The 57,671-nt window shown below is 70.9% G+C and carries 45 protein-coding genes and 1 pseudogene (2 of these 46 cut by a window edge); 23 read left to right on the forward strand and 23 right to left on the reverse strand.

Going from position 1 to position 57,671, the window contains the following annotated elements; translation table 11 throughout:
- Nucleotides 1–623 carry the 3' portion of a GntR family transcriptional regulator gene (locus ABZS61_RS16735; protein WP_356420740.1) on the forward strand. It extends 127 nt beyond the left edge of the window, so the window shows 623 of its 750 coding nt (coding positions 128–750); the start codon falls outside the window, past its left edge; its stop codon occupies nucleotides 621–623.
- 42 nt (nucleotides 624–665) lie between these two features.
- Here ABZS61_RS16735 and ABZS61_RS16740 read toward each other — a convergent pair whose 3' ends face one another.
- Together ABZS61_RS16740 and ABZS61_RS16745 are read right to left on the reverse strand one after the other, a co-directional pair.
- Nucleotides 666–1,448: a hypothetical protein gene (locus ABZS61_RS16740; RefSeq protein WP_356421131.1), complete on the reverse strand. Its 783-nt coding sequence runs from the start codon at nucleotides 1,446–1,448 to the stop codon at nucleotides 666–668.
- Nucleotides 1,449–1,611: 163 nt separating this feature from the next.
- Nucleotides 1,612–3,336, reverse strand: coding sequence for a PucR family transcriptional regulator ligand-binding domain-containing protein (locus ABZS61_RS16745; protein WP_356421133.1), 1,725 nt, complete (start codon nucleotides 3,334–3,336; stop codon nucleotides 1,612–1,614).
- A 271-nt stretch (nucleotides 3,337–3,607) separates the two neighbouring features.
- On the opposite strand from ABZS61_RS16745, the gene ABZS61_RS16750 reads away from it, so the two are divergent.
- The 6 genes from ABZS61_RS16750 to ABZS61_RS16775 all read left to right on the forward strand — a co-directional run bounded on the left by ABZS61_RS16750 (nucleotide 3,608) and on the right by ABZS61_RS16775 (nucleotide 14,233).
- Nucleotides 3,608–4,498 (forward strand): xanthine dehydrogenase family protein subunit M, encoded by an 891-nt coding sequence (locus ABZS61_RS16750; protein WP_356420743.1) that lies wholly within the window; start codon nucleotides 3,608–3,610, stop codon nucleotides 4,496–4,498.
- Nucleotides 4,499–4,500: 2 nt separating this feature from the next.
- Nucleotides 4,501–5,097: a (2Fe-2S)-binding protein gene (locus tag ABZS61_RS16755; RefSeq protein WP_356420746.1), complete on the forward strand. Its 597-nt coding sequence runs from the start codon at nucleotides 4,501–4,503 to the stop codon at nucleotides 5,095–5,097.
- A gap of 2 nt (nucleotides 5,098–5,099) precedes the next feature.
- Nucleotides 5,100–7,517, forward strand: a complete 2,418-nt coding sequence (locus ABZS61_RS16760) for a molybdopterin cofactor-binding domain-containing protein (protein ID WP_356420750.1) — start codon at nucleotides 5,100–5,102, stop codon at nucleotides 7,515–7,517.
- Between the two features lie 213 nt (nucleotides 7,518–7,730).
- On the forward strand, nucleotides 7,731–9,188 hold the full coding sequence (locus ABZS61_RS16765) for an NCS2 family permease (RefSeq protein WP_356420753.1): 1,458 nt from the start codon (nucleotides 7,731–7,733) through the stop codon (nucleotides 9,186–9,188).
- 38 nt (nucleotides 9,189–9,226) lie between these two features.
- Nucleotides 9,227–10,366 carry an XdhC/CoxI family protein gene (locus ABZS61_RS16770; RefSeq protein ID WP_356420756.1) on the forward strand — a complete coding sequence of 380 codons (1,140 nt, stop codon included), beginning with the start codon at nucleotides 9,227–9,229 and terminating at the stop codon, nucleotides 10,364–10,366.
- 207 nt (nucleotides 10,367–10,573) lie between these two features.
- Complete coding sequence (locus tag ABZS61_RS16775; RefSeq protein WP_356421136.1) at nucleotides 10,574–14,233, forward strand: S8 family serine peptidase; 3,660 nt, start codon at nucleotides 10,574–10,576, stop codon at nucleotides 14,231–14,233.
- 64 nt (nucleotides 14,234–14,297) lie between these two features.
- Here ABZS61_RS16775 and ABZS61_RS16780 read toward each other — a convergent pair whose 3' ends face one another.
- The 5 genes from ABZS61_RS16780 to ABZS61_RS16800 form a co-directional block, all read right to left on the reverse strand.
- Nucleotides 14,298–15,152, reverse strand: coding sequence for a DUF3626 domain-containing protein (locus tag ABZS61_RS16780; protein WP_356420759.1), 855 nt, complete (start codon nucleotides 15,150–15,152; stop codon nucleotides 14,298–14,300).
- Nucleotides 15,153–15,232: 80 nt separating this feature from the next.
- Nucleotides 15,233–16,000 (reverse strand): hypothetical protein, encoded by a 768-nt coding sequence (locus tag ABZS61_RS16785; protein WP_356420762.1) that lies wholly within the window; start codon nucleotides 15,998–16,000, stop codon nucleotides 15,233–15,235.
- 155 nt (nucleotides 16,001–16,155) lie between these two features.
- Nucleotides 16,156–17,703 carry an N-acetylmuramoyl-L-alanine amidase gene (locus ABZS61_RS16790; protein WP_356420765.1) on the reverse strand — a complete coding sequence of 516 codons (1,548 nt, stop codon included), beginning with the start codon at nucleotides 17,701–17,703 and terminating at the stop codon, nucleotides 16,156–16,158.
- Nucleotides 17,704–17,895: 192 nt separating this feature from the next.
- A complete protein-coding gene (locus ABZS61_RS16795) occupies nucleotides 17,896–18,627 on the reverse strand; it encodes a nitroreductase family protein (RefSeq protein WP_356420768.1) in 732 nt (243 codons plus the stop codon).
- Nucleotides 18,628–18,717: 90 nt separating this feature from the next.
- Complete coding sequence (locus ABZS61_RS16800) at nucleotides 18,718–19,161, reverse strand: nitroreductase family deazaflavin-dependent oxidoreductase (RefSeq protein WP_356420771.1); 444 nt, start codon at nucleotides 19,159–19,161, stop codon at nucleotides 18,718–18,720.
- A gap of 229 nt (nucleotides 19,162–19,390) precedes the next feature.
- Here ABZS61_RS16800 and ABZS61_RS16805 point away from each other — a divergent pair, with 229 nt between their 5' ends.
- From ABZS61_RS16805 to ABZS61_RS16815, 3 genes are read left to right on the forward strand one after another with little or no spacing between them, the layout of a single operon-like run.
- A complete protein-coding gene (locus tag ABZS61_RS16805) occupies nucleotides 19,391–19,624 on the forward strand; it encodes an acyl carrier protein (protein ID WP_356420774.1) in 234 nt (77 codons plus the stop codon).
- Nucleotides 19,621–20,895 carry a beta-ketoacyl-[acyl-carrier-protein] synthase family protein gene (locus ABZS61_RS16810; RefSeq protein WP_356420777.1) on the forward strand — a complete coding sequence of 425 codons (1,275 nt, stop codon included), beginning with the start codon at nucleotides 19,621–19,623 and terminating at the stop codon, nucleotides 20,893–20,895. Before ABZS61_RS16805 ends, ABZS61_RS16810 begins: the two co-directional genes overlap by 4 nt.
- A 14-nt stretch (nucleotides 20,896–20,909) precedes the next feature.
- Entirely contained in the window at nucleotides 20,910–21,845 is a 936-nt protein-coding gene (locus ABZS61_RS16815; RefSeq protein ID WP_356420780.1) for an alpha/beta fold hydrolase, read from the forward strand.
- A 57-nt stretch (nucleotides 21,846–21,902) separates the two neighbouring features.
- Here ABZS61_RS16815 and ABZS61_RS16820 read toward each other — a convergent pair whose 3' ends face one another.
- Nucleotides 21,903–24,320 carry an endonuclease/exonuclease/phosphatase family protein gene (locus ABZS61_RS16820; protein ID WP_356420783.1) on the reverse strand — a complete coding sequence of 806 codons (2,418 nt, stop codon included), beginning with the start codon at nucleotides 24,318–24,320 and terminating at the stop codon, nucleotides 21,903–21,905.
- 544 nt (nucleotides 24,321–24,864) lie between these two features.
- Between ABZS61_RS16820 and ABZS61_RS16825 the strand changes: the two genes are divergently transcribed.
- From ABZS61_RS16825 to ABZS61_RS16860, 8 genes are all read left to right on the forward strand, one after another.
- A complete protein-coding gene (locus ABZS61_RS16825) occupies nucleotides 24,865–26,118 on the forward strand; it encodes an ROK family transcriptional regulator (protein ID WP_356420785.1) in 1,254 nt (417 codons plus the stop codon).
- Nucleotides 26,119–26,495: 377 nt separating this feature from the next.
- Nucleotides 26,496–26,981: a flavin reductase family protein gene (locus ABZS61_RS16830; protein ID WP_356421138.1), complete on the forward strand. Its 486-nt coding sequence runs from the start codon at nucleotides 26,496–26,498 to the stop codon at nucleotides 26,979–26,981.
- A gap of 13 nt (nucleotides 26,982–26,994) precedes the next feature.
- Nucleotides 26,995–28,059: an ABC transporter substrate-binding protein gene (locus ABZS61_RS16835; protein ID WP_356420787.1), complete on the forward strand. Its 1,065-nt coding sequence runs from the start codon at nucleotides 26,995–26,997 to the stop codon at nucleotides 28,057–28,059.
- A complete protein-coding gene (locus ABZS61_RS16840) occupies nucleotides 28,056–28,928 on the forward strand; it encodes an ABC transporter permease (protein ID WP_356420790.1) in 873 nt (290 codons plus the stop codon). Before ABZS61_RS16835 ends, ABZS61_RS16840 begins: the two co-directional genes overlap by 4 nt.
- Nucleotides 28,904–29,671 (forward strand): ABC transporter ATP-binding protein, encoded by a 768-nt coding sequence (locus ABZS61_RS16845; RefSeq protein WP_356420793.1) that lies wholly within the window; start codon nucleotides 28,904–28,906, stop codon nucleotides 29,669–29,671. The genes ABZS61_RS16840 and ABZS61_RS16845 overlap by 25 nt, the downstream gene beginning before the upstream one ends.
- A gap of 19 nt (nucleotides 29,672–29,690) precedes the next feature.
- On the forward strand, nucleotides 29,691–31,067 hold the full coding sequence (locus ABZS61_RS16850) for an LLM class flavin-dependent oxidoreductase (protein WP_356420795.1): 1,377 nt from the start codon (nucleotides 29,691–29,693) through the stop codon (nucleotides 31,065–31,067).
- A 98-nt stretch (nucleotides 31,068–31,165) separates the two neighbouring features.
- On the forward strand, nucleotides 31,166–34,936 hold the full coding sequence (locus tag ABZS61_RS16855) for an ABC transporter ATP-binding protein (protein WP_356421141.1): 3,771 nt from the start codon (nucleotides 31,166–31,168) through the stop codon (nucleotides 34,934–34,936).
- Complete coding sequence (locus ABZS61_RS16860; RefSeq protein WP_356420798.1) at nucleotides 34,933–35,979, forward strand: aldo/keto reductase; 1,047 nt, start codon at nucleotides 34,933–34,935, stop codon at nucleotides 35,977–35,979. Before ABZS61_RS16855 ends, ABZS61_RS16860 begins: the two co-directional genes overlap by 4 nt.
- Here the strand turns inward: ABZS61_RS16860 and ABZS61_RS16865 are convergent.
- Entirely contained in the window at nucleotides 35,916–36,353 is a 438-nt protein-coding gene (locus ABZS61_RS16865; protein WP_356420801.1) for a VOC family protein, read from the reverse strand. The two genes, ABZS61_RS16860 and ABZS61_RS16865, sit on opposite strands and share 64 nt — an antisense overlap.
- 89 nt (nucleotides 36,354–36,442) lie before the next feature.
- Here ABZS61_RS16865 and ABZS61_RS16870 point away from each other — a divergent pair, with 89 nt between their 5' ends.
- Nucleotides 36,443–37,936, forward strand: a complete 1,494-nt coding sequence (locus tag ABZS61_RS16870; protein WP_356420804.1) for an MFS transporter — start codon at nucleotides 36,443–36,445, stop codon at nucleotides 37,934–37,936.
- Nucleotides 37,933–38,961 carry a glutathione S-transferase C-terminal domain-containing protein gene (locus ABZS61_RS16875; RefSeq protein WP_356420807.1) on the forward strand — a complete coding sequence of 343 codons (1,029 nt, stop codon included), beginning with the start codon at nucleotides 37,933–37,935 and terminating at the stop codon, nucleotides 38,959–38,961. The genes ABZS61_RS16870 and ABZS61_RS16875 overlap by 4 nt, the downstream gene beginning before the upstream one ends.
- A 7-nt stretch (nucleotides 38,962–38,968) precedes the next feature.
- Here ABZS61_RS16875 and ABZS61_RS16880 read toward each other — a convergent pair whose 3' ends face one another.
- The 3 genes and pseudogenes from ABZS61_RS16880 to ABZS61_RS16890 all read right to left on the reverse strand — a co-directional run bounded on the left by ABZS61_RS16880 (nucleotide 38,969) and on the right by ABZS61_RS16890 (nucleotide 41,110).
- The gene (locus ABZS61_RS16880; RefSeq protein ID WP_356421143.1) at nucleotides 38,969–39,847 is read right to left on the reverse strand and encodes a DMT family transporter; all 879 of its coding nucleotides are present in this window, start codon (nucleotides 39,845–39,847) and stop codon (nucleotides 38,969–38,971) included.
- A gap of 189 nt (nucleotides 39,848–40,036) precedes the next feature.
- A pseudogene (locus ABZS61_RS16885) lies at nucleotides 40,037–40,242 on the reverse strand (ArsR family transcriptional regulator); the annotation flags it as partial.
- Nucleotides 40,243–40,264: 22 nt separating this feature from the next.
- Complete coding sequence (locus tag ABZS61_RS16890; RefSeq protein ID WP_356420810.1) at nucleotides 40,265–41,110, reverse strand: helix-turn-helix transcriptional regulator; 846 nt, start codon at nucleotides 41,108–41,110, stop codon at nucleotides 40,265–40,267.
- Between the two features lie 115 nt (nucleotides 41,111–41,225).
- On the opposite strand from ABZS61_RS16890, the gene ABZS61_RS16895 reads away from it, so the two are divergent.
- Nucleotides 41,226–42,902 carry an AMP-binding protein gene (locus tag ABZS61_RS16895; RefSeq protein WP_356420813.1) on the forward strand — a complete coding sequence of 559 codons (1,677 nt, stop codon included), beginning with the start codon at nucleotides 41,226–41,228 and terminating at the stop codon, nucleotides 42,900–42,902.
- The gene (locus tag ABZS61_RS16900) at nucleotides 42,899–44,506 is read left to right on the forward strand and encodes an AMP-binding protein (RefSeq protein ID WP_356420816.1); all 1,608 of its coding nucleotides are present in this window, start codon (nucleotides 42,899–42,901) and stop codon (nucleotides 44,504–44,506) included. Before ABZS61_RS16895 ends, ABZS61_RS16900 begins: the two co-directional genes overlap by 4 nt.
- Nucleotides 44,507–44,600: 94 nt before the next feature.
- Here ABZS61_RS16900 and ABZS61_RS16905 read toward each other — a convergent pair whose 3' ends face one another.
- The 3 genes from ABZS61_RS16905 to ABZS61_RS16915 all read right to left on the reverse strand — a co-directional run bounded on the left by ABZS61_RS16905 (nucleotide 44,601) and on the right by ABZS61_RS16915 (nucleotide 46,164).
- Nucleotides 44,601–44,822, reverse strand: a complete 222-nt coding sequence (locus ABZS61_RS16905) for a hypothetical protein (RefSeq protein WP_351174271.1) — start codon at nucleotides 44,820–44,822, stop codon at nucleotides 44,601–44,603.
- 71 nt (nucleotides 44,823–44,893) lie between these two features.
- A complete protein-coding gene (locus ABZS61_RS16910) occupies nucleotides 44,894–45,421 on the reverse strand; it encodes a GNAT family N-acetyltransferase (protein WP_356420820.1) in 528 nt (175 codons plus the stop codon).
- A gap of 20 nt (nucleotides 45,422–45,441) precedes the next feature.
- A complete protein-coding gene (locus ABZS61_RS16915; protein ID WP_356420823.1) occupies nucleotides 45,442–46,164 on the reverse strand; it encodes a hypothetical protein in 723 nt (240 codons plus the stop codon).
- Between the two features lie 240 nt (nucleotides 46,165–46,404).
- Here ABZS61_RS16915 and gcl point away from each other — a divergent pair, with 240 nt between their 5' ends.
- Entirely contained in the window at nucleotides 46,405–48,189 is a 1,785-nt protein-coding gene (gene gcl / locus ABZS61_RS16920; protein ID WP_356420826.1) for a glyoxylate carboligase, read from the forward strand.
- Between the two features lie 78 nt (nucleotides 48,190–48,267).
- Here gcl and ABZS61_RS16925 read toward each other — a convergent pair whose 3' ends face one another.
- The 8 genes from ABZS61_RS16925 to ABZS61_RS16960 form a co-directional block, all read right to left on the reverse strand.
- On the reverse strand, nucleotides 48,268–49,017 hold the full coding sequence (locus tag ABZS61_RS16925) for a hypothetical protein (RefSeq protein WP_356420829.1): 750 nt from the start codon (nucleotides 49,015–49,017) through the stop codon (nucleotides 48,268–48,270).
- Between the two features lie 304 nt (nucleotides 49,018–49,321).
- Nucleotides 49,322–50,779, reverse strand: a complete 1,458-nt coding sequence (locus ABZS61_RS16930) for a catalase (protein ID WP_356420832.1) — start codon at nucleotides 50,777–50,779, stop codon at nucleotides 49,322–49,324.
- A gap of 186 nt (nucleotides 50,780–50,965) precedes the next feature.
- Nucleotides 50,966–51,859, reverse strand: coding sequence for a 2-hydroxy-3-oxopropionate reductase (locus ABZS61_RS16935; RefSeq protein WP_356420835.1), 894 nt, complete (start codon nucleotides 51,857–51,859; stop codon nucleotides 50,966–50,968).
- Nucleotides 51,860–51,902: 43 nt separating this feature from the next.
- Nucleotides 51,903–52,742 carry a TIM barrel protein gene (locus ABZS61_RS16940; RefSeq protein WP_356420837.1) on the reverse strand — a complete coding sequence of 280 codons (840 nt, stop codon included), beginning with the start codon at nucleotides 52,740–52,742 and terminating at the stop codon, nucleotides 51,903–51,905.
- 156 nt (nucleotides 52,743–52,898) lie between these two features.
- Complete coding sequence (locus ABZS61_RS16945) at nucleotides 52,899–54,341, reverse strand: cellulose binding domain-containing protein (protein WP_356420840.1); 1,443 nt, start codon at nucleotides 54,339–54,341, stop codon at nucleotides 52,899–52,901.
- Between the two features lie 37 nt (nucleotides 54,342–54,378).
- The gene (locus ABZS61_RS16950) at nucleotides 54,379–55,941 is read right to left on the reverse strand and encodes a beta-N-acetylhexosaminidase (protein WP_356420843.1); all 1,563 of its coding nucleotides are present in this window, start codon (nucleotides 55,939–55,941) and stop codon (nucleotides 54,379–54,381) included.
- Between the two features lie 51 nt (nucleotides 55,942–55,992).
- Complete coding sequence (locus tag ABZS61_RS16955; RefSeq protein ID WP_329206068.1) at nucleotides 55,993–56,832, reverse strand: carbohydrate ABC transporter permease; 840 nt, start codon at nucleotides 56,830–56,832, stop codon at nucleotides 55,993–55,995.
- On the reverse strand, nucleotides 56,829–57,671 hold the 3' portion of the coding sequence (locus ABZS61_RS16960) for a sugar ABC transporter permease (RefSeq protein WP_356420848.1). The gene runs 123 nt beyond the window's last position; 843 of the gene's 966 nt are visible here — the last part of the coding sequence; its start codon lies beyond the right edge, outside the window; the stop codon is at nucleotides 56,829–56,831. The genes ABZS61_RS16955 and ABZS61_RS16960 overlap by 4 nt, the downstream gene beginning before the upstream one ends.

The following is a 57,671-nucleotide window of genomic DNA, read 5'->3' on the forward strand; positions in this document are numbered from 1 at the left end:
TGGTGCAGCGCCACTCCGTACGCGGCCAGATCCTGGACGCCCTGCGCGCCGCCCTCGTCGACGGCGAGCTGGTGCCGGGGCAGGTCTACTCCGCTCCGGCGCTCGGCGCACGGTTCGGCGTCTCCGCGACGCCGGTGCGCGAGGCGATGCAGCAGCTGGCCATCGAGGGCGCCGTCGAGGTCGTACCCAACCGGGGCTTCCGGGTCAGCGAGCGGGGCCCGCGCGAGCTGGCCGAGCTCGCCGAGGTGCGCTCCCTGATCGAGGTCCCCGTGATGCTGCGGCTGGCCCGTACCGTGCCGGCGGCCAACTGGTGCGTGCTGCGCCCGCTGGCCGACGCCACGGTCGCGGCGGCGGCGGTCGGCGACCGGGCGAGCTACGCGGAGAGCGACCGTGCCTTCCACCGTGCCGTTCTCGCACTCTCGGGGAACCAGCAGCTCGTGGCGGTCGCCGACGAGCTCCACCGCCGCTCCCAGTGGCCCCTGGTCAGCAACCCCGCCACCCGGCGGGCCGACCTCCTCGCCGACGCCTCCGAGCACACCGCGCTGCTCGACGCACTCATCGCGAGAGATCTCACGGTCGTGCAGTCGCTCGTGCGCGAACACTTCACGGGCGCCGAGGGCTGACCGCGCCGTCCCCGGCCGGGGACGGCGCACCGGCCGCGAGCGTCAGTTGGCCTCCACGGTCTCCGGGGCCGGTGGCTCGAGCCGGGGGGCCAGCCACGTCGGTACGCCACCGAGCAGCCTGAACAGCCGGCCGGCCTCGGCGCGCAACCGCCCCGCCTCGGGTTCCGTCTCGGCGTCCGCGAGCGAGAGGAGGGCCGGGGCGGTACCGACGAGATAGCCCAGCTCCTCCCTTATCCGCAGCGATTCCGCGAAGCCGTGCCGCGCCTCGGCGAGCTCGCCCTCGCGCAGGGCGAGTGAGGCCAGGTGCCGCCAGGTGAACGAGAGCAGCAGTTCGTCACCCTGGGCCGTCGCCCCGGCGTGGGCCCTGCGGTACGCGGCACGGGCGGACTGGGGCGCATCGGAGATGTTCTGGGCGATCAGGCCCCGGCGGAAGTCCAGCAGGGGGCGTCCGGCGGCCCCCGGAGCGAGCAGGGCCGCGGCCCTGCTCAGCGCCACGCTGGCCTCGTCGGCCCGGTCCCGTACCCCGAGCAGCGTCGAGGCGTACGCGAGGTAGCCGCGCTCGCAGGCGGCCGCCCCGCGCTCGGTGTCGTCGTGGGCGAGTGCCTCGGCCGTGCGCAGGGCGTCCTCGGCCTCGGTCCAGCCCGTGCTGGTGTAGAGGCACTGCTCGGTCAGCAGAGAGGTCCGCTGGAGAGCGGCCGCGGCATCCGTGGCCGCGTGGTGTTCCAGCAGTGCGGCCGCGTCCGTCCAGCAGGCGCGTGACCGCAACCGCCATACCGCTGTCTGGAGCGGCGGATCGTCATCTGCTGTCGTTCCGGAACCAGACATGGCGGTATACGCCACGTTGCCCTCCCCGAGCGCGCCCTTGAGCTGTTGAGTGTGGCCGCATCTCAGCACGGAATGGCACGCCGGGCCAAGGGGTGGGATCAATGTCAGGTGAAAGATTTCACAATCGACCGGACGGTGGCGGTGCTGCGACGGCGCCCGGAAGTCAGCTCATACGCAGGGCGAGGAAGAAGTCGAGCTTGTCCTCGAGGCGCGAAAGGTCACGCCCCGTCAACTGCTCGATGCGCCCGACGCGGTAGCGCAGCGTGTTGACGTGCAGGTGCAGCCGGGCGGCACAGCGGGTCCAGGAACCGTCGCAGTCCAGGAAGGCTTCGAGCGTCTCGATGAGCTCCGCGCGGTGCCGCCGGTCGTAGTCCCGCAGCGGGTCCAGCAGACGGGCGGTGAAGGCCCGGCGAACGTCGTCGGGGACGAAGGGCAGCAGCAGGACGTGCGAGGCGAGCTCGTGGTGGCCGGCCGCGCAGACCCGGCCCGGGCGTGCCGCTGCGACGCGGCGGGCGTGCCGGGCCTCCTCCAGTGCGCCGCGCAGCCCTTCGGCCGAATGCACGGCGGCGCTGACACCCAGTGTCAGACGGCCGTCGTCCGCGAGCCCCGCCGAGAGCGGTTCGCGGACCGTGGCGAGGAGGGCATCGGCGTGCAGCGCGTTGTCCCGCCGCTCCGGGGTCTCCTCGGGCGCGTCCGGACCGGAGCCGGAAGCGGGCGCGGTCACGGCGGGCAGCGGAACTAGGGCGATGGCCTCGTCGCCCGTGTGGGCCACGGCGATCCGGTCCGCGGAGTCGGGTCCCGCCACGGCGGGGTCGACCAAGATCTCCTCCAGCAGCGCCTGGGCGACCTGGCCGCCCGGAATCTCCGGGCCGGAGTCCGGGCCCTCGCCCGCCCACTCGACCCGGGCCACCACGACCTGCCAGTGCGGTGCCGTCCCGAGGCCGGGCAGCAGGACCGGGGCGGCGACCCGCAGCCTGGCCGCGATCTCGGCCGGCGGCGCGCCCGTCTGGACCAGCTCCAGAACCTCCTGGGCGAGCCTGCGGCGTACCGCACGGGCCGCGTCGCGGCGGTCCCGTTCGACCGCGATCAGCTGCGTGACGCCCTGGAGCAGGTCGAGCCGCGCCGCCGGCCAGTCGCTCGCGTCAGCCTCCACGGCCAGCAGCCAGTCCGAGAGCACCGACTCCCGTGCGTCGCGGGACGGGGCCGGGACGGTACCCCGGCCGTTGTTCCGGATCGGGAACAGCGAATACGTCGTACCGCCCACCTCGGCGCGGTGCGGGCCCCGGCGGCCGGTGCGGGTCGCCGCGAGGTGCTGCGCGGCCAGTGCGGCGCACACGGGGCCGGTCGGGGGTTCTCCGGCTCCGGCGATCCGACGGCCCGTGGGGGAGAGGACCCAGGCGTGCAGGTCCAGGTCGGAGGTCAGCAGGTCGAGGACCACCTCGGGGCCGCCGCCGGCCGGGCCCGAGGTCATCAGCCGCCGGTGCCGGTCCACGACTGCGGCGAGATCACCGGCACGCTCGCCCGAGACCTGGCGCACCACATGTTCGGTGATCGTTGCAAATGCGACAATTTCATTGACCGCGAAGAGCGGAAGCCGGTGGTGCAGACAGGCTTCGACCAGATCGTCGGGAATGGCCCCGAGCTCCGCCTCGCCCGCCGCGAGACCGGCGACGCCGGCGCCCGCCAGGATGCGGACGAACGGCTCGGAGTCCGCCGCGTGCCGGCGCCAGGCCAGGCCCGTGAGGACGAGCTCCCCGCCGGAGAGATAACGGCTCGGGTCGCGCAGATCGGTCGTCATCACGCCCCGGACCGAACGGTCCAGCTCGTCCTCGCCGCCGAGCAGCCGCAGGCCCAGCGCGTCGGTGTCCAGCAGTGCGCGCAGCCGCATCTCGATTGCCGCCGATCTTCTTCGTTGGTCCGGGGACAGCTGGGGATACCTGTGAGTTGCGGTGAGGTTCATGTTTCCCACCATTCGTTCGAATCTACAAGACTGGGATGAGGGCCAGCCAATTCCTTCATGGTTTCGGTGACTGCACCGAGTGGAGCAAGGCTTGTGTACTGGGTCACACACCGCGTCAACAACTCAGGAACGACCAGTCGAGGGCCGGCCGTCCCCAGCCCCCAGCCGAACGACCCGATTGAGAAGAAGAGAGCCACTCATGGACTTCCTTCGCCCCGCCAGCTGGGAGGAGGCGCTCGCCGCCAAGGCCGAGCACCCGACGGCTGTACCCATCGCGGGTGGAACCGATGTGATGGTCGAGATCAACTTCGACCACCGGCGGCCCGAGTACCTCCTGGACCTGAACCGCATCGGTGAGCTGTCCGAGTGGCAGGTGGGCCAGGACGACGTCCGGCTCGGCGCCTCCGTGCCGTACAGCGCCATCATGGAGCACCTCAGGACCGAACTGCCCGGCCTCGCCCTCGCCTCGCACACCGTCGCCTCGCCGCAGATCCGCAACCGCGGCGGCGTCGGCGGCAACCTCGGCACCGCGTCACCCGCCGGTGACGCCCACCCGGCCCTGCTCGCCGCGGGCGCCGAGGTCGAGGCCGAGTCCGTACGAGGCACCCGGATGATCCCCATCGACGCCTTCTACACCGGCGTCAAGCGCAACGCCCTCGACCCGGACGAGCTGATCCGGGCCGTGCACATCAAGAAGGCCGACGGCCCTCAGCAGTACTCCAAGGTCGGCACCCGCAACGCGATGGTCATCGCGGTCTGCGCCTTCGGCATCGCCCTCCACCCGGAGACCCGCACCGTCCGGACCGGCATCGGCTCCGCCGCCCCCACGCCCGTAAGGGCCAGGGAGGCCGAGGAGTTCCTGAACGCCGCGCTGGAAGAAGGCGGGTTCTGGGAGAACGGCAAGATCATCACCCCGTCCGTCGCCAAGCAGTTCGCGCAGCTGGCCTCCGGTGCCTGCAACCCCATCGACGACGTACGGGGCACCGCGGCCTACCGCAGGCACGCCGTCGGCATCATGGCCCGCCGCACGCTGGGCTGGACCTGGGAGCAGTACCGCGGCACGGGCCGCACCCTCGAAGGAGCTGCTTAACCATGCGAGTGAATTTCACGGTCAACGGCCGCAAGCAGGAAGCCGACGACGTCTGGGAAGGCGAGTCCCTCCTGTACGTCCTGCGTGAGCGCATGGGCCTTCCGGGTTCGAAGAACGCCTGTGAACAGGGCGAATGCGGGTCCTGTACGGTCCGCCTGGACGGTGTGCCCGTCTGTTCCTGTCTGGTCGCGGCCGGACAGGCAGAGGGCCGCGAGGTCGTCACCGTCGAGGGCCTCGCGGACTACGCGAAGCACCGCGAGGACGCCCACCCGGGCGACGGCTGCGCGTCCGGCGCCTGCGGCACGACGCTCGACGCCGCCCAGCGCTGGCAGGCCAGGCCCGCCGACGGACAGAGCGGCGAGGCCACCGAACTGTCGCCGATCCAGCAGGCGTTCATCGACGCCGGTGCCGTGCAGTGCGGTTTCTGCACCCCCGGCCTCCTGGTCGCCGCCGACGAACTCCTGGAGACCCACCCCTCGCCGTCCGACCAGGACATCCGCGAGGCGCTCTCCGGAAACCTCTGCCGCTGCACGGGTTACGAGAAGATCCTCGACGCGGTCCGCCTCGCGGCCGCCCGTCAGGAAGAGACGGTGCGATAGCCATGGCTCTGCATCCACGGGCCGCCTCCGTGCCGGCCGGTACCCCCACCAAGATCACCCAGGGCTCGAAGACCAGGGGCGGCATCGGCGAGTCCACGCTGCGCCCCGACGGCACCCTGAAGGTCACGGGCGAATTCGCCTACTCCTCGGACATGTGGCACGAGGACATGCTGTGGGGCCACACGCTCCGCTCGACCGTCGCCCACGCCGAGATCAGGTCGATCGACATCGGCGAGGCCCTCGCGACGCCCGGCGTCCACGCCGTGCTGACCTATGACGACCTGCCCGCCGCGATGAAGAACTACGGCCTGGAGATCCAGGACACCCCGGTACTCGCCCACGGCAAGGTCAGGCACCACGGAGAGCCGGTGGCGCTCGTCGCCGCCGACCATCCGGAGACCGCCCGCCGCGCCGCCGCGAAGATCAAGATCGACTACGTCGAACTGCCGGTCATCACGGATGAGGCGTCCGCGACCGCACCCGACGCGATCCTGGTCCACGAAGGCCGCGACGACCACCACATCGGTCACGTCCCGCACCCGAACATCGTCCACCGCCAGCCGATCGTCCGCGGTGACGCCGACGCAGCGGCGAAGCGCGCCGACGTGATCGTCAAGGGCGAGTACACCTTCGGCATGCAGGACCAGGCGTTCCTCGGCCCGGAGTCCGGCCTCGCCGTGCCCTCCGAGGACGGCGGCGTCGAGCTGTACGTGGCCACCCAGTGGCTGCACTCCGACCTCAGGCAGATCGCCCCGGTCCTGGGCCTGCCCGAGGACAAGGTCCGGATGACGCTCTCCGGCGTCGGCGGCGCCTTCGGCGGCCGCGAGGACCTGTCGATGCAGATCCACGCCTGCCTGCTCGCGCTGCGCACCGGCAAGCCGGTCAAGATCGTCTACAACCGTTTCGAGTCCTTCTTCGGACACGTCCACCGGCACCCGGCGAAGCTCTCCTACGAGCACGGCGCCACCAAGGACGGCAAGCTCACGCACATGAAGTGCAGGATCGTCCTGGACGGCGGCGCCTACGCGTCGGCCTCCCCGGCGGTCGTCGGCAACGCCTCCTCGCTCTCGGTCGGCCCGTACGCCATCGAGGACGTCGACATCGAGGCCATCGCCCTCTACTCCAACAACCCGCCCTGCGGCGCCATGCGCGGCTTCGGCGCGGTCCAGGCGTGCTTCGCCTACGAGGCACAGATGGACAAGCTCGCGGCGAAGCTGGACATGGACCCGGTCGAATTCCGGCAGCTCAACGCCATGGAACAGGGCACTCTCCTGCCGACCGGACAGCCCTGCGACTCGCCGGCCCCGGTCGCCGAGCTGCTGCGCCGGGTCAAGTCCCGGCCGATGCCGCCCGAGCAGCAGTGGCTGGCGGTGGACGCCGAAGGCAGCAGCGTCGACGTGCGGGCCCTGCCCGGCGGGCTCTCCAACACCACCCACGGCGAAGGCGTCGTACGCGGCGTCGGCTACGCCGTCGGCCTCAAGAACGTCGGCTTCTCCGAGGGCTTCGACGACTACTCCACCGCCCGGGTGCGGATGGAGGTCATCAACGGTGAGCCGGTCGCGACCGTGCACACCGCGATGGCCGAGGTCGGACAGGGCGGCGTCACCGTGCACGCCCAGATCGCCCGTACCGAACTCGGCGTCAGCCAGGTCACCATCCAGCCCGCCGACACCCGTGTCGGCTCGGCGGGTTCGACCTCCGCCTCCCGCCAGACGTACGTCACCGGCGGCGCCGTGAAGAACTCCTGCGAAGCCGTCCGGGAGAAGGTGCTGGAGCTCGGCCGGCGCAAGTTCGGTACGTACCACCCGGCCTGGGCCACCGCCGAACTCCTCCTGGAGGGCGGCAAGGTCGTCACCGACGGCGGCGAGGTACTGGCCGACGTGGTCGACGTACTGGAGGACGAGGCGATCGACATCGAGCTGGAGTGGCGCCACCGGCCCACCGAGCCGTTCGATCTTCGGACCGGCCAGGGCAACGGCCACGTCCAGTACTCCTTCGCCGCCCACCGCGCGGTCGTCGAGGTCGACACCGAACTCGGCCTGGTCAAGGTCATCGAACTGGCCTGCGCCCAGGACGTCGGCAAGGCGCTCAACCCGCTGTCGGTCATCGGCCAGATCCAGGGAGGCACCCTCCAGGGCATGGGCATCGCCGTCATGGAGGAGATCGTCGTCGACCCGAAGACCGCGAAGGTACGCAACCCGTCCTTCACGGACTACCTGCTGCCCACGATCCTCGACACCCCGACCATCCCGGTCGATGTGCTCGAACTCGCCGACGACCACGCCCCGTACGGGCTCCGCGGCGTCGGCGAGGCCCCGACCCTGTCGTCCACCCCGGCCGTCCTCGCGGCGATCCGGAACGCGACGGGCCTGGAGCTGAACAGGACACCGGTACGACCCGAGCACCTCACCGGGACCTGACGGCCACTCAGAACCCTCCGGGCGGTGCGCGCCTGCCGTGAACGTCACACTTCCCCGCGCCGCGCACCGTCCGGAGTTCACGCACAACCACTCCACCTGCAAGAAGAGTTCGTCCTGGGCCGTCCCCCGGGTCGTGCCGCCGAGCAGCATCCCAAATCCCGCAGTCACGAAGCTCCACGCGGGTGCCCCTGTGAACCTTGGGAGTCAGGCAACATGACCCAGCAATCAGTGCAAGTCAAGACAAGTGCGGAGGACGCGGGCCCCGGCTCGCGTGTCCCCGCCGGACGGTCCTGGCTCGACCGTTACTTCCACATATCCGAACGGGGATCGACCGTCGCGCGCGAAGTGCGCGGTGGCGTCACGACCTTCATGGCCATGGCGTACATCCTCCTGCTCAACCCGCTCATCCTCGGCGGCAAGGACGTCGACGGCCAGCTGCTCAGCCAGCCGGGACTCATCACCGCCACCGCGTTCGCGGCGGCTGCCACCACCCTGCTGATGGGCTTCATCGGCAAGGTTCCCCTCGCGCTCGCCGCCGGTCTCAGCGTCTCCGGTGTGCTCGCCTCGCAGGTCGCCCCGGCCATGTCCTGGCCGCAGGCCATGGGCATGTGCGTGGTCTACGGCCTGGTGATCTGCCTCCTGGTCGTCACCGGCCTCCGCGAGATGATCATGAACGCCATCCCGCTCGCGCTGAAGCACGGCATCACCATGGGCATCGGCCTCTTCATCGCCCTCATCGGGCTGTACAAGGCCGGCTTCGTCCACAAGGGCACCGCGACCCCGCTCTCCCTCGGCCCCGCCGGTGAACTCGCCGGCTGGCCCGTCCTCATCTTCGCCGTCACCCTGCTGCTGATCTTCATGCTGCAGGCGCGCAACATCCCCGGCGCGATCCTGATCGGCATCGTCGTCGGCACCGTCGTCGCCATCGCCATCAACGCGATCGGCGACATCCCCGCCACGTCCTGGAGCAGCGGCCCGCCCGAGCTGAGCGGCAGCGCGGTCTCCTCACCCGACTTCTCGCTCTTCGGGGCCGTCGAGTTCGGCGGCTGGGGCGACGTCGGCGTGATGACGGTCGGCATGATCGTCTTCACCCTGGTGCTGGCCGGCTTCTTCGATGCCATGGCCACCATCATCGGAGTCGGCACGGAAGCGAAGCTGGCCGATGACAAGGGCCGCATGCCGGGCCTGTCCAAGGCGCTGTTCATCGACGGAGCGGGCGGAGCGATCGGCGGCGTCGCCGGGGGCTCCGGCCAGACCGTGTTCGTCGAGTCGGCGACCGGCGTCGGGGAGGGTGCCCGCACCGGGCTGGCCTCCGTCGTCACCGGGCTCTTCTTCGCCGCCTGCCTCTTCTTCACCCCGCTCACGGCCATCGTGCCGGCCGAGGTGGCCTCGGCCGCCCTGGTCGTCATCGGCGCCATGATGATGCAGAACGCCCGGCACGTGGACTGGAGCGACCGCTCCGTCGCCATCCCGGTCTTCCTCACCGTGGTCCTGATGCCGTTCACGTACACCATCACCACGGGTGTCGCCGCGGGCGTCATCTCGTACGCCGCCATCAAGCTCGCCCAGGGCAGGGCCCGGGAGGTCGGCGCCTTCATGTGGGTCCTGACGCTCATCTTCATCGTCTACTTCGCCCTGAATCCGATCGAGAGCTGGCTCGGCGTCCACTGACGCCACCGCCCTCCGCACCCCTGTCAGAAGGAGACGCCATGCTGGACATCGCCGAGGAACTGCACCGGTGGGTCGGGCAGGGACGCGCGTTCGCCGTGGCCACCGTCGTGTCCGTCGGCGGCAGCGCGCCCCGGCAGCCGGGCGCCGCGCTCGCCGTCGACAGCGAGGGCACGGCCATCGGATCGGTCTCCGGCGGATGTGTGGAGGGCGCGGTGTACGAACTGTGCCGGCAAGCTCTCGAGGACGGCACCACCGTGCGCGAGCGTTTCGGCTACAGCGACGACGACGCCTTCGCGGTCGGCCTGACCTGCGGCGGCGTCATCGACATCCTGGTCACCCCGGTGCGCGCGGACGATCCCGCGCGCCCGGTGTTCGGCGCCGCGTTCGCCGCTGCCGCAGGGGGTGCGGCAGCAGCGGTCGCCCGGGTCACGGACGGCCCCGCGGACCTGCTCGGCCGACCGCTGCTCGTCCACCCCGACGGCAGGTACGAGGGCGGGCTCGGGGGGCACCCCGAACTCGACCGCACGGCCGCCGCCGAGGCCCGGGCGATGCTGGACGCGGGCCGCACCGGCGAGGTCACCATCGGCGCCGACGGCTCGCGCTGCGGCCGGCCGCTCGCCCTCCTCGTCGAATCGAGCGTCCCGCCACCCCGGATGATCGTCTTCGGGGCCATCGACTTCGCCGCCGCCCTGGTCCGGGCCGGCCGCTTCCTCGGCTACCACGTCACCGTCTGCGACGCCCGCCCCGTCTTCGCGACCGCGGCACGCTTCCCGGAGGCCGACGAGATCGTCGTCGACTGGCCGCACCGCTACCTCGCGGACACCGAGGTGGACGCGCGCACGGTGCTGTGCGTACTCACGCACGACGCCAAGTTCGATGTACCGCTGCTGGAACTGGCGTTGCGGCTGCCGGTCGCCTATGTCGGCGCGATGGGCTCGCGCCGCACGCACCTGGAGCGCAACGAGCGACTGCGCGAAGCGGGCGTGACCGAACGCCAACTGGCGTCCCTGCACTCGCCGATCGGGCTGGACCTCGGAGCGCGTACGCCCGAGGAGACGGCCCTGTCGATCGCGGCCGAGATCGTCGCCGACCGGCGCGGCGGCAGCGGTGTACCGCTCTCCGGCGCCCACACCCCCATCCACCACGAGGACGCACCCCCGCTCGCCTCCGTGGCCTGAACAGGCCGCCCGGCAGCTGCCCGGCGGCGGGCGGATAGCCGCCACGGCGGGTTCACGCCAGGCAAGAATCCGCCACGCCCGCTTCCCAGCCGGTAGATCAGCTGCATGACTCTTCTCCCCTCCTTCGCTTCCGGCCGGGCGAGACCCGCTCGCGCGGGACGCAGGGCTCTGCTCATAGCGACCTCGGTCGCCCTCGTGAGCGGCGCCATGCTTCCTGCGGCGGGCTCCGCCACCGCCGCTCCGCAGCCGCCGTCCACCGACGGCCGCTCCCAGGCCCAGGCCCGGAGCTACGACATCACCCTCGTCACCGGTGATGTCGTCCACTACACGGACGGCGTCGGCAACCAGGACACCGTGACCGTGGACCGCCCGGACGGGGCGACGGGCGGCGTGCACGTGCAGCAGGTCGGCAAGGAGATCCACGTCCTGCCCGACGAGGCGACCGCTCTCATCGCGGCGGGGAAGCTGGACCGCAGGCTGTTCAACATCTCGACCCTGGTCGAGATGGGGTACGACGACAAGCGCTCCGGCGGCATCCCGCTGATCGCCACGTACCCGGCGGGCACGGCGCGTTCGCTGCCCGCCGCACCGCGCGGCAGCAAGACGGTCCGCCGGCTCGAGTCGGTGAACGGTGCGGCGCTGAAGGCGGACAAGGACGACGCCCGCGCCTTCTGGAGCGACATCAGCCGTTCGCAGAAGAGCCGTTCGCTGGACAACGGCATCGCCGAGCTGTGGCTCGACGGCAGGGTCGAGGCGACGCTCGCCGACTCGGTGCCGCAGGTCAACGCCCCGCAGGCATGGGCTGCCGGCTTCGACGGCAAGGGCACCACGGTTGCCGTCCTGGACACCGGTATCGACGCGACGCACCCGGACGTCAAGGACCGCATCCTGCAGGCCAAGAGCTTCATACCCGGCGAGGAGGTCGTCGACAAGCACGGCCACGGTACGCACGTCGCGTCCACCATCGCGGGCTCGGGCGCCGCGTCGGACGGTGCCGACAAGGGGGTCGCGCCCGGCGCGGACCTCCTCGTCGGCAAGGTGCTCGACGACTCGGGTTCGGGTGCCGACTCCGGCATCATCGAGGCCATGGAGTGGGCGAAGGCCGAAGGCGCCGATGTCGTCTCCATGAGCCTCGGATCGAGCATCCCGGACGATGGCACCGACCCCATGGCGCAGGCGGTCGACGCGCTCTCGGCGGACGGCGGCCCGCTGTACGTGATCGCCGCGGGCAACGCGTACGGCGAGGGCACGATCGGCGCGCCCGGCTCCGCGGCCAAGGCTCTGACCATCGCCGCCGTCGACAAGCAGGACGTCCGCGCGGACTTCTCCTCCATGGGCCCGCTCACCCGGTCGAACGGGCTGAAGCCCGACCTGTCCGCCCCCGGCGTCGACATCAACGCCGCCGCCTCGCAGGCGATCCCCGGCATCAGCGGCATGTACCAGCAGATGTCCGGTACGTCGATGGCGACCCCGCACGTCGCGGGCGCCGCGGCGATCCTCAAGCAGCGTCACCCCGACTGGTCCGGTCAGCGCATCAAGGACGCGCTGATGTCCTCGTCGAAGCAGCTGCCCGACTACACGCCGTACCAGCAGGGCACCGGCCGGCTCGACGTGAAGGCGGCGATCGACACGACGATCGAGGCGACCGGCTCCGTCGCGGCCGCCTCGTACGGCTGGCCGCACAGCGCGTCCGACCCGGTCGCCGAGCGGACGATCACGTACCGCAACACCGGTACGCAGGACGTCACCCTGGACCTGGCCACGGGCACGGACTCGCCCGCGTACACGGTCTCCACGCCGAAGCTCACCGTTCCCGCCGGATCCACCGCCGACGCGGTGCTGTCGCTGGACCCGTCGAAGGTCGAGGCCGGCACCACGTTCTCCGGCCAGGTCGTCGCGAAGGACGCGTCCGGTGCGACCGTCGCGCACACCGGCTACGCGCTGAGCAAGGAGCGGGAGCTCTACGACCTCACGTACAAGCTCCGCGACCGTGCGGGCAAGCCGATGGACGGTTACGTCGTGCTCGCCGACCTGGGCGACCCGTTCGGCACCCTCAACCCCGTTCCGGTCTCCGGCGACACCACGCTGCGGCTGCCTCCGGGCACCTACAGCTCCTGGGCCTCCGTCGACGTCGACGGTGACCGCCCGGACTCGAAGGCCGTCGCCTTCCTCGCGGAGCCCGAGACGGTCCTCGACAAGCCGACCACCGTCACCCTGGACGCGTCCGAGGCCCGCAAGGTCAGTGTGCGGACGCCGAAGGAGACCGAGACCCGGCAGCTGCGCTACGACATGGCACGCACGTCTTCGGCCGGCACGGTCTTCCGTGACGCGTTCCAGATCCCGCTGACGTACGACCAGCTGTGGGCGAGCCCCACCAAGAAGGTCACCCAGGGCAGCTTCAGCTTCCTGACCCGCTGGCGCCAGGGCGAGAAGCAGATCGACCTGTCGGTCGACGGCCGTGATGTGCCGGTCGCCGTGCAGGGCGGAGCGTCCGTCGCCGAAGACAGCAGTCAGAAGCTGACCGCGGTCTTCGCGGGCAACGGCGCCGAGGCCGACTATGCGGGTCTGAACGTCAAGGGCAAGGCTGTCGTCGTCCGGCGCAGCGGCGAGGTCGCCGCAGCCGACCGGCTGACGAACGCGCTCGCGGCGGGCGCCAAGGCGCTCTTCGTCGTCAACGACGGCCGCGGCGTGGCGATGGAGCAGTACACCGAGTGGGGCACCACGGCCACCATTCCGGTCGCCTCGGTGCAGCAGCTGGCCGGCGAGACCCTGATCAAGGAGGTCAGGCGGGGCGAGAAGCTCAGCGTGACCCAGCGCAAGTTCGCCCGGTACATGTACGACCTGGTCGACCGCCACAACGGCACCGTCCCGGACCGTTCGCTGACGTTCGCCCCGTCGACCCGTGACCTGGCGAAGGTGGAGAACACCTTCTACGGTCACAAGGCCGCGCTCGGCGGTGGCTACCGCTACGACATCCCGGACTACGGGCCGGGCCTCGGCTTCGCGGAGTACGAGAAGTACCCCACCACCCGCGACGAGTGGGTCACCCCGCTTCCGGGCAACTCCTTCTGGTACGAGGACCACTCGGTCCTCAACGCCACGGAGAGCGGTTTCGCGCACGAGGTGCGCAGCGGCAACCTGGACTACACGGCCGGCCGCAGCTACGAGGCCGAGTGGTTCGCGCCGATCACCCGTCCGCGGCTCGGCACCGGCTACTGGGGTCCGTTCCGTTCCGTCAGCAACGACATGCAGTTCAACTTCACCCCGTGGACGGACTCGGGCGCGGGCCATTCGGGCTCCATGCCGGAGGACGAGTACGACACCACCACCACCGCCTTCTACCAGGGCGACACCCTGGTCAAGAACGTTGCGGGCCGTGCCGGGTGGATCGGTGGCCTGTCGGCGGAGAAGCTGCCGTACCGCTTCGTCCTCGACTCCACCCGTGACGGCGACACGTGGAAGACCTCCACCCGCACGCACACCGAGTGGAGCTTCGTCTCGGGCCAGATGGACCAGAACGGTCCCTGGCAGGCCGACCTTCCGCTGCTCCAGCTCGACTACGACGTCGACACCGACCTGGCCGGAGACGTCAAGGGCGGCCGGTGGACCGAGCTCGGTCTCTCCTCCGGCACGCAGGAGTGGATGGACGGCGCGGTGAAGGCCGACAAGGCCTCGCTGTCGGTCAGTTACGACGACGGCAGGACCTGGACGGCCGCGCACCTGCACAAGGACTCGGCGGGCACGTGGACCGCACGGTTCAGGACCCCGGCGAAGGCGGGCGGCTTCGTGTCGCTCAAGGCGCACACCGAGGGACCCGGCGGCCTCGCCGCCGACCAGGAGATCATCCGGGCCTTCGGCCTGAAGTGATCTGCTGAGGGACCCGTTCGAGGTGGCTCCGCATCCTGTCTCAGGGTGCGGGGCCACCTCTCTTTCACGCTCCTCCGGCGTTGGCGGCCCGCCCGAACCGGGCCAGGCAGTGCCAGACCTTCTTGAGGTCCTGCTCGGCGTGGAGGCCGGAGCGGGCCGCGTCACCGATCATCCGCGGGTCGAGGTGCCCGTCCACCGCGAGCGCGGCGCCGAGATCGACGTACTCCTGCCCTCGGTAGCCTGGCCGGCGCCGCAGCTCCGCGACACCGAGCCGGAAACCGTCGTGCCATTCGACGGGGCACGGCAGTCTCCGTGCGGCGGACTCCACCGGCGTACCGCGGTAGGACGGGTCGAGAACCAGCGCCTCCACATGGCGGTCCAGGCGGACGGGCCCGTGGACCTGGGCCTCGATGTAGTCGTCGAGCGCGTCCTTGCGGTCGGCCTCGGCCAGTTCGATGAGCCGCATACGAGCCGCCACCCCGAAGTCCGCAGGTTCCAGGAAGCTGTCGGGATAGCAGAACGTGGTGCGGTCGAGCGCCTCGGCGGTCAGTCCGAGGTGCGCGGAACCGAACCGGGGCGCCGCTCCGACGGGCGAGCGGCGGAAGTTCAACGCGCCGTAGACGGGGCGCTCATGAGCGTGCGCGTCGTCGTAGGCGCCCCCGAAGATCCGGCTCTCCCAGCGCCACCGGTCACCGCCCGGGTGTGCGGTGAGCCCTCCGTTGCTCGTGCCGGTGACGAACTGGGACACGTACACGCCGTCATGGGCCAGCAGTTCCAGAACCGTGCGGCCGGCGCTGCCTGCCCGGTCCGGGTGAAAGTTCAGCGTCACGGACTGCGCAGGGTCCAGTGGCGATCCTGTCGACAGGGAGGCCACATGCCGCAGGGCGCGCTCTCGTGCCCGTGGGGTGTCGGTGCTCACCGCCCCAGTCTGCCCGGTCGTACCGCCGCCCTGCGGCCCGGTCGTACCGCCGCCCTTCGGCCCGGTCCTGCACAGGCGTATCAGGGCAGCGGGCGGGCGCCCGCATCGCCGTCGGCGGCCCGGAGCAGCCGCAGGAACGCCTTCAGACCGGTGATGATCTCCTGGTTGTCCGTCAGACGGTTCACCGTGGACTCGAACTCCCGTGCCAGCGCCGCGATCTTCCGGTCGGCCACGTCCGCCCGCTCGTACACCGAGACACCCAGCGCGTCCACGGTGCCGCGCAGCTCGGCGAGTGCGCGGTACTGCTCCTCCGCCTTCTCCTCCAGGACCCTGGCCCCGCTCTGCACCTGCTCGACCTGCTTGCGCAGTTCAAGGACGTCGTCACGCGGGAAGGTGACGTCCTTGAGGAGGGTGCCCAGCCGTCTCCGCAACTGTCCGAAGTAGGCGCCCGCCGGTCTGAAGACGGTGCTCAGCAGGAAGAACCCGGCGAACCAGAATCCCGTGACCGCTTCCGTCGCCACCGTGACCGCGACGACCAGCGCAGCCGTCAGGACGTGACCCCCCACAGCCGCCCGCAGCATCATCCGGGCGATCCGCGCCGCTTCGGCATCGCGCGCCGCCGGCACCTCCAGGCCCTTCCCGCGGCTGACCCCGATCTCGGCGAGGACCGAACGGGCCCGGAAGTACAGGTTCCACGGCACCGTCAGCAGGACGAGCAGCCACAGCAGGCTCAGCACACCGGCAGCCGCTCCCAGCAGCAGCGACAGTGACATGCCCGACGTGTAGGCCAGCACCAGTGCTCCGGCCAGCGCGGCTGTCGCCAGCACCGCCCCCACGAACCGTCCCATGCCGTCCCCCCGACCGAGCCGCGCGTCCGTCCGCTCTCCCGCCATCGTCCCGGGGGGAGCGGGATCCGGGCATGAGTACCGGTACTCAGAGGGGCGGGCGGACCTGTGCGCCGTGCGCACGGGCCCGCCCGCGGAGCTGACGGAGAACCGGGGAATCAGAGCCCGGCCTGCAGTGCCTTCCACGTGTCGGGGCCGACGCTGCCGTCCACGTCCAGACCCCGGCCGTTCTGGTAGAGACGCACGGCCGTGTCCGTCCCCGAGCCGAAGCTTCCGTCCACGGCGACCGTCGATCCGAGCGCCGCGGTCAGCGTCCGCTGCAGCCGCTTCACGTCTTCGCCGCCTGCACCCTTGGTGAGCGTCGGTGTGGTCCCGGCCGACAGCAGCGCGGTCCACGTCTTCGGGTCGACCGTCCCGTCGGCGGTCAGCTTCCGGGCCCTCTGGAACGCCTTGACGGCGTTCTGCGTGGTCTGTCCGAAGACGCTGTCCTCTCCGCCCGCGTTGTACCCCTGCTTGTTGAGCAGGTGCTGGACGGCCTTCACCTGGGGACCTGTCGAGCCCGCCCGCTGGGTCGCGTACGACGCGAAGTCCAGCGCCACGCCGGCGCTGCCCCCACCACCCCCGACCAGCTGCATGTAATAGGTCCAGTTCCAGTTGACGCCCGGGTCGGTGTGGTCGTTCCCGGGTGCCTCGCTGTGCCCGATGATGTGGGACCGGTCCTTCGGGATCCCGTACCGGTTGCACAGGTACGCGGTCAGCGCCGCCGAGGAGCGGTACATCGAGTCGGTGAACCACGACGCGTCGTCGATGAAGCCCTCGTGCTCGATGCCGAGCGACGAGGCGTTGGCGGTCTTGGCGTGCCAGCCGGTGTCCTTGTCGCGCACCATCTGGGTGATCTGGCCGTCGGAGGAGCGGACCACGTAGTGGGCGCTGACCTGCGAAGCGGGGTTCTGGAACCAGCTGATCGTGCCGGCGTACGAGCCCTGCGTGACGTGGATGACGACCTTGTCGATGGTCGCCGTCCGGTTGACCGCGTAGTTGGCCGCATCGGCGGGGACCCACAGTGCCGAGGGGTAGTCGGGGCTCTGGGCGGTCACGCCGGCCGTGGCCAGGGCGCCCTTGTCCGGTGAGACCGGCCGGGAGGTGACCGTGATCCGTTCGCCACCGGGCACCGTCGCCCGCAGGCCCTGGGCGAGGAAGGTGTAGACGTTGTCCGCGTAGAGCGCGGACACGGCTCCCTTCGCCCCGCTGTAGCGGGCGACGGCCGGGTACCAGGCATCGATGTCACGGCGCTCGGCGCCGTCCAGGCCGAGTGCGTCGGCGTGGCTCCGCAGGAGGGCCGCGCCGCCCAGGATGTTGGCCTCGGTGTCCTGGCGCAGATCGGCCGCGGATTCGCCGGTCAGGACGGAGGCCTTCTCCAGGGAACGGTTCGTGGGGTTGCTGACGAGGTGCATCACGCCGTAGCCGCCCGCCTGGCTCGGGCGTCCTGAATGCCCGTCCAGATGGGTCTCGCCGTAGCCCACGGCGGTGAGCAGATCGCGTGGTACGCCGAACTTCGCGGCTGCCCGGGTGAAGGCCTGGTTCATGGGATCCGGCGCGGCCGGGGCGGCGGGCGCCGGGTGGCCGGCGGCGACGACGGCGCTGACGGTGAGAGCCGCCAGAAAGGCTGCGCGACCCCGGGTGTGGCCGGCGGGGCTTCTGGGCATACCTGCTCCTGGTCTGTGGGGAGAGGACGGACCCCCGGGCCCGGTGGGGTGGGGCCGGGGGCGCGAGCCCGCACAGGTTATCGACAGATCAGGGCATGACAACGCGGCGCGAGCGTGTCCAAATCCCTTTCACTCCAATGGAGTTGGAGTGATTCCGGCACCCCCGGTCAGGGGTGACGGAGCCCCGTGCGGCTACCAGCGGTCCCGGTGGATGACGTCCGCCACCGGGCGGCGCCGGACCGGTCCGAAGTTGCCCTGCGGCCACCCGACGGGAATGGCGGCGAAGGTCTCCATGTCCTCGGGGATCCCGAGCGCCTCCTTCCATTCCTGCTCCAGCATCAGGTGCCAGATGGTCAGGTTGGCGGCGAGCCCCAGGGCACGTGCGGCGAGCAGGATGTTCTGGACGCCGGGATAGACGCAGGAGCCCTCGGCGAGCGCCTGGAAGCGCGTCTGCGTGTCCGTCATGTGCGCCAGCCCCGCCGGGCCGAGCGCCTCGGCGTAGACCTGCAGGCCCTCGTCGTCGAACTGCGGCTCCGGGAACCGGTAGCAGGGGATGATCAGCGCCGGTGTGTCCGCGAAGTGGTCGCGCTGGTACTCGATGGCCGCCACCATCCGGCCGTACGCCGCGTCGTCCATGCCCTTCGGCGCGTACTTGCCCGTGGTCGCGAGGTACGCGTCCACGCAGCGCTTCCACAGGGGGGCCAGACGGGCCATCACCTCGCGGTCGGTGACGACGACGTACTCGTAACACTGCATGTTGCCGCCGCTGGGTCCCCAGACGGCTGCCTGTATGAGCTTCTCGATCGTCTCGTCCGGCACGGCGTCCGGCTTGAGACGGCGCATGGCGCGCATGGTGGACATGGTCGGGAAGAGTGCGGGCCCGTCGAGGGCGGACGCGTCGGACTGAACCGTTTCGAAGGTCATGATCGCGGAGTGTACGCATCAGGAAGCCCTGCGGGGACCCCCGTTGGAGGCCGACTCCGCCGGACCGACCGGCCGGACCGTCCGGGCAGGTCAGCGGCGCCGGAGCCGAACCACGGGGATGTCGCGGCCGGTGCCCTCCTGGTACTGCGCGTACCGGGGGAAGACCTCCACCAGGTGCGGCCACACCCGGGCCTTCTCCTCGGGCGTGAGGGTCTCCGCGAGTGCGGGGAAGCGCTCCGTGCCGACCCTGAGTTCTACGGCGGGCTCGGACAGCAGGTTCAGGTACCAGAGCGGATGACTGTCCGAGCCGCCGTTCGACCCCACGATCAGGTAGTCGTCGCCGTCGCGCCCGTACATCAGGACCGTGCGCCGTACCGCTCCGCTGCGCCTGCCCACGCAGTCCAGCAGCAGGCACGGGACGCCGAGCTGGGTGGTGCCCTTGGTCCCGCCGGACGACTCGTACAACTCGGCCTGCCTGGCCACCCAGTTCGTCGGGCTCAGCTGTACCGGACCGTCGTGCTGCTCCGCCGCCATGACCGTTTCTCCCTCTCGTGACTCCTCGTACGCACCCATCGTGTCACCCGTTCCGGCGCCACGTCGGATTCGCACACCTGGCCGTCCCCCCTCCTCACGGGGGAACGGGGGCCGGAATCCGGGCCGTGAAGGCGTATAAAGGGTCCCTCCGGAGCAGCCGGCGCCCCCGATGGCCGTCCCACCCCCACGCGGCCGGCGTCACCGCGTACGAGAGCGGAGGAGCGTCCTCATGAGCACCTCGGAAGAGATCAGCGCCTTGCTCGTCACCACGTTCGGAACGGATCCCCTGGCCATTCGGCCGGAGGTCCCTCTCCGTCAACTGCGCCTGGACTCGCTCGCCCTGGAGGAACTCCGGCTCCTCATCGAGGACCGGATGGACATCGATCTCGAGGATGTCGTCCTCTCGTCGCGCGACACCGTGGGCCAACTGGTCGCGGCCGTGTGCAGCAAGGCCGGCGCGTGACGGCCCGGCGGCCGTTCGCGCGCACGTCCGCCCGTCCGGGGGCCGAACCGTTCAGCGCCGCTGTCACCGGGATCGGCCTGGTGACCGCCGCCGGTGTGGGGGTCGAGGCGGCGTGGCGCGGGGTGTGCGGCACAACTGTCGCCCCCTCGGTCATGCACCGGCCCGAACTGGCCGGTCTGCCCTGCGACTTCATGTACTCGATCACGGACCTCGACACGAAGGCCGTACTCGGCGTCGCCGCGCAGCGGCTGATGGACCGCTTCTCGCAGCTCGCCGTGATCGCCGCACGGGAGGCCGTCGCCGACGCCGGACTCGACCCGGCCGTCTGGGACAGCGGCCGGGTCGCCGTCGTCATCGGCTCGGCACACGGAGGGCTGCCCTTCTACGACGAGCAGCACACGACCCTCAACGAGCGCGGCGCACGACGTGTCTCCCCGAAGCTCGCCCCGCTGTCCGTCGTCAACGGCGCCGCCAGCAGCGTCGCCATGGATCTGGGTGTCCACGGCCCCAGCCAGGCGGTCTCCACCGCCTGTTCCTCCGGCACCGTCGCCATCGGCACCGCCCATCAGATGCTCCGCACCGGGGCCTGCGACATCGTCGTCGCGGGCGGCGCCGAATCGGTCTGCTCCCGGCTGCTCATTGCCAGCGCCTGCCAGATGCGGGCCGTCTCCACCCGTCGTGACGACCCCCAGGCCGCCTGCCGGCCCTTCGACACCCACCGCGACGGCTTCGTCGTCGGCGAGGGCGCGGGACTCCTCGTCATGGAACGCCCCGAGCACGCACGGGCCCGAGGGGCCGCGGTCCGCGCCCGCGTCGCCGGCTACGGGGCATCGAGCGACGCCCACTCCGCCGTCGCCCCCGATCCGGACGGCCTCGGCATCGAACGGGCGCTGCGCACCGCCCTGGCCGACGCGGGCCTCGACGCCTCCGACATCGGCCACGCCAACGCCCACGGCACCTCGACCGTCGCCAACGACCTGATCGAGGCGACCATGCTGCGCCGGGTCCTCGGCGAACACCCCCTGGTCACGTCCACCAAGGCGATGACCGGTCACACCCTGGGCGCCGCCGGAGGCATCGAGACCGCGCTGACCGTCCTGGCGCTGCAGCACCAGCTCGTACCGCCGACGGCCAATCTCGACGCACCCGACCCCGCGATCCCCCTCGACGTGGTGAGCAAGGAGGCCAGGCGGGGCGTGTTCGACTGCGCGGTCAAAACCTCGCTCGGCTTCGGCGGTCACAACGCGGCGCTCGTCCTCACCAGGGCCTGACGGGAAGGAGCACCATGCCCGAGGAGATCATCCGGTCCCTGTCCGTCCACGGGCTGCGGTACGCCTATCGCGTCCTGCCCCGTGCCGAACCGCCCCACGGTCCGGGCATCGAACCCGTACTCGTCCTCGGCGGCGCGCTGCAGGGCATGTTCGGCTGGCCGCAGATGGACGAGCACCTGGGCCCGGTGGCCGATGTGGTGACCGCGGACCTGCCCGGCATGGGTACGGCGGACCCGCTGCCGGCCGGCGACTGTGCGGGCATCCTGCGTGCCGCGGTCACCGGAATCATCGATGACATGGGCGCTCCCCGGGTCAACCTGTTCGGCTTCTCCTACGGCGCGGCCATCGCCTTCGCCTGTGCGCGGCACGACCCCGGCCGCATCGCCCGGCTCGTCCTCGGCGGAGTCCCCACGCACATCGGCGCCGCCCAGCGGAGCTACTGGCACCGGGCCACGGAGCGGCTTGCCGAAGGCGACGCGGAGGGGTTCGCGAGGCTGGCCGCCGACGGACTCATGTGCCTGGACCCGGACCGTCCGGTGCACCGCAGGGAACTCGCCAGGCGCTACGTACGCCGCTCGTTCCTGCACGCACTCAGCCACTCGCCGCACGCCGCCGACTCGCTGCACCGGGCGTTGGGGGACCGGCCCGACTTCTCCGGGGGACTGTCCGGCGTACCTGCCCTGGTCTTCGCCGGGGAGCACGACACGGTGACCTCGCCCCGACGGCAGCGGGAGTTCGCCGCGACGATCGAGGGGAGCCGCTTCCTCACGCTTCCGGAATCCGACCACTGGGTGGTGCTGGAACGCTCCGAAGAGGTCGCCGCACTCGTCACCCGGTTCTTCACCGACGGGCCGTCGGACGGTCCGGCGGATCCGTCGCCCGCAGCCCGTGCGCTTCCGCGCCAGGTCCCGGCGGCGGACAGCACGGCGGCGACCCGTGCGGGCGCCTGACCGCGGTGCGCCGAACAGGATCCGGGGACGGCCGGTGCCGGCCGCCCCCGGAGGCGGTCAGTGCTTGTGGCCGCCGTTGCCGTGCACGTCGACCCGCACGATCTGCGGGTCGTGGTCGCTCGCCTGGTCGGCGAACTCCGCGTTGATGTGCACCACGTCGTAGTCGAAGCGGCGGATCGCGGGGCTGGTCAGGATGTGGTCCAGCGTCTGCGAGTTGCCGTCGAACACGTAGCTGTACTGCTCGCTCCTCGGCAGCGTCATGATCAGCGGCTTGAGCACCTTGCCACCGGTCAGCGCGTCCATCGTCGGCGAGAACGCGAAGTCGTTCAGATCCCCGAGCGTGATCACCTGGGCCGACCTGTCCGCCTTCAGCAGCGAGCGGACGAAGGTGTTGACCTCCGCCGCCTGCTGGACCCGCTTCGTCTCCGAGCTGCGCACCGGTTCCTGGTAGCGCCCGTGCAGGGGCTGGTCGCCGCCCTTGGACGCGAAGTGGTTGCCGATGACGAAGACCGACCTGCCGTGGAAGCGGAACTCGCCCACGAGGGGCTTGCGGCTGTCGTCCCAGGCCGCACTCGTCGGGTTGATCCGGCCGGGCGAGACGGAGAGCGTCGCACCCTTCTTCGTCTTCACGGCCGTCACCGCGGTGGTCGCGTCGCCGCCCGCACGGTCCACGAAGTCGACCCGCTGGGGGTTGAAGAGGAAGACGTTGCGGATGTTGCCGCCGGGCTCGCCGCCGTCCTTGCCGTCCTCGGGGGCGACGTAACGCCATGCGTAGCGCGGTCCGCCCGCGGCGACGATCGCGTCGGTGAACCGATGCAACGTCGCGTCGGAGCCGACCGTGCCGTCGTTCGCCGCGCCGTTGTCGTCCTGGATCTCCTCCAGCGACACGATGTCGGGGGAGGCGAGGCTGACCGCGACACCCGCGGCGAGCGTGTCGAACTTGGCCTGCTCGTCGAGCGCGTCGAGGTTCTCCACGTTGTACGTGGCGACGGCGAGCTCCTTGTGCTTCTGCTTCCGCGTCACCTCGCGCCGCAGCCCGTTGTCGGTGAGCGCGCCGAGCTCGGTGGCCTGGAGGTTGTACCCGCCGAACGATGCGTAGTCGATGACGCCCGTGGTGGAGCCGGAGAGCTTGTCGCCCACGTCCGCGACCGGGACCGGCTGCGCCGGGTTCAGGGACATCACCTTGATGCGGCCGGTGTTCTGGTCCTCGTACGAGGCGTAGAGCGTGCCGCCGCGCCGGGTGCGGTTCTCCTGAGGTTTGACCGTCACCCAGACCTCGTCGTACGCGGTCGTCGCCCCTGTCACCCGGGTGTCGGCGATCGTGACGCGGGCGCCCTCGACCGACTCGTACAGGTCCAGGGCGTACGTGGCCGGATCCAGGGCCAGTGCGTCGATCGAGCCGCCGCCGGCCGACGGTACGTAGGTATCGGGCACCGAGGCCGCGTCGAGGACGACGGGCGCCGGAAGGGCGTTGCCCGAGGACAGGACCGTGGTGCTCGGGGCGGTGAGCTGGGTGAGCGACTGGGTGGTGGAGGACGGGTAGTACTCGGCCACCTTGCCGCTGACCAGCACCGAGTCGCCCACGGCGACGGCGGGGGCGGCGGAGCCGGTGTACACGAACAGGCCCTCGCTCGTACGGGCGTCGGCGTCCGGTGCGGTGTCCTGGATCCAGAAGCCGCGCGAACCGCTGGTCCGTACGCCGGTGACGACGCCGGGGACACCGGTCACCGCCTGACCCACGAGCGGGGAGACACGGGTCGTGCCCTGGATGTCGTGCACCCGGACGGTGCCGGGCTCGGTCGGTCCGCCGGGCTCGCCGGGGCCGGATCCGCCCGACGTCTCGCCTGCGGCGTTGACCGGTGTCGGGGTGCCCGCGGCCAGATCCGCCGCGTTGTCGTCGGTGTCCGCCAGGGAGGTGCCGCGGGCCACGGAGGCGGTGGCCGAGGTGCCCGTCGCCGGGCCGGTGCCCTCGCGTACGACCGCCGAGCCGTAGCCGACGAGGTCCACGATGCGAGTGTCGACGGCGCAGTCCGCGGCTGTCCTGCAGGTCAGCGGTGTCGTACCGGACACCAGCGCGACGGTGCCGCTCGCGGCGGACATCGCGACCGTGCCGGTGGCGTCGGCGGTCGGCAGTGCCACCGTGCCGCCGGTGCCGGCGGCCTGCGCGACGAGGTAGCGGCCACCGGGCGCGACGGCGCCCGACAGCTCGGAGACCTGCCACAGCGAGCCCGCGGACGGGGTGCCCGGCAGGTACTGGACGCTGAAGCCCGACAGGCCGAACGGACTCGAGCCGGCATTGGCCAGCTCGATGAAGTCGCGGGTGAGGGTCGCACCGGAGTTGCCGCCGCCTCCGTACACCTCGGAGATCACGGCGGTGGAGGACGGGGCCGCGAAGGCGGCGGGCAGCGCGGTCACCGAGAGGGTTACGGCGACTGCGCCGGCCAGCAGGGCGGAGCCGGGTCTGGCTATGTGCACGGGAACTGCCCCCAAGTTGTAGTGAGGTGGCAAAAGCTATGCGCGTAGACCATGAGTGACAAGGCATCAAAAGGTTAAATCCTGAAAACGCCCGGGTGTGCGGAAGCGGCGGCCGGTCCGTGTCAAGCGCCGAAACGGTGCCGCCACACGCTCTCAACACCCCTTCGACGCGGCGCAATACGCGCGCAACACGCCTCCCTGGACAGGCGTCCCAGCATGCGGGCAGTGGTTTGACCGGCTTACGCCGTTCCGGCTACGTTGCGCGGCATGCAGCGATCCGCACACCTGACGACGCGAGGTCATGTCGACCTGAAGCGCGTGTGCTCCGCGGCGTGTCACCGGGCCTGAACACACGGAGCCCGCGCGAGCCGCCCACGGGGACACACTCCCCCTTGCGCGCCGCGGGCGCCCCGCCGCACGGGAGAAGCGGAATCCGGACCGGACCGATACCGGACGGTTCCGCCACGAGGAACCCCCCGGCACCTTCGCCGGGGTGAGACCGCACCCGTACCGCCCGCTGCCACCGAGGACCTGGAAGACACCTGTGAAGAGTCTGCCTGCGCCCACCCGCCGCACCGGTCCGCTGCGCCGCTCGGACATCCCCGCGGCCGGAGCCGCCCGCCGTGTCTCCGGCACGGGAGCCGTGCTGAGCGCGATCCTCGACCACGGCCCGGTGGCCCGCTCCACCGTCGCCCGCGTCACCGGCCTGTCGCCCGCCTCGGTGACCGGACACGTGGGACACCTCCTGTCCCGCGGCCTGGTCCGTGAGAGCGAGGAGACCACCGGACCACGAGGGCTCGGACGCCCCCACATACCGGTGGAGATCGACACCGGCCGGTTCCTGGTGGCCGGGGCCCATATCGCCGTCGCACACTCGACGGTCGCCCTGATGGATCTGCGCGGCCGGGTGGTGGCCGAGGACCGCCGGCCGCACCTCAGCACCGAACCCCGCGGCATCCTGGCCGACGTGGCCGCCCGGCTGCCCCGGCTGGCGGCCGCTCACGCGGCCGGCCGGACCGTGCTGGCCCTGGGTGTGGCCACCGGCCACCGGGTGGACTCCGCCGCCGGAGTGGTCGTGGAGCATCCTCATCTCGGCTGGCGCGCGGTACCCGTACGGGAGATCCTGGCCGCCGCGACCGGGCTGCCCGTCCATGTGGACAGCCACTCGAGGGCGCTGGCGCGGGCGGAGCAGATGTTCGGTGAGGTCTCGACCCGGGCCAGCACGGTGCTGCTGTTCATCGGCGCGGTCGTCGACGCCGCCTTCGCCACCGCGGGCGAGTTGCACCGGGGCCCGCGCTCCGGAGCGGGCAGCGTGGCCCATCTGCCGCTCGGGCCGGGCGGATCGGGTGACGCGGAACCCTGTAGCTGTGGCCGTACCGGATGTCTCCAGTCCGAGGTCTCCGAGCGCGCCATGATCCGCCGGGCCGCCGAACAGGGCCTGCACGTCGCGTCGTTCCTCGAACTGCTGGACCATGCGCTGGCGGACGAGCCGCGCGCCGTGGCGCTGTTCCGCCGCCGCGCCCGGCTGGTGGGCCGGGCCGCCGCACTGCTGCTGGACATGTTCGACCCGGAGTGTCTGGTGGTGGTCGAGCCCGGAGCGGGCCGGCTGCCGCAGTGTCTCGCCGATCTGCGGGCCGAGGTGGCCGAGCGCTCCGGTGTGTGCGACGACCCCGAACGCGCGGTGGTGCCGAGCAGCTTCACCGGATCGGTCCTGGCCACCGCGGGTGGCGCGGTCGCGCTCGGCGCGCTGTACACCGACCCGCTGGGGCCGTGGCCCGCACTGCCCGCCGTGTCCTGACCGCCTCGGCGGATACCGACTTAATTCAGAACGTTGCATTGTTGACCCGCCCTCGCCCCGACCGGGAAGATGGATTCATGACCAGCCGACAGCGGAATTCGAGGAATGCGCCCCAGGTGGCACGTTCCTGCCGCGCGGCTGGGCCGGTGAGCGATATCGCCCGGCGTTCCTGTTGTCGCCCCTGTCCGGGTAACCGATAACCCTCGGCTGAATTTCCGGGCGGTCCGCACCCCGTGCGTGTCAACCGTGCCGCCCTTCTGTTTCGCGCACCCATTTTCCGCCTTTCCGACCGGGGAGAGACGTTGACCGTCACCGTGTCCTCGTACAACGCTGTCCAATCAACCGACAGCGCATCAACCGAAAGCGCAGCGCCCGGCATTGCCCCGGAACGCTTCAAGCAGGTATTCCGCAGGTATCCCGCAGGCGTGGTCGTCGTCACCGCCGACGCCGGCCACGGGCCGGTCGGTTTCACCGCCACCTCGCTCACCTCGCTGTCGCTCGCCCCGCCGCTGGTCTCCTTCGGCATCGGGACGTCGGCCTCGTCCTGGCCGCACGTCGAGCGGGCCGGCACCGCGGTGGTGAACTTCCTCGGCGTCGAACAGGAGGCGCTGGCCACCACGTTCGCGACCAGCGGCATCGACCGCTTCGCCGCGCCGACCCGGTGGAGCCGGCTGACGGGCGGTGAGCCCGTGCTCGACGGGGTGACCGGCTGGCTGCGGCTCACGGTCCGGCACATCGTCCCGGCCGGCGACCACCGCATCGTCATCGCCCGGGTCGAGGAGTCCTGGCTCGACGAGGGACGCAGCCCACTGCTGTTCCACGACGGCTCCTACCACTCCATCCGTCCCACGCACGACCAGTGATCAGGAATTCACCATGACACGCAAAGTCGCACAGCGGCCCCTTGCCCGCCGATCTTTCCTCGCACTGGGGGTCGGAACGGTTCTGAGCCTTGCCGCCTGCTCTCCGCAGACCAAAGCCGTGGCCGACGCGGAACCGGCCGGCGCCCTGCCCTCGGGAGATCCGCCGCCCGGCACGAAACTGGCCATCGCGGTCCGCACGGCTCGACTCCAACTGGAGCCGGCCGGGCTCGCGAAAGAGCTGAACTTCACCGTCACGGAATGGCCGAACCTCTCCGCGGGCCCCGATATCATCCAGGGATTCCGCGCGAAATCGATCGACCTGGCCACCAATGCGGGAATCCCGCCGATCCAGGCGCACGCCATCGGTGTCGGAGCGAAAATCGTCGGGGTGCAGGTCCGCAAGAAGCCGACGTACGTCTTCGCCACGGCACCCGGATCGTCCGTCAGGAACGTCGAGGACTTCCGGGGCAAGAAGATCGGGTTCTCCCAGGGGCAGGCCCAGGGCGTCGTGGTCCTGCGCGCGCTGAAGGCAGCGGGTCTGAGCAACAGCGACGTCGAGCTCGTCGCCCTGCCCAGCACCCAGTTCCTGACCGCCCTGCAGTCCAAGCAGGTGGACGTGGCCCCGCTGGGCGAGCCGACCATCACCAAGTACCTCAGCCAGTACGCCAAGGACGGCGCCCGCGGGGTGAAGACAGAGGTCGTGGACCTGCTGACCGTGCTCTGGGCGCCGAACGAGGTCCTCAACGACCCGGCGAAGGCGGCGGCGGTGCGCAGCTTCATACCGCTGTGGGCACGGGGCCAGGTGTGGGCGTGGGAGAACAGCGACGAGTGGATCGACACGTACTACGTGAAGGATCAGGGCGTCACCGCGGAGGACGGCAAGCGCATCGTCGCCTCCCTCAACAAGCCGCACTTCCCGGCGAACTGGGACGAGGCCATCGCCTGGGAGCAGGAGACCGCCGACCTGCTGGCCGAGGGCGGCTTCGTACCCGAGCAGAAGGCGTCCGAGCTGTTCGACCGCCGCTTCGAAGGGCTGGCGGCCGCGGCCGTGGCCGCCGAGTACCGGGAGGGGTCATGACGGATCTGCTGTCCAAGGCACGCGAAGCCCGGCCCGAGGTCGTTGAGGCTCCGCGGGCCGCCGCGGGAGCCGCCCCCGCGTCCCGCGGCACCCGGCGGCGGCTCGGCCCCGGCCGGTCCCTGCCCTTCGGGCGGCTGATCGGGCCCGTGCTGCTCGTCCTCGCATGGTGGGCGGCGTCCGCAAGCGGCTACCTCGACCCCCGCATCCTGTCCTCGCCCGGCACCGTGCTCGCCACCGCGGGCGACCTGGTCTCCACCGGCCGGCTCCAGGACAACGTCCTGATCTCGCTCCAGCGCGCCGGACTCGGCCTGTTCTTCGGGGTGTCGGCCGGTGTGATCCTGGCCGTGGCGGCCGGACTGAGCCGCAGCGGTGAGTACCTGCTGGACGGCCCGCTCCAGATCAAGCGGGCGATCCCGTCCCTGGCCATGCTCCCGCTGCTCATCCTCTGGCTGGGTATCGGCGAGCAGATGAAGGTCACCGTGATCGCGCTCGGCGTCGCGGTGAACATGTACATCAACACGTACGCCTCGCTGACCGGCATCGACAGCAAGTACGTGGAGCTCGCCGAGGGACTCGACCTGGGCCGCCGGCAGTTCATCCGCAAGGTCGTCGCCCCGGGCTCGCTCCCCGGCTTCTTCGTCGGCCTGCGCCTAGGAGTCACCTCGTCCTGGCTCGGCCTCATCGTGGTCGAGCAGATCAACGCCACCAGCGGCATCGGCTACATGATGTTCCAGGCCCAGCAGTACGCCCAGTCCGACGTGATCATCGTGGGGCTGGTGGCCTACGGGATCTTCGGCTTCGCCTCCGACGCGGCGGTACGCGCAGTCGAAAGGAGGGTCCTGTCATGGCGACGCACACTGGCGGGCTGACGGAGGTCCTGCCCGGCGCCGAGGGCGAGCGGCCCGCGGTACGCACGACAGGGCTGGTACGCAGGTTCGGCGACCGGGTCGTCCTGAAGGACCTCGATCTGACCGTGGCACCGGGGGAGTTCACCGCGCTCCTCGGCCGCAGCGGCTCCGGCAAGTCCACCCTGCTCCGGGCCGTGGCCCGCCTCGACCACACGGTCGAGGGATCCGGTGAACTCCTCGTACCCGAGCGGGTGTCCCTCTCCTTCCAGGACTCCCGTCTGCTGCCCTGGCTGCGTGTGCTCGACAACGTCATCCTCGGTCTGCGCGGCCCGAAGGCCCGTGAGCGAGGCCTGACCGCACTGGCCGAAGTCGGTCTCGAAGGCCGCGACCGCTCCTGGCCCCACGAGCTGTCCGGCGGCGAACAGCAGCGCGCCGCCCTGGCCAGAGCCCTGGTCCGCGACCCCGAACTCCTCCTGGCCGACGAGCCGTTCGGGGCCCTGGACGCGCTGACACGGATCAAGATGCACGGCCTGCTGCGCGAACTGTACGAACGCCACCGCCCCGCCGTCCTCCTGGTGACCCACGACGTCGACGAGGCCGTCGAACTGGCCGAGCGCGTGCTGGTACTCGAGGACGGCCGGATCTCCGTGGACCTCAGGATCGACCTGCCGTCCCCGCGCTCCCGTCGCGACCCGCGCTTCCAGGAGTACCGCGACACGTTGCTCAGCGCCCTCGGCGTGGCCCAGCCCCAGCTCGCGAACTGACTCCCGAGGAGAAGACACCATGCCGCGCAAGCAGCTCCATCTGAACGCCTTCCTGATGTCCACCGGCCACCACGAGGCGTCCTGGCGGCTCCCCGAGAGCGCCGCCGAGGCCAACTCCGACCTCGAGCACTACAGGAACCTCGCCCGCATCGCCGAACGCGGTCGTCTGGACTCCCTGTTCCTCGCCGACAGCCCCGTCCTGATGGGCGATCCCGGCCGCCGCCCGGCCGCCAAGCTGGAACCCACCGTCCTGCTCACCGCACTCGCCGGGGCGACCCAGCACATCGGTCTCATCGCCACCGCCTCCACCAGCTACAACGAGCCGTACAACCTGGCCCGCAGGTTCGCCTCGCTCGACCACGTCTCCGGTGGCAGGGCCGGCTGGAACATCGTCACCACCGCCGGAGCCGACGCGGCCCGCAACTTCGGTCTGGACGACACCCCGCTGCACCGCGACCGCTACCGGCGCGCGGGCGAATTCGTCGAGGTGTCGACCAAGCTCTGGGACAGCTGGGCGGACGACGCCGTCGTCGCCGACAAGGAGAGCGGCGTCCACGCACTGGCCGAGCGGGTCCGCGCCATCGGCCACACCGGTGAGTTCTTCCGGGTCGACGGTCCGCTCAACGTCCAGCGCCCCCCTCAGGGATACCCGTTGCTCGTCCAGGCCGGATCCAGTGAGGACGGCAAGGACTTCGCGGCCCGCTACGCGGAGGCGGTGTTCACCGCACAGCAGACGCTCGAGGAGGGCATCGCCTTCTACAAGGACGTCAAGCAGCGAGCCGAAGCCCTCGGCCGCAACCCGGACGGCATCAAGATCCTGCCCGGCATCGTGCCCGTCATCGGGGACACCGAGGCCGAGGCCCTGGAACTGGATGCCGAGCTCGACCGGCTCATCGTCCCCGAGTACGCCAAGCGCCAGCTGGCGCAGAAGCTGAAGCTCGACCCCTCGGAGCTCCACCTCGACCGGGAACTCCCCGAATCCCTCCCCAGCGAGGACGAGATCGAGGGGGCCAAGAGCCGCTACACACTCGTCGTGGAGCTCGCCAGACGCGAGAAGCTGACCGTGCGTCAGCTCATCGGCAGGCTCGGCGGCGGGCGCGGCCACCGCACCTTCGCAGGAACGGCCGAGCAGGTCGCGGACACCATCGAGCACTGGTACGACAGCGGGGCTGCCGACGGGTTCAACATCATGCCCGCCGTGCTCCCCTCCGGTCTGGAGGTCTTCGTGGACCGGGTCGTCCCCATCCTCCAGGAGCGGGGCCTGTTCCGCACCGAGTACACCGGCGCCACCCTGCGCGAGCACTACGGTCTGCCGCGCCCCGCCAACCGGCTGTTCGACACCGTCGACACCTCCGAGGGCCACACCGGCATCGGCCTCGCGGCGGCGGCCCGGTGACCGACTGTCCGCCACCGCAGACCGGCACGTCCGCGCCGCAGACCGAAACGCCTCCGCAGTCAGGCGCATCCCAGCAGCCGCCCGGCTGGGCCCGGCGGCTGCTGGGGTACTGCCTACGCCACCGCACCGACCTGCTCCTCGCATTCGGAGCGGCCCTGGTCGCGGCCGTCGCCACCGCCACCCTGCCCCTCGTCCTGCGCCATGTCGTGGACGGGGTGGCAGGGGGCACCACCGGACCGCTCCTCCCCTGGACCCTCCTGCTCGCCGGCCTCGGCGCGATCCGCTTCGCGGCGAACTTCACCCGCCGCTACCGCTCCGGCCGGCTCTCCCTCGGCGTCCAGTACGACCTGCGCAACGACGCCTTCGCCGCACTGCTGCGGCTCGGCGGCGCCCAGCAGGACGACCTGCGCACCGGACAGGTCGTCAGCCGGTCCATCTCCGACATCACCCTGATCCAGACGCTCCTGCAGTTCCTGCCCAACCTCACGGGCAACGTCCTGATGTTCCTCTGCTCCGTGATCTTCATGGCGGTCCTCTCGCCGCTGCTGACCGTGGTCGCCCTGGTCGTCGGACCGCTGCTCTACCTCATCGCCCTGCGCAGCCGCCGCGACCTGTTCCCCGCCAACTGGCACGCCCAGCAGGAGGCCGCCGAAGTCGCCTCCGCCGTGGAGGCCACCGTCACCGGCGTCCGCGTGGTCAAGGGCTTCGGCCAGGAGACACGGGAACTGAACGGCCTCGAGGAGCGCGCCCGTACCCTGTTCGCCTCCCGCCTGCGGGTCGTCCGCTTCACCAGCCGCTACAACCCCGCCCTCCAGGCGGTGCCCGCACTCGGCCAGGTCGCCGTGCTCGCCCTCGGCGGCTGGATGGCCCTCCACGGCCGGATCTCGCTGGGCACCTTCCTCGCCTTCACCACCTACCTCGGCTCCTTCGTCACCCCCGTACGCCAGGTGGCGACGCTGCTCACCGTCTGGCAGCAGGCGCGAGCCGGAGCCGAACGCGTTCTGGAGGTCGTCGACGAAGCACCGGTGATCACCGACGCACCCGGTGCCCGCGACCTCCCCGACCGGCCACCGGCCCTCTCCTGGCAGGACGTCACCTTCGGTTACGGGGACGGCGCCCCGCTGCTGGACGGCTTCACCCTCGACGTGGAACCGGGCGAGACCCTCGCGCTGATCGGCTCCGCCGGCTCCGGCAAGTCCACCGCGGCCGCCCTGCTGCCCCGGTTCTACGACGTACCGTCCGGAACGGTACGGGTGGGAGGCACCGACGTCACCGAACTGACCCTGGCCTCGCTGCGCTCCCGTATCGGATTCGTCTTCGAGGAGAGCCTGCTGCTCTCGGACACCGTGCGCGCCAACATCGCGTACGGCGTCCCGGACGCCACCGACGAGCAGATCCGCCGGGCCGCCCGGACCGCCCGTGCCGACGAGTTCATCGAGCGGCTTCCCCACGGCTACGACACCGTCGTGGGCGAACAGGGACTCACCCTTTCCGGCGGCCAGCGCCAGCGCCTCGCCCTGGCCCGCGCCCTGGTAGGCGACCCCGCCGTACTCGTACTCGACGACGCCACCTCGGCCATCGACGCCCGGGTCGAGGCCGAGATCCACGCGGGCCTCCACGAGGCCACCCGACGCCGTACCACCCTGATCGTCGCCCACCGCAGATCGACCCTCGAGCTCGCCGACCGCATCGCCGTACTGGACGGCGGCCGGATCACGGACACCGGCACCCTGGACGAACTCCGCTCGCGTTCGGCCCTGTTCCGTACGCTGCTGTCGACCGCCGAGAGTCCACAGGCAGCGCAGCAGGCGGCCGACGCACCCGCGTGCACCGCGGCCGGCGGGGTCACCGAGCACCTGTGGCACCGCGCCGAAGGCGCCGACACCGCCACCGAGGAAGGCACCGCCGTCCGGGCCGCCCAGGCCCTCGCCGAAGCGGCGGCCACCTCAGGGCCCGGCCGGGGCGGACCCGGCGGCGGAGTGCTCGGCTCCGCCCCGCCGAGCGCCGAACTGATGGCGGGCCTCGCCAGACTGCCCCTGCCCGCGGCCGACCCGAAGGTCCCCACCGCACAGGCGGTCGCCGCCGACCCCGACTTCCACCTGGGCACCCTGCTGCGGCCCTTCCGGCTGCCGCTGCTGCTGGGGCTGCTCCTCGTCGCCCTGGACGCCGCCGCACAGATCGCGGTGCCCGTCCTCGTACGGCACGGAGTGGACCACGGCGTGGCACGCCAGGCCGGAGGGGTCCTGCTGGCCGCCGCCGCGGCGGCCGGGCTCGTGGTGGCCGTGAACTGGCTGATCGGAGTCGCCCAGGTCCGTACGACGGGGCGTACCGGGGAACGCCTCCTCTACACCCTTCGTGTGAAGACCTTCGCGCAGCTCCAGCGCCTCGGCCTCGACTACTACGAGCGGGAGCTCGGCGGCCGGATCATGACCAGGATGACCACCGACGTGGACGCCCTGTCGAACTTCCTGCAGACCGGGCTGATCACCGCCGTCGTCAGTCTGCTGACCATCCTCGGAGTCCTCGTCGCGCTCCTCGTCATCGACGCGGGCCTGGCCGTCGTCCTGCTCGTCGCGCTCCCCGTACTGATCGGCGCGACCGCACTGTTCCGCCACCACTCCGTACCCGCCTACCGGGAGGCCAGGGAGCGCATCAGCGCCGTCAACGCCTGCCTCCAGGAGAACGTCACCGCCATCCGCGTCACCCAGGCGTTCGGACGCGAACAGCGCAACGCACGCGACTTCGCCGAACTGGCCTGGGCCTTCCGCACCTCGAGACTGCGCGCCCAGCGCTACATGGGCACCTTCTTCCCGTTCGTCGAATTCCTCGGCACCCTGTCCACCGCAGCCGTGCTCGTGATCGGCGCAGGACAGGTCAGGGCCGGTGAGCTGAGCGCGGGGACCCTCATCGCGTTCCTGCTCTACGTCGAGCTGTTCTTCTCACCGATCCAGCAGCTCTCCCAGGTGTTCGACGGCTACCAGCAGGCCGTCATCGGCCTCGGCCGGCTGCGCAGCCTGATGCGGACCCCGGCCGGCACCCCGCCCGCCGAGAGCCCCCGGCCCGTCCGCGAACTGCGCGGGGACGTGGAATTCGACGGGGTCTCCTTCGGATACGCGGGTGGCGGCGGCCAGGAGGTGCTGCACGGGCTCTCCCTGCGCATCGCCCCCGGCGAGAGCGTCGCCCTGGTCGGCGCCACCGGCGCCGGGAAGTCGACGGTCGTCAAGCTGCTCGCCCGGTTCTACGATCCGACGGCCGGAACCGTCCGGGTCGACGGTCAGGACCTGCGCGACCTCGACCTCCCCGGCTTCCGCCGCAGGCTCGGCATCGTCCCGCAGGAGGCCCACCTCTTCAGCGGCACCGTCCGCGACGCCATCGCCTACGGGCGCCCCGACGCCACCGACGCCGAGGTGGAGGCGGCGGCCCGCACGGTCGGCGCGCACGAGATGGTCGCAGGACTGCGGCTCGGCTACCTTCAGCCGGTCGGGGAGCGGGGCCGGGGCCTGTCCGCCGGGCAGCGCCAGCTCCTCGCACTGGCCCGCGCCGAGCTCGTCGACCCGGACATCCTGCTGCTCGACGAGGCCACCGCCTCGCTGGACCTGGCGACCGAGCGCCGAGTCGTGGCGGCGACGGAGGCCCTGGCCAGGCGACGGACCACCGTGGTCGTCGCCCACCGGCTGACGACCGCCGCACGGGCCGACCGGGTCGTCGTCATCGACGCCGGAACCGTCGTCGAATCGGGCACCCACACCGAACTGCTCGCCGCCCGCGGCGCCTACCACCGCCTCTGGGAAGCCTTCCGGCAGACCGGGAACCCCGCACCGGCGGACCACCTCACCACCGATGAACTCGTCAAGGAGAACGCAGGATGACCGAGTACCGCACCCTGGGACGCACCGGCGTCAAGGTCAGCCCCCTGGCCCTGGGAACCATGATGTTCGGCGCCCGTGGCAACACCGACCACGACGACAGCGTCAGGATCATCCACCACGCCCTGGACTCGGGCATCAACTTCGTCGACACCGCCGACGTGTACTCGGCCGGTGAGTCCGAAACCATCGTGGGCAAGGCCCTGGCCGGCGGGCGGCGCGACAACGTGGTGCTCGCCACCAAGTTCCACGGCAGCCTCGGCGAGGACCCCAACGAGCGCGGCAACAGCCGTCGTTGGATCATCCGCGAGGTCGAGAACAGCCTGCGCCGGCTCGGCACCGACTGGATCGACCTCTACCAGGTGCACCGCCCCGAACCGGACACGGACTTCGACGAGGCCCTCGGCGCGCTCTCCGACCTGGTGCACCAGGGCAAGATCCGCTACATCGGCACCTCCACGTTCGAGCCCTCCGCGATCGTCGAGGGCCAGTGGCTCGCCGAGCGCCGCGGCCGCGAGCGCGTGGTCGCCGAACAGCCCCCGTACTCCCTGCTCGCCCGGGGCATCGAGCGCGAGGTACTGCCCGTCGTCCAGCGGTACGGGCTCGGAGTCCTGTCCTGGAGCCCGCTGGCCGGCGGCTGGCTCTCCGGCCGCTACCGCACGGGCGCCGAGCAGCCCGCATCCAGCCGCGCCGCACGCCAGGCGGCCCGCTTCGACATCACCGCACCGGAGAACGCCGCCAAGCTGGCCGCCACCGAAGCCCTCGCCGAGCTCGCGGAAGAGGCCGGACTCACCCTCGTACAGCTCGCCCTGGCCTTCGTCCTGGAGCACCCGGCCGTCACCTCGGCGATCATCGGGCCGCGCACCTTCGAGCAGCTGGACAGCCAGTTGGGTGCGGACAAGGTCAGGCTCAGCCGGGACGTCCTCGACCGGATCGACGAGATCGTCCCGCCCGGCAGCAACCTGTCCGTTCGCGACTCCGGTTACACCCCGTCCGTGCTCACCGATTCGTCGCTGCGGCGCCGTTCGGGGCTGAAGGAGGGGTAGACGGCCAGGGAGAACGAGTGCCCGGCCGGATCCGTGTAGACGCGGACATCGCGCGGACCGCTGTTGCTGTCCTTCGTGTCCACCGGCCGGGCGCCCAGCCCTATCGCCTCGCGCTCGGCCTCGTCCATGTCCCCCTCGTCGACCAGGATCCGCAGATGCGCCTGCTGGGAGTCCTCGGGGCGGGGCCAGCTGGGGGGCGCGTAGCCGTGGTCACGGCGAACGGCCAGGTGCACGCCCGGGTTGCCGACGACCTCGACGAAGTCCGGGTCGCTTCCGACCCGCATCTCGGCGTCCAGCAGAGCGGCGTAGAACCCGGCGAGCTCCATGGGCTCGGCACAGTCCAGGACCAGAACACTCGTTTTCCCGACAGTCATGTCCCGCGGGTACCCCCGGTAGGGCGGAACACGCCGGACCTCACCGACGGGTCCGCCGGAATGGGCAGCCGCGGCCTAGGGTTCGGACCATGGCAGAGAGCGTGGCGCACCGGGACCCTGGCTCTCCTCCCGGACCTTCCGACCCCCGTCGCTGGCGCGCCCTCGCCGTCTGCCTGGTGGCGGGCTTCATGACGCTCCTCGACGTGTCCATCGTCAACGTGGCGCTGCCGTCCATCAAGGAGGGCCTCCACACCCCGGAGTCCGACCTCCAGTGGGTCCTGTCCGGCTACGCGCTCGCCTTCGGGCTCGTCCTCATCCCCGGCGGACGGCTCGGCGACGCCCGGGGCCGGCGCACGATGTTCATGTGGGGCCTCACCCTGTTCACCCTGGCCTCCGCGGCCTGCGGAGCGGCCCAGTCCAGTCTGTGGCTCGTCATCGCCCGGCTGCTCCAGGGCGCGGCGGGCGGGCTGCTCTCACCCCAGATCTCCGCCCTGATCCAGCAGATGTTCTCGGGACGCGAGCGGGGCAGGGCCTTCGGCATGTTCGGCACCGTCGTCGGCATCTCCACCGCCGTCGGCCCGCTCCTGGGGGGACTGCTGATCCAGGGGGCAGGGGCGCAGGAGGGCTGGCGCTGGATCTTCTACGTCAACCTGCCGATCGGAGCCGTCTGCCTCATGCTGGCCCACCGGCTCCTCCCGGACACCCCGTCCGCGGGCCGGGTCGGGCCGCGGGACCTGGACCCGGTCGGGGTGCTGCTGCTCGGTGCGGGGGTGCTGGCGCTGCTGCTGCCGTTCGTCCAGGCCCAGCAGTGGCCCGGCAACGGGAAATGGCTGCTCGTCGTGGTCGCCCTGGTCCTGCTGACCGCCTTCGTCGGCTGGGAGTCCCGCTGCGCGCAGAAGGGCATCCAGCCCGTGCTGGACCTCGCGCTCTTCCGGCTCCGGTCCTTCTGGCTGGGCTGCCTGATGAGCCTTCTGTACTTCGCGGGCTTCACCTCGATCTTCTTCATCAACACGCTGTACCTGCAGTCCGGCCTGGACTACAGCGCCCTGGAGGCGGGCCTCGCCATCACCCCGTTCGCCCTGGGCGCGGGTGGAGCGGCGACCATCGGCGGCCGGCTCGTCGGCCGGTTCGGCCGGCCCCTGGTCGTCGTCGGACTGACGATGGTGACCGTCGGGCTCGGCTTCACCGCACTGGCCGCGCACCTGGTGCCGGGCAGGGGCGCCGGACTGGCGATGGCGGCGCCCCTGCTGCTCGCAGGACTCGGCAGCGGACTCGTCATCGCCCCCAACCAGACCCTGACCCTCTCCAAGGTGCCGGTGCACAACGCGGGCAGCGCCGGGGGCACCCTCCAGACCAGCCAGCGGGTCGGATCGGCCATCGGGATCGCCGCGGTGGGCTCGGTCTTCTTCGCCCAGCTGGGTCCCGACGGCTGGGCGGACTCGTACGACAGCGGGCTCGTCGTCTCCATCGTGTTCGTCCTGGCCGCGCTGGTCGTGGCCCTGGCCGATGTCGGAGCGGGCCGTCGGGGAAGAAGACGCCAGGAGACATCCGAAGCACCCGACGCGCAGAGGGGAACACGATGAGCGGCGAGGAAGCAGAGCCGGACGGGAACACCTCGTACGGCCACAAGCCCTTCAAACGGTCGCGCAGCCACTTCGCCGACCGCATCACCGCCGACGGCCGCGACGGCTGGCCCGTCGAGGCGGGCCGCTACCGGCTGGTCGTCAGCAGGGCCTGCCCCTGGGCGAGTCGCGCCCTCGTCGCACGCCGTCTCCTCGGACTGGAGAGCGCCCTCTCGCTGGCCGTCGCCGACCCCATCCAGGACGACCGCAGCTGGCGCTTCACCCTGGACGAGGGCGGCCGCGACCCGGTACTCGGCATCCGCTACCTCAGCGAGGCGTACGACGCGCGGGAGCACGGCTATCCCGGCGGTGTCAGCGTCCCCGCGATCGTCGACGTACCGAGCGGCAGGCTCGTCACCAACGACTACCAGCGGATCACGCTGGACCTGGCCACCGAATGGACGGCGCTGCACCGTCCCGGCGCCCCCGACCTCTACCCGGAACGGCTGCGGGAGGAGATCGACGAGGTGATGGAGGGCATCTACCGCGACGTCAACAACGGTGTCTACCGCGCCGGATTCGCCGACGGACAGAGCACGTACGAGGCCGCGTACCTCGATGTCTTCCGCCGCCTGGACGACGTCTCGGAGAGGCTCGCCGGCCGCCGCTACCTCGTCGGCGACACCCTCACCGAGGCGGACATCCGGCTCTTCACGACGCTGGTGCGGTTCGACGCCGTCTACCACGGCCACTTCAAGTGCAACCGCTCGAAACTGGCCGAGGACCCCGTCCTGTGGGCGTACGTCCGCGACCTCTACCAGACCCCGGGTTTCGGCGACACGGTCGACTTCGACCACATCAAGCGGCACTACTACCGCGTGCACACGGGCATCAACCCGACCGGCATCGTGCCGCTCGGCCCCGACCTGTCCGGCTGGCTGACCCCGCACCACAGGGAGCAGCTGGGCGGCCGCCCGTTCGGCGACGGCACCCCGCCGGGCCCGGTGCCGCCCGGCGAGGGCGTACCGGCCCGCGGGCGCCCCTGACCTCTCCTCACTCCACCCGCGGCGCGGGGGTGGCGTCGCCCGCGTTCGCCGCGGCCAGCGGGGAACGGGCCAGCACCACACAGCCCACGGCGATCAGCGCCACACCGGCCAGCTGCGGCAGCAGCCACCAGCCGGTGCGCAGGACCTCCCCGAACAGCGTCACCCCGTACGTGATGCTGATCAGCGCGTCCCCGAGTGTCAGCATCGGCTGTACGGCCGCCAGACTGCCGGCGTGCAGCGCGTTCTGGAGGAGGAACAGGGCCCCCACACCCGCCGCCGCCGTGGCGTACAGCTGCCATGCCGTCAGCAGGGCGGTCACACCACCTTCGTCCAGCTGCGCCATGGCGTCCTTCATCAGGGCCGCCGTCAGCGCGTACCCGCACGCCGCGGCCAGTCCCAGCAGCGCGGCCCTCGCGTTGCCGCCGGTGCCGAGTGCGGCGGTGATCAGCGCGGCCTCGAACAGACCGGTGACCACCAGGGCGGGGATCCAGTCCTCGCCCGGCACACTGTCATGGCCGCCGACCGGTGCGGCGGCGGCCATGCCGACGGCCAGCCCCAGTGTCACGGCGGCCACCCCGTACCAGACGGTCCGTGACACCCGGACCCGCATGACGACCCCGGCGAGCAGCAGCGTCGCGGGCAGCTCGATCACGAAGATCGGCTGGACGACGGCGATCGGCCCGGTGGCCAGCGCCACCGCCTGGCAGACGGCGGCGACGATCACCAGGGCGATCCCGCACAGCCACACCTTCTGACGCAGCAGATGCCCTATCAGCGACAGGTGCATGGCCTCGGCGGCGGGCACGTTCAGGGCGGCGCGGCGCTGGAGGACCGAGGCGGCACCGTTGCTGAGTGCTGTCAGAACGGCGAAGAGGACACTGATCACGGGCACCATCATGAGGGTGTAGGGGCCCAGGTCCGTGGTGCCGCCGCCCGGCACGAGTGTCGGATTCGGGCGCCGGTGCGCACCCTGCCGGTCGCCTTCCGCTCCCCGCCCTGAAGGGCAGGGACTCCTTCCACGTCGAACTCGGGCTCGGACGACGGTGCCCGCAGCGTCGGCCTGGGCGTTGCGCAGGGCGGCGCGCAGCAGGGACGCGCCCGTGGGGGTGAGGGTGTGCAGCACGGTCGGGCCGTTCCGAACGGTGGTGATGAGCCCCGCTCGCGTAACGCGGTGGCGTGTCTGCTGGCGGCGGAGGCCGAAACTCCGGCAGCGCGGGAGATCTCGCCGGTTGTGGCGCCGGCGGACGCGGCGCGCAGGGCGACCGCTCGGGCGCGCCCGAGGGGAGTCCGGTTCACCAGGCCTCTACGGCAGCAGGCCCGCCCGGCGCGCCGCCACCACCGCCTCCAGCCGGGTGTGCGCCCCCAGCTTCCGCATCGCGGAGCGCAGATACCCCTTCACGGTCTCCGGCCGCAGCCCCAGCCGCTCGGCCGCCGCCGCGTTCGTCGCCCCCGCCGCCACGCAGGCGAGCACATCCGTCTCACGCGGTGCCAGCCTCACCTGCCGGGCCATCGGGGGCCGGTTCGCCCCCGCAGCCGAGGCGAGCCGCCCGCACACCGAGAGGAGCTCGTCGCGCAGGGCGGGGTCGACGATCTTCGGCGCCAGGGCACGCAGTTCGCGGTGCGCCTCACGGACGTCCTCCCAGGTGCCGGGATCCGTGTGCGGACCGGTCACCTGCTCCAGGGCGGTCGCCAGGAGCTGCTGCACCTCGTCCCGCACGGCCAGCGCCTGCTCCACGTCACGGGCCGCCGAGACCGCCGCGTCGAACGTGCGGTCCCCGAGCGTGAGCGCCTCGCGCAGCGCCCCGTACAGCACGCCCCGCACCTTGCGGCGTACGACGACGGGCACCGCGACGACCGAGCGCAGACCCTCCGCCGCGACAGCCGTGTCGTACTCGTGGCTGATGTGACGCGAGGAGGCGTAGTCGGTCACCGCGCACGGCCGCGACAGCGCGATCGCCTTGCCTCCGAGCCCGCTGCCCGCGGAGATGACGAGCCCGCGCAACGCACCTGTCTGCGCCCCGTTCAGCTCGGCGATGCGCGCGTGGTGCGGGTCGGACAGCAGGCCGCCGAAGACCACCGGCAGCCCGCTCGTGCGGCGCAGCCTCAGCAGAGCCGCCTGCATCTCCGTCGCCTCAGCCGGTTGTGGCACGCCGATGCCTCTCCGCCCCGCGGGGCCGTACCAGCACCACCCCCGTTCGGGGGTGGTGAGATCCGGGTCACTGTTTGCATGATGTTAAGGGACGGGTCCGCAATGAGGAGGGCACATGCCGGCAACCAGCGCGACGGAGACGTTCCGGGCCGCTCGGGACTTCCTGCTGGAACACCGCGAGGACTATGCGAAGGCCTACGCCGGCTTCGACTGGCCCAGGCCTGCCCGCTTCAACTGGGCGCTGGACTGGTTCGACGTCATCGCAGAGGACAACGAACGGACCGCCCTGCACATCGTGGAGGAGGACGGCCGGCGCACCGAGGTGTCCTTCGCCCGGATGGCCGCCCGTTCCAACCGGGCGGCGAACTGGTTGCGTGCCCAGGGGGTACGGGAGGGCGACCGGATCCTCGTCATGCTGGGCAACCAGACCGAGCTGTGGGAGACCGCACTCGCCGCGATGAAGCTGCGTGCCGTCGTGATTCCCGCGACCCCGCTGCTCGGCCCCGTCGACCTGCGCGACCGGGTCGAGCGCGGCAAGGTCCGCCACGTTCTCGTACGGTCCGAGGACACGCCGAAGTTCGACGAGGTACCGGGCGACTACACCCGGATCGCCGTCGGCGAGGACGTCGCGGGCTGGCTCCCGTACAGCGGAGCCGACGAGGCACCCGACACCTACACCGCCGACCGTGAGACCGACGCCGACGAACCGCTGATGCTGTACTTCACCTCCGGTACGACAGCGAGCCCCAAGCTGGTCGAGCACACCCATGTCTCGTACCCGGTCGGCCACCTGTCGACGATGTACTGGATCGGCCTCAAGCCAGGCGACGTGCACCTCAACATCTCCTCGCCCGGCTGGGCCAAGCACGCCTGGTCGAACCTCTTCGCGCCCTGGAGCGCCGAGGCCACCGTCTTCATCTTCAACTACACGCGCTTCGACGCGGCCCGGCTGATGGCGGAGATGGACCGCTCGGCGGTGACCAGCTTCTGCGCGCCGCCGACCGTGTGGCGGATGCTCATCCAGGCCGACCTCACGCAGCTGAGGACACCGCCGCGGGAGGTCGTCGCGGCCGGCGAGCCGCTCAACCCCGAGGTCATCGAGACCGTCAGGCGTGCCTGGGGTGTCACCATCCGGGACGGCTTCGGCCAGACGGAGACCGCCGTCCAGGTGGCGAACACGCCGGGCCAGCGACTGAAGACCGGCTCGATGGGGCGCCCCAGCCCCGGCTTCGAAGTCGAGCTGCTCGACCCGGTCTCCGGGCGGGCGGGCGTGGCGGAGGGCGAGATCGCCCTCGTCCTGTCGGCCGCCCCCGTCGGCCTGATGACCGGCTACCACGGCGACCCCGAACGTACCGCCGAGGCCATGGCGGGTGGCTACTACCGCACCGGGGACATCGGCGCCCGGGACGAGGACGGCTACATCACGTACGTGGGCCGCGCCGACGACGTGTTCAAGGCCTCCGACTACAAGATCTCGCCGTTCGAGCTGGAGAGCGCCCTGCTGGAACACGAAGCGGTGGCCGAGGCCGCGGTCGTGCCCGCACCCGACCCCGTGCGCCTCGCGGTCCCCAAGGCGTACGTCGTACTCGCCGAGGGCTGGGAGCCCGGCCCGGAAACGGCGAAGTTGCTGTTCGAGCACTCCCGGGCGGTCCTCGCCCCGTACAAGCGCATCCGCCGGCTTGAGTTCGCCGAGCTTCCCAAGACCGTCTCCGGCAAGATCCGAAGGATCGAACTGCGTGAGCGCACGGCCCAGGGTGCGGGCACCGAGTTCGACGAGGGGGACCTGCGATGAGCGAGCTGTCCTACGCGCACGGCACCGGCGGCACCGCACTGCTCGGCGACACCATCGGCTGCAACCTCGACCGGGCGGTCGACGCCTTCCCGGAGCGTGAGGCCATGGTCGACGTGGTGTCCGGGCGTCGCTGGACGTACGCCGAATTCGGCGCCGCCGTCCAGGAACTGGCCCGCGGGCTGATGGCGTCCGGGGTGGCCAAGGGCGACCGTGTCGGGATCTGGGCGGTCAACTGCCCGGAGTGGGTGCTCGTCCAGTACGCGACGGCCCGCATCGGTGCCGTCATGGTCAACATCAACCCGGCCTATCGCGCCCACGAGCTGGAGTACGTGCTCGACCAGGCCGGGATCTCGCTGCTGATCGCGTCGCTCGCCCACCGCACCAGCGACTACCGCGCCCTCGTGGGCCAGGTCCGCGCCAACTGCCCGGCCCTGCGCGCCGTCCACTACATCGGCGACCCGACCTGGGACGAGCTGACGGCCGCGTCGGCAAACGTAACCGTCGAGCAACTCGCTTTCCGTGAAGCGGAGTTGTCCTGCGACGATGCGATCAACATCCAGTACACCTCGGGTACCACCGGCTTCCCGAAGGGGGCCACGCTCTCGCACCACAACATCCTGAACAACGGCTACTTCGTGGGGGAGATGGTCGGCTACACCGAGGAGGACCGGGTCTGCCTGCCGGTCCCCTTCTATCACTGCTTCGGCATGGTCATGGGCAACCTGGGCATCACCTCGCACGGCGCCTGCATCGTGATCCCGGCCCCGTCCTTCGAGCCCGCCGCCGTGCTCTCCGCGGTCCAGCAGGAGCGCTGCACCTCGCTCTACGGCGTGCCCACCATGTTCATCGCGGAGCTGAACCTCCCCGGCTTCGCCGACTACGACCTCTCCTCGCTCCGCACCGGCATCATGGCCGGATCGCCGTGCCCGGTCGAGGTGATGAAGCGGGTCGTCGCCGAGATGCACATGGACGAGGTCTCCATCTGCTACGGGATGACGGAGACCTCACCGGTCTCCACCCAGACGCGCCGGGACGACGACCTGGAGCGCCGTACCGGCACCGTCGGACGGGTGCTGCCGCACGTGGAGGTCAAGGTGATCGACCCGGTGACGGGCGTGACCCTGCCGCGCGGAGGGCCCGGTGAGCTGTGCACCCGCGGGTACAGCGTGATGCTCGGTTACTGGGACCAGCCGGAGCGGACCGCGGAGGTGATCGACGCGGGGCGCTGGATGCACACCGGGGACCTCGCGGTGATGCGGGAGGACGGATACGTCCAGATCGTCGGCCGGATCAAGGACATGATCATCCGTGGCGGCGAGAACGTGTACCCGCGGGAGATCGAGGAGTTCCTCTACGGTCATCCGAAGATCGCCGACGTCCAGGTGGTCGGGGTGCCGGACACCACGTACGGCGAGGAGATCCTGGCCTGCGTCATCCCCCGCGACCCGGCCGATCCGCCGACGCTGGACGAAGTGACGGCGTACTGCCGTGAGCAGCTGGCCCACTACAAGATCCCGCGCCGACTGCGGATCCTGGAGACCTTCCCCATGACAATCAGTGGGAAGGTCCGGAAGGTCGAACTGCGGGAGGGCTACGGCGCGTAGCGCACGCCGTGGGACGGTGCGCGTCGCCCACGCGGTGCGCGTTGCCCACGCGGTGCGCATTGCTCACGGCGCCGGGTGGGGCGGTCGGGCGGGGTCAGGCGGCCTCGATGATGTCGCAGTCGATGCCCTTGGTCGCGGCCGCCCACTCGATCAGAAGCACCTCGTACGTCGCCGACTCCACGGACGACCAGTCCTGTCCCGCGCGGGCGTCCACGAGCGCGCGAATCGCCTCGTTCGCCTCGACGGCGGACGGGTGGGTGGGCTGGGTCGCGAAAACAGGGGTGGAGTGAGGTGAAAGCCGAGGAGTTAAGACCATGCCTTCACTGTACGTCCCCATACTGACAACAGCCCGAACATATGAGGCTCGCGGGGCACACGTGACCGAAATCATTTCGATGTGACGGTGGGGAGATCGCGGCGCATGCACACGCGCGGCCAGCGGTCCAGGCCGTGTTCGGCTTCCTGCGACCTGATCCCGCGGAGCCCGTCACCGAGCTCGTCCTCCGCCAGTGTCCGAAAACCGAGGCGCGTGTAATAGGGCGCGTTCCACGGAACCTCGGCGAAGGTTGTCAGCGTGAGAGCGGTCAGACCCTCCGCCTCTGCCCAGTCGGTGAGATGGTCGATGAGGGCGCGGCCGACACCCCGGCGGGCGGCTGCCGGGTCGACGGAGATCTGCTCGATGTGCGCGGCGCCGTCCACGCGGTCGGCGATCAGGTATCCGACCGGGAGGTCCGTGGTCTCGTCCGCGGAGACCCAGCAGCGTCCGCTGCGACGGTAGTTCTCCAGCAGGGCGAGCGGCGGCGGATCGTCGTCGGCGACGGCCGGCATGCCGACCGCGCGGAACGGCTCGCCCGCGGCGCGCTCGATGTCCTGGAGCAGCGGGAGTTCCGGGCGCCGGGCGGGGCGGATGCGCATGGGTCCAGTATGACGGGCGGTCAGGGTCCCGTGCTGATCAGTTCGTCCGCAGGGCTGTTCACCGGCTGCGGCGTCCCCGTGAGGTCCATGACGAAGAGCGGGATGGCGAGCCCGTCGGCGCGTGAGCGGGCGTCCTCCGCGTATCCGGCCAGGGAGAAGAGCACCCCCGAGACCGAGGCGTTGAGGGCGTTGAGCCACAGGCACTCGACGTCGCGCAGAGCGGTCGGCCGGGTGGTGGAGTCGACCTGCGCGATGAGCCCGGATGCCCGGAGGTCTATCCGGGACGCGGGGCGCACTTCGGGCTGGACGACCTCGTGGTAGCCCAGCCACTTCAGGTAGAGCGCGGCGGCGCTCACCGCGTCGCGCGCGGTACGGATCACCATCGGCCGGAACGACGGGCGCGGGTGCGCGGCCGTGCGCGGCAGCGGGATGTGGGAGGGGCCGGGCGGCCGGGCCGCGGTGGGCGGTGTGGTGCCGTGCGGGGTCACCGGGCGGACGGGGATCCGCAGGACGGCGCCGCAGGGGCAGCACAGCTCGGGATGCGGCCACTGGTCGCGCCGCCCGCAGGCGGTGCAGCGCACGCTCACCCAGTCGTCGTTCCAGGTGCGGTGGGTGATGGGTTCGACCGGTGTGCCCCGCATCAGTGGCGGGGCCGTCGGGGAGCCGCAGGGGCACGGGTAGACGGGCGTGATGTACGCGTGGTCCCGGCCGCAGGCCGGGCAGTGCACCGGTAGGGACTCCACCGTCCGCCCCCTCCTGCCGTGCTTGTCGCGGCGACTGCGCTCCGTACCCCCATGGTCTACCAGGAGCGAGGTTCTGGGGAGGAGGTTGGCGTACTTCGTCCCGGCGGCCTCCCTTGACGACCGTACGACTCGGCTTTAGATTGATTCCACATAGCAGAACAGAACTTCCGTAATGCGGAATTGGTGCTCTCAGGTGGCGCGACAGAGCCCGAATCCACCAGGTCCGAGCAGGAGCACTCAATGCCTCGTATGACCGCTGCCCGAGCGGCAGTTGAGATTCTCAAGCGCGAAGGCGTCAGTAACGCGTTCGGTGTGCCGGGTGCGGCGATCAACCCGTTCTACGCGGCGCTCAAGGCATCCGGCGGGGTGCACCACACCCTCGCCCGCCATGTCGAGGGCGCCTCCCACATGGCCGAGGGCTACACCCGGGCCGCGGCCGGAAACATCGGTGTCTGCATCGGTACGTCCGGTCCGGCAGGCACCGACATGATCACCGGCCTCTACTCCGCCATCGCCGACTCCGTCCCGATCCTCTGCATCACCGGCCAGGCCCCCACGGCGGTGCTCCACAAGGAGGACTTCCAGGCCGTCGACATCGCGTCGATCGCCAAGCCGGTCACCAAGGCGGCCACCACCGTCCTGGAGGCCGCCCAGGTGCCCGGCGTCTTCCAGCAGGCCTTCCACCTGATGCGCACCGGCCGTCCCGGCCCGGTCCTCATCGACCTGCCCATCGATGTGCAGCTCACCGAGATCGAGTTCGACCCCGACCTGTACGAGCCGCTGCCCGTCCACAAGCCCGCCGCGACCCGCAAGCAGATCGAGCGCGCCGTCGAGATGCTCAACGCCTCCGAGCGTCCGCTCCTCGTCGCGGGCGGCGGGATCATCAACGCGGACGCCTCCGAACTCCTGGTGGAGTTCGCCGAACTGACCGGTGTCCCGGTCGTGCCGACCCTGATGGGCTGGGGCATCCTCGCCGACGACCACGAGCTCAACGCGGGCATGGTCGGTCTGCAGACCTCGCACCGCTACGGCAACGCGAACTTCCTGGAGTCCGACTTCGTCCTCGGCATCGGCAACCGGTGGGCCAACCGCCACACCGGCAAGCTGGACGTCTACACGCAGGGCCGGACGTTCGTCCACGTCGACATCGAGCCCACGCAGCTGGGCAAGATCTTCGCCCCGGACCTCGGCATCGCCTCCGACGCCAAGGCCGCGCTGCAACTCTTCGTCGAGGTGGCGCGCGAGCTGAAGGCCGCAGGCACCCTCAAGGACCGGTCGGCATGGGCCGCGTCCACCCAGGAGCGGCGGGCCACGCTGCAGCGCCGCACACACTTCGACAACGTGCCGCTGAAGCCGCAGCGGGTGTACGAGGAGATGAACAGGGCCTTCGGGCCCGAGACCCGGTACGTGACGACGATCGGCCTCTCCCAGATCGCGGGCGCGCAGATGCTGCACGTCTACCGGCCGCGTCACTGGATCAACTGCGGCCAGGCCGGCCCGCTGGGCTGGACGATCCCGGCCGCGCTGGGAGTCGCCACGGCAGACCCGGAAGGATCGGTCGTCGCACTCTCCGGCGACTACGACTTCCAGTTCATGCTGGAGGAGCTCGCCGTCGGCGCGCAGCACCACATCCCGTACGTCCATGTGCTGGTGAACAACTCCTACCTGGGGCTCATCCGCCAGGCGCAGCGCAACTTCGACATCGACTTCCAGGTCAACCTGGAGTTCGAGAACATCAACTCCCCGGAGCTGGGCGTCTACGGCGTGGACCACGTCAAGGTCGTCGAGGGCCTCGGCTGCAAGGCGATCCGGGTCACCGAGCCGGACCAGCTGCTGCCCGCGTTCGAGGAGGCGAAGAAGCTGGCGGCGGAGTTCCGGGTGCCGGTGGTCGTCGAGGCGATCCTGGAGCGCGTCACGAACATCTCGATGAGCGGGACGGACATCGCGTCGGTCAACGAGTTCGAGGACGTGGCGACGGAGCCCGGCCACGCGCCGACGTCGATCCGTGCGCTGACGGTCTCCTGACCACCCGGCCACCCGTGCGGAGCTCCGGCCCCGGGATTCCCGACACCGTCGGCGACTCCCGGGGCCGGTGTCGTGCTTCTAGGAGTCCCTCAGCACCGTGTAGTAGTCGGAGGCCGACAGCTCCAGCGCGAAGACCATTCCGTACTGCTTGCGCAGGCCTGCGACCGTTGCCGATGCCGGCTCACGCAAGCACCGTGTGACGGGTGGATCGTCCGGCGGGCACGGACCCGACTCCGCGACCGGCGTCGCCCGGCTGCTGCGCAGGGTGTCCCAGGAGAGGGTCTGCCCAGGGGTGGAGAGCCGGGCGGGTTCCGGCGTGCCCGGGCCCGTCGGGTTCGGGCCCTTTCCCCGGTAGTAGTCGACGAGGGGTCCGCCGTGTTCGAACGGGATCGGGCCCGGGGACGACGCGGAGACGTCGTGGTCGCCGGCCGTGAGGATGCCGTCCAGGACGTCACCGATCCGCTTCGGATCGGCGCCGTAGTAGGCGGTGATGCGCAGGTCGCAGTGGATCCTGTACCTGTCGTCGTCGGTCGGGAAGAACCACTCCCTCGCCGCTCCGCCGATGCAGGTGTCGGTCACGGTGACCAGCCCGAGGGTGAGCGGAGTGTCCCGGTCGTAGGCGCGCACCGTGTTCCGCCGGTAGTCCTCGGCCGTCTTCCGGGCCTCCTGCGCCTGCGTACCGGACGCCAGTTCTCGTACCTCTTCGGGACTCGTGGCGCGGTCCGCGGCGGAGCAGGCGGTGACGGCGAGTACGAGAAGGAGACCGGGGAGGCATCCGGCGGCCCTGCGCCCGCCGGATGTGGCGCGCGGCGCCCGCGTCATGGTCATGCGGCCATTCTCGGCGTGCAGCCGGTGGTATCTCCATCCGTACATGTACTCAGGCGACGCGTCCCGGGCCAGCAAAAGGGGGCGCGGCGCACGGAGTTGTCCGTGCGCCGCGCCCCTCGGAACAGGGGGCCGCGGCGGCGGTGACCGGGCCGGAGCCCCGGCTTCTTCAGGTCAGAAGCCGGGCCGTCCGGGCCCTTCGCCACCGCACTGGCGTCGTCCGCCGCCGCGGCCTCGTCCTGCCCGTGCCGCACATGACCCCTCATCCGGGTGGTGCGGCACGGGCAGGGCCCATGGGGAGGGAGGGTCAGTCCTCGCGCAGGGCGCGGACCGCCTCCTGCACGCGCGTGCCGTACTCGGCATCCGCGGCATGGAAGTGGGCGAGGTTCTTCTCGATCACGTCGTCGCGGGTGACCTGTGAGAGGCCGCCGGCGATGTTGGCGATCAGGCGGTCCTTCTCGTCCGCCGACATCAGCCGGTAGAGCTCACCCGCCTGGAAGAAGTCGTCGTCCTTCGTGTGGGCGGGCGCTTCGTGCGTACCCGTCCAGCCGTGGACGGCGAGCGGGGCGGCCAGGGCCGCGCCGGATTCGGCGGGACCGGCGTACGAGTTGGGCTCGTAGTTCTTGTCCTGGCGCGATCCGTGGCGCGTCGCGTGGAGTCCGTCGCGGCCGTAGTTGTCCACGACGGCTGCCTTCGGTGCGTTGACCGGGAGCTGGGTGTGGTTGATGCCCAGCCGGTAGCGCTGCGCATCCGCGTAGGCGAACAGCCGGCCCTGCAGCATCTTGTCCGGCGACGGGCCGATGCCCGGTACGAAGTTGTTCGGGGAGAACGCGGCCTGCTCGACCTCGGCGAACACGTTGTCCGGGTTGCGGTCCAGGACCAGGCGGCCCACGCGCTGCAACGGGTAGTCGGCGTGCGGCCAGACCTTCGTCACGTCGAACGGGTTGAAGCGGTAGTCCGCCGCCTCCGCAGCCGGCATGACCTGCACGTGCAGGGTCCAGGACGGGTTGACCCCGCGCTCGATGGCCTGGAGCAGGTCCGTCTGGTGCGAGTTGGCGTCCTTGCCGACCTGCTCGGCGCCCTGTTCGGCGGAGAGGGAGCGCACGCCCTGGTTCGTCTTGAAGTGGTACTTCACGAAGAAGGCCTCGCCCTCGGCGTTCGTCCACTGGTAGGTGTGCGAGCCGAAGCCGTTCATGTGGCGGTACGAGGCGGGGATGCCCCGATCGCCCATCAGCCAGGTGATCTGGTGCGTCGACTCGGGGGAGTGCGCCCAGAAGTCCCAGACGTTGTCGGGCTCCTGGCGTCCCGTGAACGGGTCGCGCTTCTGCGAGTGGATGAAGTCGGGGAACTTGACCGGGTCCTTGATGAAGAACACCGGGGTGTTGTTGCCGACGAGGTCGTAATTGCCCTCGTCCGTATAGAACTTGAGGGCGAATCCCCGTGGGTCGCGTACGGCGTCCGCGCCACCGAGGGAGTCGGCGACCGTCGAGAACCGGATGAACGTCTCGGTGCGTCGGCCCACGTCGGAGAGGAAGTCGGCGCGGGTGTAACCGGTGACGTCGTCCGTCACCTCGAAGTAGCCGTACGCGCCGGAGCCGCGGGCGTGGACGACGCGCTCCGGGATGCGCTCGCGGTTGAAGCGGGCGAGCTTCTCCAGCAGGTGCTGGTCCTGGAGGAGGATCGGCCCACCGGCGCCGGCCGTGGCGGAGTTCTGGTTGTCGGCGACCGGGGCGCCTGACTCGGTCGTGAGCACACGCTTCGACATGGAGACCTTCCGTACTGGGGCTGCTGACGGCCCCAGGAGCGTAGATTCGCCGGGATCGGAACGTCAACAGTTTGTTGAAATTGGAGGAGATGGTTCCGGGTCGCGGCAGCGCCTGGGCGCGACAGGACAGGTGTCAGCGCCACCGCGACCCGGAGTTCGGGGGGCCCTTGTGCAGGGCCGGGGGTGTCAGACCTCGGAGCCGGAGAGGCGCTCGACGGCACGCAGCAGGGCCGAGTGGTCCAGGCCTCCGTCGCCCTGTGCGCGCAGCGAGGCGACCAGCTGGGCCACGACCGCGCCGACGGGCAGGGCGGCACCGACGTTTCGGGCGGCGTCCGTGACGATGCCCATGTCCTTGTGGTGCAGGTCGATCCGGAAGCCCGGAGCGAAGTCCCGCTTGAGGAAGTTGTCCTTCTTGCGGGTCAGGACCGTCGAGCCGGCCAGCCCGCCGTTCAGGACGTCGAGGGCCGCGGCCAGGTCGACGCCGGACTTCTCCAGGAAGACCACGGCCTCGGCGCACGCCTGGATGTTGACCGCGACGATCAGCTGGTTGGCGGCCTTCACCGTCTGGCCCGAGCCGTGCGGTCCGCACAGCACGATCGTCCTGCCCAGGGCGTTCAGGAGGGGCTGCGCGGCGTCGAAGTCGGTCTGCTCGCCGCCGACCATGATGGACAGCACGGCCTCGATCGCGCCGGCCTCACCACCGGAGACCGGGGCGTCCAGGACGCGGATGTCCTTGGCCTTCGCGTTCTTCGCCAGGTCCACGGAGGTCTGCGGCGTGATCGAGGACATGTCGATCAGCAGTGTGCCGGGCCGCACGTTCTCCAGGATGCCGTCCGGGCCGTACGCGATGGCCTCGACCTGCGGCGACGCGGGCACCATCGTGACGACGACGTCGGCGTCGCGCACCGCGTCCGCGATCGAGGCGGCACCCTTGCCGCCCGCCGCGACCAGCCGGTCGATCTTGTCCTGCTCCAGGGTGTAGCCGGTGACGTCGTAACCGGCCTCGATCAGGTTCTCGGACATGGGCGAGCCCATGATGCCGAGCCCGATCCACCCGACCTTGGGGAGGTTGTTGCTCATGAGGGTGCCTTCCGATAAGCGTGTGTACGAGAGGGCCGGGGCCTCAGCGGGCCGGCCGGGCCGCGGCCGGGAGCCAGTCGAAGGACTCTGCGCTCGGCCGGTCGCCCGGCTTGTACTCCAGGCCGACCCAGCCCTCGTAGCCGGCCTGCGCCAGCTCGTCGAGGAGCTGCTCCAGCGGGAGCGAGCCGGTGCCCGGCGCGCCGCGCCCCGGGTTGTCGGCGATCTGGACGTGCCCGGTCTTCGCGGCGTACGCCTTGATCACCTGGCTGAGGTCCTCGCCGTTCATCGACAGGTGGTAGAGGTCCAGCAGGAATGCTGCGTTCCCCAGCCCCGTCGCCTCGTTGACCCGATCGACGACCTCGATCGCCGCGGGTGCGCTCACCAGCGGGTAGAGCGGCGACTCCGGCTCGTTGAGGGTCTCGATCAGGAGGGTGGCCCCGATTCCGTCGGCCGCGCGGGCGGCAGCGGTCAGGTTCTCCAGGGCGAGCGCGTCCTGTGCGGCCGGGTCCACGCCGTCGACGCGGTTGCCGTACAGCGCGTTCAGCGCCCGGCAGCCGACCGAGGCCGCGAATTGGGCCGCCACCGCGATATTGGCGCGGAAGCGGTCCGACTCCGCGCCGGGCACGGAGAGCGCGCCGCGGTCGGGGCCGGGCAGCTGTCCCGCGTAGAAGTTCAGCCCCACCAGCTGCGTACCCGCTTCGTCGAGCGCCCTCTTCAGGGCGTCGAGCTCGGCCTGCGCCGGGGTGGGGGTCTCCGTCCAGGGCCACCAGAGCTCGACCGCGGTGAAGCCCGCCGCGGCGGCCGCCGCGGGGCGCTCCAGGAGCGGGAGTTCGGTGAAGAGGATCGAGAGGTTCACATCGAAGCGCTGGTCCGAGTAACCCATTGTGCGCTCCTTCCGTATTGCGGAAGTTAGTTTCTGCTTAACGGAAGATTGCCCGCAAGGTGGCAGGGCTGTCAAGAGCCTTCCTGACTTCCGGACATGCCGAAGCGGGGTGGAGGCCACCCGCCTCCACCCCGCCACCGGGTCACACCCGCCGGGTCAGCCGGCCGGCACCGTGTCCTGGAAGGTCGTGCCCGCTGCCCGGTACTGGCCCACCAGCGCGGACACCTGGGCCGGGGAGAGGACCTGGTCCTTCACGTGCAGGACGTAGTCCACCTGCTGGTCGTAGGACCGGGGCGTGGTGCTGCTCTGGCCCGCCAGATCGATCAGCCACTGGTTGAAGTTGATCGACATCGGACGCTCGGGCAGGTACGCCGCCCCGTGCGTCCCGAAGTGCTGCCCGTCGACGTAGTACGTGATGGCGCTGTTGTCGATGGTCACCACCAGGTCGTGCCAGCCCGCATAGCTCTGCCGTGCCTCGCTGTGCTGGTTGACGGCCTCCCACGGGTCGGGGCGGTAGGTCTCCCACGACGTCGTGTAGAGGATGTTGGCCGGCTCGCCCCAGCCGCCGTTGGGCAGGTACTCGAAGTCGTACTCCGCGTAGTCGTCCGCCATCGGCGCCTTGAGGTCGTTGATGGTGAAGAACGTCTGGACGAGGTGGTCGCCGTCGGGCCCGGACCGGGGGGCGTCGCTGAACTTCACCCGGGCCGCATAGGTGCCGTTGCGGAACTTCGTGGCCTGCGTGAGGATCTCCGTGTGCTCCGTCGAGGCGCCGGTACCCGCCGTGGACGTCTCCAGGTTCATCACCGAATTGCCGCTCTGGCTGCTGAAGGTGACGTTCTCCGGAGCCCACACGGCACCGGGCACACCCGGACCGCCGGAGTTGGAGCGGACGCTCCAGCCGTGCGCCGCGATGCCGGGGTCCGTGTGGCCGCTGTAGTTGAAGTCGTCGAACAGCCTGGGCCCGTCGGCCGGCGGATCGGTGGGGGGATCCGTCGGATCCGTCGGATCCGTCGGGCCGTTGCCGCCGGGGGCCTCGCCCCAGGCGGTGACCCCGCCCAGCTGGGCGGTGATCTTCGGCCAGTCGCCGTACGAGGTCCGCGCGGCGCCGAAGGAGTAGTCGTCGCTCTGGCGCAGCGACTGCCAGTCCGCCCGGTGGAAACGCAGCTGCATGTCCCCGGTGTCGGCACCCGGGGCCAGCGAGCCCGCGCCCGAGGTGAACGCGATCTCCAGGTAGCGGTCGGCGTCGGCCGTCGGGTTCGCGAGCGTCCCGAACGTACCGGTGATGTTCCCGCAGCCCTTCACCGCCCAGGAGCAGGCGAACCGGTAGGCCGTCGAGGCCGAATCGGCCTTGAAGTAGTACCGCACCTTGACGTTGCTGAGCGGCACGCTCGTACTGCCGGTGTTGCGCACCTTCAGCCAGGGCTCGCTCTGGTCGGCCGTCGCCCCGGACGCACTCGTGCGGTACTGGACGACGAGCCCGTCGGCGGCGGCAGCGGCGCCGGCGGTCGAGGGCAGGGCGGCGAAGGCGGTACAGCCCAGCGCCACGGTGACGGCGGCAGCCGCAGCCGAACGGATCCGGCTCCTGTCGATCTTCCTCATGGGATGTTCCTCTCCGGAACAGTGGTGGGGGATTGAGCTACCGAGGGGATGGCGCTGTACCTGCGGAGGCGGTCATGAGAGACCGCGGGGTCAGGGGGTGGTAGGGGACACCGAGGGCGTCCAGCCGTGCGGTGTGATGGCGCAGGCGCTCGACGAACCCCGGCCAGTCACCGCCGCTGCCGGACCAGGCGCGGTCGGCCAGGGCGCACAGGCGGGGGTAGGTGAGGTACTCGATCCGGTCCGGCGTCCGCACGTACTCGGTCCACAACTGCGCCTGGGTGCCCAGGATCAGCTCCGCCTCGCCGGCCTCCCAGTCCTCCGGCACCGGCTCGTTCCCGTACACGGTGTGCAGACCGACGGGGGCCCCCGGCTGCGCGGGAGGCTCGCCCGGATCCGTGGACTGGGCGTAGTCGAGGTACGTGGCACGGTGATGCGCGCTCACCACCCGGTGGCCGCGGCGGGCGGCGGCACGGGCGTGGTCCGGGTCGCGCCAGGTCATCACCGTGAAGTCGAGGGGGAGTTCGGTGCCGGTCTCGGCCCAGCCGGTGGGCCTGCGCCCCCGCTCCACGAGGAACGACCCGATCCGGCCCATGAACCAGCCGTGCAGCGCCCCGGGACCTGCGAGCCCCTCGGCCGCCGCCCGTTCACGGGCAGCGGGGCTGTTCTCCCATTCGGTGGTCGGGCACTCCTCCCCGCCGATGTGGATGTACGGGGACGGGAAGACGTCCATGACCTCCTCCAGCACGGTCCGGCAGAAGTCGAAGACCTGCTCGTGGACGCCGAGCACGGTGTCGCAGACGCCCCACTCGGTCCAGACATCGAGACTCCGGTCCGGGTGGTTGCCCAGCTCGGGGTAGGCGGCGAGGGCCGCGCGCACATGGCCGGGCATCTCGATCTCGGGTACGACCGTCACCCCGCGGGCCGCGGCATGGTCGACCAGGTCACGTAGCTCCTGCTTGGTGTACGCCCCCGAGTGCGGGACGCCGTCGGACAGGGACTGGGCCCGGTGGCTCCCCACCGAGGTCAGCCGCGGGAAGGCGTCCACCGGCATGCGCCAGCCCTGGTCGTCCGTGAGGTGCAGATGGAGCGTGTTGAGCTTGTGGAAGGCCAGGAGGTCGACATACCGGTGCAGGTACGAGACGGGCTGGAAGTGCCGTGCCACGTCGAGCATCGCGCCGCGCCAGGGGTAGCTGGGCACGTCGCTGATCTCGACGCACGGCAGCTCCCAGGACTCGGCCCGCGCACCGCCCGAAAGGGCTTCGGGAGGCAGCAGCTGACGGATCGTCTGTACGCCGCGGAGCAGACCGGTCGGCCGGGCTGCCCGCAGCAGCAGTGCCTGCGGTCCGACGGTGAGGCCGTACCCCTCGTCGCCGAGCCCGCCGAGCTGGGGGTCGAGCGCCAGGACGATCCGGCCGTCGGCCGCGGGGGCCAGCGGCAGGCCGGTGGCCGGGCCGAGAAGTGTCCGCAGCAACTCGGCCGCCGCCTCGGCGCCCGGCAGGGCACGGACGCAGGTGTCGGCGTCGAGGACGAAGCGGCCGGGCCGGGGCGAGACCTTGCGGGGCCGGGGTACGAGGGAGAGCTCGGGGCGTGATGCGGGCATGAGGGCCTCCGGATTCGGATCTCGGGCGGTTCGCGGGTACGGCGAGTGGGGTCAGCCCTTGACGGCGCCGGCCGCGAAGCCGGAGGTGACATGGCGCTGGAGGAGCAGGAAGATGACCAGCGCGGGCAGGGCGAAGAGCGTGGAGGCGGCCATGGTGGCGCCCCAGTCCGTGCCGAAGGTGTTCTGGAAGGACGACAGCCAGACCGGCAGGGTGCGGTTGTCCTGCTGCTTGATGATCAGGAAGTTGGCGTACGCGAACTCGTTCCAGGCGGTGATGAATCCGAAGAGCGAGGTGGCCATCAGTCCGGGAGCGAGCAGGGGCAGGGCCACCCGCCGGAAGGCGCCGGTCCGGGTGCAGCCGTCGACCTGCGCCGCCTCCTCCAGCTCGGGCGGAATGGTCGCGATGAAGCCCCGCAGCACCACGATCGTGAACGGCAGCGTGATCATGAAGTAGACCAGGGTCAGTGTCGGGAGCCGGTCGAGCATGTCCGTGTCGCGGGAGATGATGTAGATGGGGATGATCAGCGACTCCCAGGGCGCCATCTGGGCGATGAAGACCAGCAGCATGAACTGGCGCCGGCCCTTCCACCTCATCCTGGCCACGGCGAAGGCGGACCCCAGCGCCACGACCAGCGCCAGCAGCACCGCGCCGAGCGTGACCAGGATGCTGTTGCGCCAGAACAGCTCGAACCCGTCGGCCTGTACGGCCCGGCGGAAGTGGTCCAGTGTCCAGGTGTACGGAACGAGCTGCGGGTCGGCCGACTGGATGTCCCGGGACGGCTTGAAGGCCGTCGAGATCATCCAGTACACCGGGAAGAGGCAGACGACGACGGTCACCACAGCGGCGGCGTTCAGCGGGATCCGCCGGATCCGGGGTCGTAGCAGGGTCATCGGAGTTCGTCCTCCTGGCGGAACATCTGGCGGAAGTAGAGGACGAGCACCCCGGACATCAGGACCACGGTGACCATCGAAGCGGCGGATCCCAGGTCGTAGCGCTGGCTGGAGAGCGCCGTCTGGACCGCGTACACGGGAAGGATCGTGGTGGCATCGCCGGGACCGCCGCGGGTCATCACCCAGATCTGAACGAACGCCTTGAACGTCCAGATCACCTCGAGGGAGAAGACCAGCATGAAGATCGGCCGGAGCATCGGGAAGGTGACCGAGCGGAAGATCCGGGTGCCGGACGCACCGTCCAGCCGGGCCGACTCGTAGAGCTCGGCCGGGACGGTGGTGAGCGCCGAGTAGAGGGTGATCGCCGCGAACGGCACGGACTGCCAGACGATCAGTACGACCAGGATCACGAAGGCCGCCGTACCGTTCGCGAACCATGGGTAGCGGTCGAACGAACCGAAGCCGAGCGAGGTCAACGACCAGTTGACGATGCCGAATTCGGAGTGGAACAGCCACTGGAAGACCGTGGTGGCCGCGACCACCGGCATCGCCCAGGCGAGCACCAGCGCACAGAGCACCGCCGTGCGCCCCGCCCGGCCGAGCCGCTCCGTCATCAGCGCGACCAGGGTGGAGATGACCATGATCAGTACGACGTTGACGGCCATGAACACGAAGGTGCGGCCGACCACCTCCCAGAACCGCGGGTCGGACAGCAGCGTCCGGTAGTTCCGCAGCCCGACGAACTCCGCGTCCCCGCTGATCAGCTGGCGGAGCCGGAAGTCCTGCAGGGAGATCAGCACGGCCCGCGCGAGCGGGTACGCGAGCAGGTAGAGCATGCC

The sequence above is a fragment of the Streptomyces sp. NPDC005566 genome (genome assembly GCF_040605575.1).
Taxonomy (GTDB): Bacteria; Actinomycetota; Actinomycetes; order Streptomycetales; family Streptomycetaceae; genus Streptomyces.

Bases quoted from the DNA above. Each gene is read 5' to 3' on its own strand.
- ABZS61_RS16740 (WP_356421131.1), bottom strand. From the start codon at position 1,448: ATGTCTGGTTCCGGAACGACAGCAGATGACGATCCGCCGCTCCAGACA.
- ABZS61_RS16745 (WP_356421133.1), bottom strand. From the start codon at position 3,336: ATGCGGCTGCGCGCACTGCTGGACACCGACGCGCTGGGCCTGCGGCTG.
- ABZS61_RS16750 (WP_356420743.1), top strand. From the start codon at position 3,608: ATGGACTTCCTTCGCCCCGCCAGCTGGGAGGAGGCGCTCGCCGCCAAG.
- ABZS61_RS16755 (WP_356420746.1), top strand. From the start codon at position 4,501: ATGCGAGTGAATTTCACGGTCAACGGCCGCAAGCAGGAAGCCGACGAC.
- ABZS61_RS16760 (WP_356420750.1), top strand. From the start codon at position 5,100: ATGGCTCTGCATCCACGGGCCGCCTCCGTGCCGGCCGGTACCCCCACC.
- ABZS61_RS16765 (WP_356420753.1), top strand. From the start codon at position 7,731: ATGACCCAGCAATCAGTGCAAGTCAAGACAAGTGCGGAGGACGCGGGC.
- ABZS61_RS16770 (WP_356420756.1), top strand. From the start codon at position 9,227: ATGCTGGACATCGCCGAGGAACTGCACCGGTGGGTCGGGCAGGGACGC.
- ABZS61_RS16775 (WP_356421136.1), top strand. From the start codon at position 10,574: ATGCTTCCTGCGGCGGGCTCCGCCACCGCCGCTCCGCAGCCGCCGTCC.
- ABZS61_RS16785 (WP_356420762.1), bottom strand. From the start codon at position 16,000: ATGGGACGGTTCGTGGGGGCGGTGCTGGCGACAGCCGCGCTGGCCGGA.
- ABZS61_RS16790 (WP_356420765.1), bottom strand. From the start codon at position 17,703: ATGCCCAGAAGCCCCGCCGGCCACACCCGGGGTCGCGCAGCCTTTCTG.
- ABZS61_RS16795 (WP_356420768.1), bottom strand. From the start codon at position 18,627: ATGACCTTCGAAACGGTTCAGTCCGACGCGTCCGCCCTCGACGGGCCC.
- ABZS61_RS16800 (WP_356420771.1), bottom strand. From the start codon at position 19,161: ATGGCGGCGGAGCAGCACGACGGTCCGGTACAGCTGAGCCCGACGAAC.
- ABZS61_RS16805 (WP_356420774.1), top strand. From the start codon at position 19,391: ATGAGCACCTCGGAAGAGATCAGCGCCTTGCTCGTCACCACGTTCGGA.
- ABZS61_RS16815 (WP_356420780.1), top strand. From the start codon at position 20,910: ATGCCCGAGGAGATCATCCGGTCCCTGTCCGTCCACGGGCTGCGGTAC.
- ABZS61_RS16835 (WP_356420787.1), top strand. From the start codon at position 26,995: ATGACACGCAAAGTCGCACAGCGGCCCCTTGCCCGCCGATCTTTCCTC.
- ABZS61_RS16840 (WP_356420790.1), top strand. From the start codon at position 28,056: ATGACGGATCTGCTGTCCAAGGCACGCGAAGCCCGGCCCGAGGTCGTT.
- ABZS61_RS16845 (WP_356420793.1), top strand. From the start codon at position 28,904: ATGGCGACGCACACTGGCGGGCTGACGGAGGTCCTGCCCGGCGCCGAG.
- ABZS61_RS16850 (WP_356420795.1), top strand. From the start codon at position 29,691: ATGCCGCGCAAGCAGCTCCATCTGAACGCCTTCCTGATGTCCACCGGC.
- ABZS61_RS16860 (WP_356420798.1), top strand. From the start codon at position 34,933: ATGACCGAGTACCGCACCCTGGGACGCACCGGCGTCAAGGTCAGCCCC.
- ABZS61_RS16865 (WP_356420801.1), bottom strand. From the start codon at position 36,353: ATGACTGTCGGGAAAACGAGTGTTCTGGTCCTGGACTGTGCCGAGCCC.
- ABZS61_RS16870 (WP_356420804.1), top strand. From the start codon at position 36,443: ATGGCAGAGAGCGTGGCGCACCGGGACCCTGGCTCTCCTCCCGGACCT.
- ABZS61_RS16875 (WP_356420807.1), top strand. From the start codon at position 37,933: ATGAGCGGCGAGGAAGCAGAGCCGGACGGGAACACCTCGTACGGCCAC.
- ABZS61_RS16895 (WP_356420813.1), top strand. From the start codon at position 41,226: ATGCCGGCAACCAGCGCGACGGAGACGTTCCGGGCCGCTCGGGACTTC.
- ABZS61_RS16900 (WP_356420816.1), top strand. From the start codon at position 42,899: ATGAGCGAGCTGTCCTACGCGCACGGCACCGGCGGCACCGCACTGCTC.
- ABZS61_RS16905 (WP_351174271.1), bottom strand. From the start codon at position 44,822: ATGGTCTTAACTCCTCGGCTTTCACCTCACTCCACCCCTGTTTTCGCG.
- ABZS61_RS16910 (WP_356420820.1), bottom strand. From the start codon at position 45,421: ATGCGCATCCGCCCCGCCCGGCGCCCGGAACTCCCGCTGCTCCAGGAC.
- gcl (WP_356420826.1), top strand. From the start codon at position 46,405: ATGCCTCGTATGACCGCTGCCCGAGCGGCAGTTGAGATTCTCAAGCGC.
- ABZS61_RS16925 (WP_356420829.1), bottom strand. From the start codon at position 49,017: ATGACCATGACGCGGGCGCCGCGCGCCACATCCGGCGGGCGCAGGGCC.
- ABZS61_RS16930 (WP_356420832.1), bottom strand. From the start codon at position 50,779: ATGTCGAAGCGTGTGCTCACGACCGAGTCAGGCGCCCCGGTCGCCGAC.
- ABZS61_RS16935 (WP_356420835.1), bottom strand. From the start codon at position 51,859: ATGAGCAACAACCTCCCCAAGGTCGGGTGGATCGGGCTCGGCATCATG.
- ABZS61_RS16940 (WP_356420837.1), bottom strand. From the start codon at position 52,742: ATGGGTTACTCGGACCAGCGCTTCGATGTGAACCTCTCGATCCTCTTC.
- ABZS61_RS16945 (WP_356420840.1), bottom strand. From the start codon at position 54,341: ATGAGGAAGATCGACAGGAGCCGGATCCGTTCGGCTGCGGCTGCCGCC.
- ABZS61_RS16950 (WP_356420843.1), bottom strand. From the start codon at position 55,941: ATGCCCGCATCACGCCCCGAGCTCTCCCTCGTACCCCGGCCCCGCAAG.
- ABZS61_RS16955 (WP_329206068.1), bottom strand. From the start codon at position 56,832: ATGACCCTGCTACGACCCCGGATCCGGCGGATCCCGCTGAACGCCGCC.